The organism is Lysobacter sp. S4-A87 (assembly GCF_022637455.1).
Classification (GTDB): domain Bacteria; phylum Pseudomonadota; class Gammaproteobacteria; order Xanthomonadales; family Xanthomonadaceae; genus Lysobacter_J.
Genome location: NZ_CP093341.1, coordinates 1,941,124 through 1,998,794 on the forward strand (window position 1 = coordinate 1,941,124; position 57,671 = coordinate 1,998,794).

Annotated in this window: 42 protein-coding genes and 1 pseudogene (2 of these 43 only partly in view); 17 read left to right on the plus strand and 26 right to left on the minus strand. The window is 67.2% G+C overall.

The window, feature by feature from the left end; translation table 11 throughout:
• On the minus strand, positions 1–756 hold the 5' portion of the coding sequence (locus MNR01_RS08770) for an aminotransferase class III-fold pyridoxal phosphate-dependent enzyme (RefSeq protein WP_241920510.1). 564 nt of this gene lie to the left of the window's left edge; only the first 756 of its 1,320 coding nucleotides appear in the window; its start codon is at positions 754–756; the stop codon falls past the left edge of the window.
• A 171-nt stretch (positions 757–927) separates the two neighbouring features.
• Here MNR01_RS08770 and MNR01_RS08775 point away from each other — a divergent pair, with 171 nt between their 5' ends.
• The 8 genes from MNR01_RS08775 (at position 928) to MNR01_RS08810 (ending at position 11,030) form a co-directional block, all read left to right on the plus strand.
• Positions 928–1,743 carry an IclR family transcriptional regulator C-terminal domain-containing protein gene (locus tag MNR01_RS08775; protein ID WP_241920511.1) on the plus strand — a complete coding sequence of 272 codons (816 nt, stop codon included), beginning with the start codon at positions 928–930 and terminating at the stop codon, positions 1,741–1,743.
• Positions 1,744–1,765: 22 nt separating this feature from the next.
• A complete protein-coding gene (gene pcaF / locus MNR01_RS08780) occupies positions 1,766–2,947 on the plus strand; it encodes a 3-oxoadipyl-CoA thiolase (RefSeq protein WP_241920512.1) in 1,182 nt (393 codons plus the stop codon).
• Between the two features lie 127 nt (positions 2,948–3,074).
• Positions 3,075–5,102: a tetratricopeptide repeat-containing sulfotransferase family protein gene (locus MNR01_RS08785; protein ID WP_241920513.1), complete on the plus strand. Its 2,028-nt coding sequence runs from the start codon at positions 3,075–3,077 to the stop codon at positions 5,100–5,102.
• 52 nt (positions 5,103–5,154) lie between these two features.
• On the plus strand, positions 5,155–7,722 hold the full coding sequence (locus MNR01_RS08790) for a TonB-dependent receptor (protein ID WP_241917452.1): 2,568 nt from the start codon (positions 5,155–5,157) through the stop codon (positions 7,720–7,722).
• Between the two features lie 237 nt (positions 7,723–7,959).
• Entirely contained in the window at positions 7,960–9,108 is a 1,149-nt protein-coding gene (locus MNR01_RS08795; RefSeq protein WP_241917453.1) for a saccharopine dehydrogenase NADP-binding domain-containing protein, read from the plus strand.
• Positions 9,105–9,593, plus strand: coding sequence for a DUF2269 domain-containing protein (locus tag MNR01_RS08800; protein WP_241917454.1), 489 nt, complete (start codon positions 9,105–9,107; stop codon positions 9,591–9,593). The genes MNR01_RS08795 and MNR01_RS08800 overlap by 4 nt, the downstream gene beginning before the upstream one ends.
• Before the next feature lie 175 nt (positions 9,594–9,768).
• Positions 9,769–10,524, plus strand: a complete 756-nt coding sequence (locus tag MNR01_RS08805) for an alpha/beta hydrolase (protein ID WP_241917455.1) — start codon at positions 9,769–9,771, stop codon at positions 10,522–10,524.
• On the plus strand, positions 10,521–11,030 hold the full coding sequence (locus MNR01_RS08810) for a nuclear transport factor 2 family protein (RefSeq protein WP_241917456.1): 510 nt from the start codon (positions 10,521–10,523) through the stop codon (positions 11,028–11,030). Before MNR01_RS08805 ends, MNR01_RS08810 begins: the two co-directional genes overlap by 4 nt.
• Before the next feature lie 67 nt (positions 11,031–11,097).
• On the opposite strand, the gene MNR01_RS08815 is transcribed toward MNR01_RS08810, so the two are convergent.
• Both MNR01_RS08815 and MNR01_RS08820 read right to left on the minus strand, forming a co-directional pair.
• Entirely contained in the window at positions 11,098–11,391 is a 294-nt protein-coding gene (locus tag MNR01_RS08815; RefSeq protein ID WP_241917457.1) for a HigA family addiction module antitoxin, read from the minus strand.
• A complete protein-coding gene (locus MNR01_RS08820) occupies positions 11,391–11,669 on the minus strand; it encodes a type II toxin-antitoxin system RelE/ParE family toxin (RefSeq protein ID WP_241917458.1) in 279 nt (92 codons plus the stop codon). The genes MNR01_RS08815 and MNR01_RS08820 overlap by 1 nt, the downstream gene beginning before the upstream one ends.
• A 155-nt stretch (positions 11,670–11,824) precedes the next feature.
• Here MNR01_RS08820 and MNR01_RS08825 point away from each other — a divergent pair, with 155 nt between their 5' ends.
• Positions 11,825–12,172 (plus strand): GFA family protein, encoded by a 348-nt coding sequence (locus MNR01_RS08825; protein WP_241917459.1) that lies wholly within the window; start codon positions 11,825–11,827, stop codon positions 12,170–12,172.
• A 17-nt stretch (positions 12,173–12,189) separates the two neighbouring features.
• Here MNR01_RS08825 and MNR01_RS08830 read toward each other — a convergent pair whose 3' ends face one another.
• The 10 genes from MNR01_RS08830 to MNR01_RS08875 form a co-directional block, all read right to left on the minus strand.
• Positions 12,190–12,705, minus strand: coding sequence for a hypothetical protein (locus MNR01_RS08830; RefSeq protein WP_241917460.1), 516 nt, complete (start codon positions 12,703–12,705; stop codon positions 12,190–12,192).
• 136 nt (positions 12,706–12,841) lie between these two features.
• Complete coding sequence (locus tag MNR01_RS08835; protein WP_241917461.1) at positions 12,842–14,686, minus strand: carboxypeptidase regulatory-like domain-containing protein; 1,845 nt, start codon at positions 14,684–14,686, stop codon at positions 12,842–12,844.
• Positions 14,683–16,833: a DUF4175 domain-containing protein gene (locus tag MNR01_RS08840; protein ID WP_241920574.1), complete on the minus strand. Its 2,151-nt coding sequence runs from the start codon at positions 16,831–16,833 to the stop codon at positions 14,683–14,685. The genes MNR01_RS08835 and MNR01_RS08840 overlap by 4 nt, the downstream gene beginning before the upstream one ends.
• A 5-nt stretch (positions 16,834–16,838) precedes the next feature.
• Positions 16,839–18,002, minus strand: a complete 1,164-nt coding sequence (locus MNR01_RS08845) for a BatA domain-containing protein (RefSeq protein WP_241917462.1) — start codon at positions 18,000–18,002, stop codon at positions 16,839–16,841.
• Positions 17,999–18,913 carry a DUF58 domain-containing protein gene (locus tag MNR01_RS08850; protein WP_241917463.1) on the minus strand — a complete coding sequence of 305 codons (915 nt, stop codon included), beginning with the start codon at positions 18,911–18,913 and terminating at the stop codon, positions 17,999–18,001. Before MNR01_RS08850 ends, MNR01_RS08845 begins: the two co-directional genes overlap by 4 nt.
• A 13-nt stretch (positions 18,914–18,926) precedes the next feature.
• Positions 18,927–19,922, minus strand: coding sequence for a MoxR family ATPase (locus MNR01_RS08855; protein WP_241917464.1), 996 nt, complete (start codon positions 19,920–19,922; stop codon positions 18,927–18,929).
• Positions 19,923–20,030: 108 nt separating this feature from the next.
• The gene (locus MNR01_RS08860) at positions 20,031–20,732 is read right to left on the minus strand and encodes a DUF4159 domain-containing protein (RefSeq protein WP_241917465.1); all 702 of its coding nucleotides are present in this window, start codon (positions 20,730–20,732) and stop codon (positions 20,031–20,033) included.
• Positions 20,729–22,354, minus strand: a complete 1,626-nt coding sequence (locus MNR01_RS08865) for a TldD/PmbA family protein (protein WP_241917466.1) — start codon at positions 22,352–22,354, stop codon at positions 20,729–20,731. The genes MNR01_RS08860 and MNR01_RS08865 overlap by 4 nt, the downstream gene beginning before the upstream one ends.
• A gap of 6 nt (positions 22,355–22,360) precedes the next feature.
• Positions 22,361–23,695 carry a TldD/PmbA family protein gene (locus MNR01_RS08870; RefSeq protein WP_241917467.1) on the minus strand — a complete coding sequence of 445 codons (1,335 nt, stop codon included), beginning with the start codon at positions 23,693–23,695 and terminating at the stop codon, positions 22,361–22,363.
• Between the two features lie 20 nt (positions 23,696–23,715).
• A complete protein-coding gene (locus MNR01_RS08875) occupies positions 23,716–25,344 on the minus strand; it encodes a TldD/PmbA family protein (protein WP_241917468.1) in 1,629 nt (542 codons plus the stop codon).
• Between the two features lie 383 nt (positions 25,345–25,727).
• Between MNR01_RS08875 and MNR01_RS08880 the strand changes: the two genes are divergently transcribed.
• Positions 25,728–26,369 (plus strand): response regulator transcription factor, encoded by a 642-nt coding sequence (locus MNR01_RS08880; protein WP_241917469.1) that lies wholly within the window; start codon positions 25,728–25,730, stop codon positions 26,367–26,369.
• A gap of 295 nt (positions 26,370–26,664) precedes the next feature.
• On the opposite strand, the gene MNR01_RS08885 is transcribed toward MNR01_RS08880, so the two are convergent.
• Together MNR01_RS08885 and MNR01_RS08890 are read right to left on the minus strand one after the other, a co-directional pair.
• Positions 26,665–27,495: an OmpA family protein gene (locus MNR01_RS08885; RefSeq protein ID WP_241917470.1), complete on the minus strand. Its 831-nt coding sequence runs from the start codon at positions 27,493–27,495 to the stop codon at positions 26,665–26,667.
• A gap of 113 nt (positions 27,496–27,608) precedes the next feature.
• Positions 27,609–32,051 carry a YadA-like family protein gene (locus MNR01_RS08890; RefSeq protein ID WP_241917471.1) on the minus strand — a complete coding sequence of 1,481 codons (4,443 nt, stop codon included), beginning with the start codon at positions 32,049–32,051 and terminating at the stop codon, positions 27,609–27,611.
• A 1,053-nt stretch (positions 32,052–33,104) separates the two neighbouring features.
• On the opposite strand from MNR01_RS08890, the gene MNR01_RS08895 reads away from it, so the two are divergent.
• Complete coding sequence (locus tag MNR01_RS08895) at positions 33,105–35,207, plus strand: hypothetical protein (RefSeq protein WP_241917472.1); 2,103 nt, start codon at positions 33,105–33,107, stop codon at positions 35,205–35,207.
• A 135-nt stretch (positions 35,208–35,342) separates the two neighbouring features.
• The gene (locus MNR01_RS08900; RefSeq protein ID WP_241917473.1) at positions 35,343–36,098 is read left to right on the plus strand and encodes an FkbM family methyltransferase; all 756 of its coding nucleotides are present in this window, start codon (positions 35,343–35,345) and stop codon (positions 36,096–36,098) included.
• A 53-nt stretch (positions 36,099–36,151) separates the two neighbouring features.
• On the opposite strand, the gene MNR01_RS08905 is transcribed toward MNR01_RS08900, so the two are convergent.
• From MNR01_RS08905 to MNR01_RS08935, 7 genes and pseudogenes are all read right to left on the minus strand, one after another.
• A complete protein-coding gene (locus MNR01_RS08905) occupies positions 36,152–40,567 on the minus strand; it encodes a transporter substrate-binding domain-containing protein (protein ID WP_241917474.1) in 4,416 nt (1,471 codons plus the stop codon).
• A gap of 222 nt (positions 40,568–40,789) precedes the next feature.
• Positions 40,790–41,560, minus strand: coding sequence for an SDR family oxidoreductase (locus MNR01_RS08910; RefSeq protein ID WP_241917475.1), 771 nt, complete (start codon positions 41,558–41,560; stop codon positions 40,790–40,792).
• Positions 41,561–41,618: 58 nt separating this feature from the next.
• On the minus strand, positions 41,619–42,626 hold the full coding sequence (locus MNR01_RS08915) for a bestrophin family ion channel (protein WP_241917476.1): 1,008 nt from the start codon (positions 42,624–42,626) through the stop codon (positions 41,619–41,621).
• 43 nt (positions 42,627–42,669) lie between these two features.
• Positions 42,670–43,866, minus strand: a pseudogene (locus MNR01_RS08920) (cytochrome b N-terminal domain-containing protein); the annotation flags it as partial.
• 128 nt (positions 43,867–43,994) lie between these two features.
• Complete coding sequence (locus MNR01_RS08925) at positions 43,995–44,522, minus strand: Ohr family peroxiredoxin (RefSeq protein ID WP_241917477.1); 528 nt, start codon at positions 44,520–44,522, stop codon at positions 43,995–43,997.
• A 204-nt stretch (positions 44,523–44,726) separates the two neighbouring features.
• The gene (locus MNR01_RS08930) at positions 44,727–45,794 is read right to left on the minus strand and encodes a LysR family transcriptional regulator (RefSeq protein ID WP_241917478.1); all 1,068 of its coding nucleotides are present in this window, start codon (positions 45,792–45,794) and stop codon (positions 44,727–44,729) included.
• Entirely contained in the window at positions 45,791–46,027 is a 237-nt protein-coding gene (locus MNR01_RS08935; protein ID WP_241917479.1) for a sigma factor-like helix-turn-helix DNA-binding protein, read from the minus strand. Before MNR01_RS08935 ends, MNR01_RS08930 begins: the two co-directional genes overlap by 4 nt.
• Positions 46,028–46,227: 200 nt before the next feature.
• Between MNR01_RS08935 and MNR01_RS08940 the strand changes: the two genes are divergently transcribed.
• From MNR01_RS08940 to MNR01_RS08955, 4 genes are all read left to right on the plus strand, one after another.
• Complete coding sequence (locus tag MNR01_RS08940) at positions 46,228–46,707, plus strand: carboxymuconolactone decarboxylase family protein (protein WP_241917480.1); 480 nt, start codon at positions 46,228–46,230, stop codon at positions 46,705–46,707.
• A gap of 56 nt (positions 46,708–46,763) precedes the next feature.
• On the plus strand, positions 46,764–47,177 hold the full coding sequence (locus MNR01_RS08945) for a cupin domain-containing protein (RefSeq protein ID WP_241917481.1): 414 nt from the start codon (positions 46,764–46,766) through the stop codon (positions 47,175–47,177).
• Between the two features lie 31 nt (positions 47,178–47,208).
• Positions 47,209–47,622, plus strand: a complete 414-nt coding sequence (locus MNR01_RS08950; RefSeq protein WP_241917482.1) for a cupin domain-containing protein — start codon at positions 47,209–47,211, stop codon at positions 47,620–47,622.
• A 107-nt stretch (positions 47,623–47,729) separates the two neighbouring features.
• Complete coding sequence (locus tag MNR01_RS08955; protein ID WP_241917483.1) at positions 47,730–48,617, plus strand: RNA polymerase sigma-70 factor; 888 nt, start codon at positions 47,730–47,732, stop codon at positions 48,615–48,617.
• A gap of 9 nt (positions 48,618–48,626) precedes the next feature.
• Here the strand turns inward: MNR01_RS08955 and MNR01_RS08960 are convergent, their stop codons facing one another.
• Positions 48,627–49,280, minus strand: a complete 654-nt coding sequence (locus MNR01_RS08960; protein WP_241917484.1) for a hypothetical protein — start codon at positions 49,278–49,280, stop codon at positions 48,627–48,629.
• Between the two features lie 512 nt (positions 49,281–49,792).
• Between MNR01_RS08960 and MNR01_RS08965 the strand changes: the two genes are divergently transcribed.
• Positions 49,793–50,614, plus strand: a complete 822-nt coding sequence (locus MNR01_RS08965) for an alpha/beta hydrolase (protein ID WP_241920575.1) — start codon at positions 49,793–49,795, stop codon at positions 50,612–50,614.
• Between the two features lie 66 nt (positions 50,615–50,680).
• On the opposite strand, the gene MNR01_RS08970 is transcribed toward MNR01_RS08965, so the two are convergent.
• From MNR01_RS08970 to MNR01_RS08980, 3 genes are all read right to left on the minus strand, one after another.
• Positions 50,681–52,036 carry a Gfo/Idh/MocA family oxidoreductase gene (locus MNR01_RS08970; protein ID WP_241917485.1) on the minus strand — a complete coding sequence of 452 codons (1,356 nt, stop codon included), beginning with the start codon at positions 52,034–52,036 and terminating at the stop codon, positions 50,681–50,683.
• Between the two features lie 51 nt (positions 52,037–52,087).
• Positions 52,088–55,093, minus strand: coding sequence for a TonB-dependent receptor (locus tag MNR01_RS08975; RefSeq protein WP_241917486.1), 3,006 nt, complete (start codon positions 55,091–55,093; stop codon positions 52,088–52,090).
• 152 nt (positions 55,094–55,245) lie between these two features.
• Positions 55,246–57,671, minus strand: the 3' portion of a protein-coding gene (locus MNR01_RS08980; protein ID WP_241917487.1) for a TIM-barrel domain-containing protein. It continues 898 nt past the right edge of the window; only the last 2,426 of its 3,324 coding nucleotides appear in the window; the start codon falls outside the window, past its right edge — the gene reads right to left on this strand; its stop codon occupies positions 55,246–55,248.

The window sequence follows — 57,671 nt, forward strand, 5'->3', positions numbered from 1 at the left end:
GCCGCAGCGGCCGAACGCGCTCATCACCTCGTCGGCGATCAGCAGGACGCCGCGATCGGCGGTGTGCGTGCGCAACGCCGGCCAGTAGTTGTCCGGAGCGACGATGCCATTGGTGCCGGCATCGGGCTCCATGATCACGGCGGCGACGTTGTCGACACCCAGGTCGTCGATGCGATCGGCGACTGCAGCCGCGGCGCGAACGCCGCACTGCTCCTCGTCGCGGCCGCCGAACGGGCAGCGGTAGCCATACGGCGGCGGCACGTGGTGCACGCCCAGCGCCCGCGGATCGATCCCCAGCGCATGCGCGCGGCTGTCGCCGGACAGCGCCATCGCCAGCTGGGTGGCACCGTGGTACGAGCGTTCGCGGGCGATGATCGCGCCGCCGGGCTTGCGCGCGGCCTGCCTGGCGATCCGCACCGCGTGCTCATTGGCATCGGCGCCGCCGAGGGTGAAGAACACCCGGCCGCCCTCGAAGCCCGAACGCTCCAGCAGCGCCTGCGCCAGCTCCGCGCGAGGGGTCGCGCCCCAGGCGTTGGTGACGAAGCACAGGCGCTCGGCCTGCGAGCGGATGGCCTCGACCAGGCGCGGGTGCTGGTGGCCGAGATTGCTGCACTCGGCCAGGCTGCTCATGTCGAGGATCTCGCGACCGTCGACCAGGTGCAGACGCGCGCCCTGGCCACCGACGACGGTCGGCGCGTGCCAGTCGGCCTGGACCGACCAGCTGTGCAGAACACTGTCGCGCTCAGCGATCGACATCGACGGCACCCCCATGGACGGCACGCCCCCCAGCAACAGATTGTGCGCTATGCGCACGGATGTGCGTATTGCGCACCACTCTACGGAAGCCCTAATCTCGTCGTCAATCCGGTCCCCGTCGGTTTCGAGCGGACTGCAACACGACACCGTCAAGGAGCGAAGGAACCCGGCATGCCGAGGAAAGCAGAAGGCTCGGACCAGTTCGAGGACGGCGGCGATTACGTGCAGTCGCTGGCCCGCGGGCTGTCGGTGCTGTCCGCGTTCGGGCGCGACCGCAACCGCCTTGGCCTGGCCGACATCGCCACCCGCACCGGCCTGTCGCGCGCCGCGGCCCGGCGCCTGGTCCTGACCCTGCAGCACCTGGGCTACGTCCGCGCGGTCGGCCGCGAGTTCATGCTCGGTCCGCGCGTGCTCGAGCTGGGCTTCGGCTACCTGGGCTCGCTCAACCTCACCGACCTCGCCCAGCCGCTGATGGAAGACCTTGCCCGCAAGGTGCGCCAGAGCAGCTCGATGGCGGTGCTCGACGGGCAATCGATCGTCTACGTGCTGCGCGTTCCCGGCCAGCGCGTGATGAGCGTGAACCTGGGCGTCGGTGCGCGCCTGCCGGCGTTCTGCGCGGCGATGGGCCGGGTGCTGCTGTCGGGCCTGGACGATGCCGAGCTCGACGCCTGGCTGGCGCAATGCAAGCCGACCCGGCTGACGCCGCACACGCAGACCGACCTGCGCCGCCTGCGCGGGATCGTTACCGACGTGCGCATGCAGGGCTATGCCTACGTCGAGCAGGAACTCGAACTGGGCCTGTGCTCGATCGCGGTGCCGCTGCGCAATGCGCAGGGCAGGATCGCCACCGCCATCAACGTCTCCATGCCCTACCACCCCGATGCCGCCCGCCACGCCATCGAGAACGTGCTGCCGCAACTGGAGCAGACGGCCCAGGCCATCGAAGGTTGCGTGCCGGCCAACCGCTTGCAGGCGGTGACTGCATGAGGGACGTCGGCTGATGCACGGCATGCGCCCCGTCTATCTCTGCGACGGCGTGCGCACGCCGTTCGGACGTTATCGCGGCGGCCTGTCGATGGTGCGCGCCGACGACCTGGCGGCACTGCCGATCCAGCAGCTGATGCAGCGCAATGCCGGCCTCGATCCGGCGGCCATCGACGAGGTCATCCTCGGCTGCGCCAACCAGTCCGGCGAAGACAACCGCAACGTCGCGCGCATGGCGCTGTTGCTGGCGGGACTGCCGCTGTCGGTGCCGGGCGTGACCGTCAACCGGCTCTGCGCATCGGGACTGGAAGCCGTCGGCCAGGCCGCGCGCGCCATTGCGCTGGGCGAGGCCGAACTGGTGATCGCCGGTGGCGTGGAGAGCATGTCGCGCGCGCCCTACGTCATGGGCAAGGCCGATGCCGCGTTCGACCGCGGACAGGCCCTGCAGGACACCACGCTGGGCTGGCGCTTCGTCAATCCGAAGTTCGAGGCGCTGCACGGCGTCGACCCGATGATGCGCACCGCGCAGAACCTGGCCGATGAGCACGGCATCGACCGCGACGACCAGGATGCGTTCGCACTGCGCTCGCAGCAGCGCGCGGCGCGGGCCATCGCCAGCGGTCGCCTTGGGCGCGAGCTGATGGCGGTCGGCAAGCTCGACAGCGACGAACAGCCGCGCGCCGACACCACGCTGGAAAAGCTCTCGTCACTGGCGCCGGCCCTCGGCGCCGGCACCAGCATCACCGCCGGCAATGCCTCGGGCATCAACGATGGCGCCTGCGCGCTGTTGCTCGCCGGCGAGGACGCATTGGCGCGCCATGGCCTGGTGCCGCGGGCCCGCGTGCTCGGCATGGCCAGCGCGGGCGTGGCGCCGCGGACGATGGGGATCGGCCCGGTGCCGGCGATCGGTCGGCTGCTGCCGCGGCTGGGCCTGGGCCTGGACGATTTCGACACGATCGAGATCAACGAAGCCTTCGCCGCCCAGGTGCTGGCGGTGACCCGCGCGCTCGGCCTGGCCGACGACAGCCCGCGGGTCAACCCGAACGGCGGCGCGATCGCGCTCGGCCACCCGCTCGGCGCCAGTGGCGCCCGCCTCGCCCTGACCGCGATGCACGAACTGGAAAGCGCCGGCCAGCGGCGGGCGCTGCTGTCGATGTGCGTCGGCGTCGGCCAGGGGGTCGCCCTGGCCCTGGAGCGCGTTTCGTGAACCTGTCACTGAACCGTTCGACTTGCGTACTGTTAAAAATTGGTGATTGTTGTCGCCTGATTCGGCATAGTCGGATGGCGTCATCGCACTGCCAGCCCCAGCCGTCCTGTCACGCGTGAGACCCCGCATGAGCGCCGCACCCGAGCCCACTGCCACCCTCGAGATCGCACTGGCCCACGCCGTGCGGCTGCTCGACGAGCAACCGGCGCTGGCCGCGGCACAGGCCGCGGAGATCCTGCAGGCCCTGCCGGACCACCCGACCGCGCTGCTGGTGCTGGGCGCCTCGCGCTCGGCCTGCGGCGACAGCGACGGCGCGCTGGCAGTGCTCGAACCGCTCGCCCACGCCCAGCCAGGTTCGGCGCGGACCCAGCTGGAGCTGGGCATCGCCCTCGGCCGCGTCGGCCGCGGTGACGAAGCGTTGCTGGCATTGCGCCGCGCGGTCGCGCTCAAGCCCGACCTGCCCAGCGCCTGGCTGGCCCTGGGCGATCACCTCTCGGCGACCGGCGACAATACCGCCGCCGAAGCCGCCTACAGCCAGCACATCCGCTATTCCAGCCGCGACCCGGCGCTGCTGCGCGCCGGCGCGGCGCTGGCCGAGAACCGCATCCCTGAGGCCGAGGCGCTGCTGCGAGCGCACCTGGCCAAGTCGCCCAACGACGTCGCCGCACTGCGCATGTTCGCCGAGCTGGCCGCACGCCTGGACCGCAGCAGCGACGCCGAGAAGCTGCTGGCGCGCTGCCTGCAACTGGCCCCGGACTTCCATGCCGCCCGCCAGCACTACGCCCTGGTCCTGCACCGCGGCAACAAGTCCGGGCAGGCGCTGGTGCAGATCGACACGCTGCTCGCCACCGCCCCGGACAACCCCGGCTATCGCAACCTCAAGGCGGCCGTTCTGTGCCGCATCGGCGACTACGCGACCGCCATCGGCCTGTACGAAGGCATCCTGCGCGCGTACCCGCGCCAGACCCGTGCGTGGATGAGCTACGGCCACGCGCTCAAGACCGCCGGCCGCCAGGACGAATCGATCGCCGCCTACCGCCGCTGCATCGCGCTGGAGCCGTCGCTCGGCGAAGCGTGGTGGAGCCTGGCCAACCTGAAGACCCTGCGCTTCACCGCGGACGACATCGCGACAATGCGCGCGCAGCTGGCGCAGCCGCGCCTGTCGGACGACAACCGCCTGCACCTGGACTTCGCGCTCGGCAAGGCGCTCGAGGACGCCGCGCAGTACGAGGCCTCGTTCCAGCACTACGCGCGCGCCAATGCCGTGCGCCATGCCCAGATCGACTACAACGCCGGCGCCACCACGGCCAAGGTCAACCACGTCCGCCAGCTGTACACGCGCGAGTTCTTCGAGCGCCGCGCCGGCAGCGGCGACGACGCCCGCGACCCGATCTTCATCGTCGGCCTGCCGCGCTCGGGTTCGACCCTGCTGGAGCAGATCCTGTCCAGCCACAGCCTGGTCGAAGGCACGATGGAGCTGTCGGAAGTCACCTCCATCAGCCGCGAGCTGCGCTCGCGCGCCGGCCCCGATGCCGCGGGCCCGGGCCGCTACCACGACGTGCTGGCCACGCTCGACCACGACGAGCTGCGCGCCCTCGGCCGCCGCTACCTCGATCGCACCCGCATCCACCGCCACACCGACGCGCAGTTGTTCATCGACAAGATGCCCAACAACTTCATGCACGTCGGCCTGATCCAGCTGATGCTGCCCAACGCGCGCATCATCGACGCGCGCCGGCATCCGCTGGCGTGCTGCTTCTCCAACTTCAAGCAGCACTTCGCCCGTGGCCAGGGCTTCAGCTACAGCCTCGACGACATCGGCCGCTTCTACCGCGACTACGTCGCGCTGATGGCGCATTTCGACGACGTGCTGCCGGGCCGCGTCCACCGCGTGATCTACGAACGCATGGTCGACGACACCGAGCACGAGGTGCGCCGCCTGCTCGACGCCTGCGGCCTGCCCTTCGAGGAACAGTGCCTGCGCTTCTTCGAGAACGAACGGCCGGTGCGCACCGCCAGTTCCGAACAGGTGCGCAAGCCGATCTTCCGCGAAGGCCTCGATCAGTGGCGCCATTACGAACCCTGGCTCGAACCGCTCAAGGCGGCGCTCGGCCCGGTGCTCGACACCTACCCCGAGCCACCTGGGGAACATTGAAGCAAGCAGTTCGGTTTCCGCTCTATTTCGTCCGTCTGGGGAGAGAAGAACGATGCAGAAGTCCGGCAGTAGATCACGTACACACGTCGCACCCGCGCGGCTCAAGCGCTTCCCGCTGACGGCAGCCATCTGCCTGGCGTTCGCCTCGCCGGCGTTCGCACAGGATGCCGCCACGCAGGCCCCGCCCGCCCAACCGGCCCAACCCGCGCAGACCGCCGGCCAGCGCGAGGCACTGGTGCTCGACACGGTCACGGTGACCTCGCAGAAGCGTTCGGAAAACCTGCAGAAGGTGCCGATCAGCATCGAGGTGCTCGGCGAGCAGAAGCTCGACGAACTCAACATCACCGATTTCGAGGACTACGTTAAGTTCCTGCCGAGTGTCTCCTACCAGACCTTCGGCCCGGGCTTCTCGCAGATCTACATGCGCGGCGTCGCCAGCGGCGGCGACGGCAACCACTCCGGCTCGCTGCCGAGCGTGGGCGTGTACCTCGACGAGCAGCCGATCACCACCATCCAGGGCCCGCTCGACCTGCACATCTACGACGTCGCCCGCGTCGAGGCGCTGTCCGGCCCGCAGGGCACGCTGTACGGCGCCAGCGCCCAGGCCGGTGCGCTGCGCATCATCACCAACAAGCCCGACGCCAGCGGCTTCTCCGCCGGCTACGACCTCGAGCTCAACAGCGTCAGTGACGGCGGCATCGGTCACATCGAGGAAGGCTTCGTCAACGTCCCGCTCAGCGACTCGGCGGCGATCCGCCTGGTCGGCTGGAACCAGCACGACGCCGGCTACATCGACAACAAGCCGCAGGACCGCCAGTTCCCGATTCGCACCGACGACGGCGGCACGCCGGACGACACCAGCGACGACACCCGCGCCAGCTGGGGCGGCGTGCTGACCAACCGCGACTGCACCAGCACCGACCTGCTGGTCTGCACCGGCCGCGCCGACGACGACTACAACGACGTCGACACCACCGGCGCACGCCTGGCCCTGCGTTGGGACATCTCCGACGACTGGGCCATCACGCCGATGATCATGGGCCAGACGGCGAAAGCCAATGGCGCCTTCTTCACCGACCGCGAAGTCGGCGACCTGGCGATCAGCCACTTCTACAAGGAGAAGTCGGACGACCGCTGGTGGCAGGCCGCCATGACCGTCGAAGGCAAGATCGGCAACTTCGACCTGACCTACGCCTACGGCCACCTCAAGCGCGACGTCGACGTCGACTCCGACTACAACGACTACGGCTTCTGGTACGACACGCTGGCTTCCTACAGCGCCTACGACGACAACGACAACTTCATCAACCCGTCGCAGTACATCCAGGGCAAGGACCGCTACAAGAAGGACAGCCACGAGCTGCGCCTGAGCTCGCCGGGCGAAGACCGCTTCCGCATGACCGCCGGCCTGTTCTACCAGACCCACAAGCACGACATCGAACAGCGCTACAAGATCGACGGCTTCGGCTCGCAGTACTCGATCACCGGCTGGCCCGACACCATCTGGCTGACCAAGCAGGAGCGCGAGGACAAGGACGAGGCGGTGTTCGGCGAGTTCTCGTACGACTTCATTCCCGAAGTGCTGATCGGCACCATCGGCGGCCGCCACTTCCGCTCCGAGAACAGCCTCAAGGGCTTCTTCGGCTTCAGTGACGGCTGGTCGTCGGGTTCGTCGTACGGCGAATCGATCTGTATCGAGCAGTTCGGTCCGGACCCGGCCAGCTGGCCGTCGTTCAATGGCGCGCCGTGCCAGATCTTCGACAAGACGGTCAAGGAAAGCGGCAACCTGGGCAAGGCCAACCTGACCTGGCAGATCAACCCGAGCAAGATGATCTATGCCACCTGGTCCGAAGGTTACCGTCCTGGCGGCATCAACCGCCGCGGCACGCTGCCGCCGTACCTGTCGGACTACCTGACCAACTACGAGATGGGCTGGAAGACCAGCTGGGCCGACAACCGCGTCACCTTCAACGGCTCGGTGTTCCACCAGGAGTGGGAAGACTTCCAGTTCTCCATCCTCGGCGCCAATGGCCTGACGGAGATCAAGAACGCCAACCAGGCCAGCATCGACGGCCTGGAGATGGACGTGAACTGGGCCGCCACCTACAACCTGCAGATCGGCGCCGGCGTGGCGTTCTACGACGCCAAGCTGACCGAGAACTACTGCGGCTTCACCGACGACGCCGGCAACCCGGTCACCGACTGCGCCGATCCGGAAGCACCGGACGGCACCCGCCTGCCGGTCACGCCGGAGTTCAAGGGCAACATCATCGCCCGCTACAACTTCACGCTGGGCACGATGGATGCCTTCGTGCAGGGCGACGTGGTGCACGTGGGCTCGCGTACCTCGGACCTGCGCATCCTCGAGCGCGGGATCCTCGGCGACCTTGATGCGTACACGGTGGCCGACCTGTCGGCTGGCATCAGTCGCAACAACTGGACGGCGAGCATCTACATCAACAACGTGTTCGACGAGCGCGCCGACATCTACCGCTTCGCCAGCTGCGCGGAGACCGTGTGCGGTGCTTCGGGCGTGGTGCCGGAATACCCGAACGGGCAGATCTACACCGTGACCAACCAGCCGCGCACGATCGGCATCCGGTTCGGGCAGAAGTTCTAAGGGCGCGCACGAAAGAGGTACGGGGTGAGGGAAGCCGGCGGCAATCGGGGGGTTGCCGCCGGCTGTTTTTCTTGAGCCCTCCACCGCGTAGCCCGGGTAAGCGAAGCGCACCCGGGAACGCGGCGGCCCCAAGGTGCGCGGTGTGCCCCGGGTGCGCTGCGCTTACCCGGGCTACGTCCACACGACATGCCGGCGACCAGTAGACTGCGCCCAACGGGTTGGGGGTCGGCGGGGTCGATGAGGACACTGGTTCTGGGTGGCTACGGCAACTTTGGCGCGCGCATCTGCCGTGCCCTGGCCGGCGATCCTTCCATCCATCTGCTCGTCGCAGGACGCAACCGCGACCAGGCGCAGCAACTCGTCGACACGCTGGATGGCACCGCCAGCGCGGTGGCCGTCGACTTCACGGCAGCGGACTTCGCGCAGACCCTCAGGCAGCTGGACGTGGGACTGGTCGTGCACGCGGCCGGGCCGTTCCAGCAGCAGTCGTACGCCGCGGCACATGCCGCCGCCGAGGCCGGCGCGCACTACATCGACCTCGCCGACGGCCGGCGCTTCGTCTGCGACTTTCCGTCAGCGCTAGACGCGCAGTTCCAGGTCGCCGCGCGCATCGGCATCACCGGGGCGAGCACGGTCCCGGCCCTGTCATCGGCCGTGGTCGAGCATCTGTGCGCGGGGTGGACCGCGATCGATTCGATCGATATCTGCATCGCGCCCGCGCAGACCGCGCCGCGCGGCAAGGCGACGCTGGCGGCGGTGCTCAGCTACTGCGGCGAGCCAATCAGGATCTGGCGCGGCGGAGCATGGAGCCAGGCGCCGGGCTGGGCCAGCCCGGAGCGCGTCGACTTCCTGCGCATGCGCCCGCGCATCGGCGCGCTGTGCGACATCCCTGATCTCGAGCTTTTTCCGACGCACTACGCCGTGCGTGACCGCGTGATGTTCCGGGCCGCGCTGGAAGTCGGGATCACCCAGCGAGCATTCGCGCTGCTGGCGGCGCTGCGCGCCCGTGGCCTGCTGCGACGGCCCGAGCGACTGGCCGGCCTGTTGAATCGAACCGCCGTTGCGCTCGACCCCCTCGGCACGGCGCTGGGCGGGATGGTCGTCCGCGTCGAAGGCCTCGACGGGCACGGGCGTCCTGCCCGTCGCGCCTGGCACATCGCGGCCGACAACGATCATGGCCCCGAGATCCCGTGCATGCCCGCGATCCTGCTGGCGCGCAGGCTGGCCGCCGGTACCGCGATGCCGGCCGGCGCCTTCACCGCCACCGGTCTGTTGTCGCTGACCGAGTTCCAGGGCGAGTTCGCACGCTGGGGCATGGTGACCGACATCGTCGACGAAACTGCGACGTCCACTTGCGAGCCCATCACGGACGCCACTCCCGCATGACGACCTACCTGCTGGTGAAGTGGATCCACATCCTGTCGAGCGTGGTGCTGGTCGGCACGGGCTTCGGCACCGCCTTCTATCTGTTCTTCGGCAACCGCAGCGGCAACGTGCAGGCACAGGCCGTGGTCGCGCGACTGGTGGTGCGCGCCGACTGGTGGTTCACCACGCCGGCGGTGCTGATCCAGCCTGCCAGCGGTTTCCTGATGGCCCACCTGGCCGGCTGGCCGCTGACGACACCGTGGCTGGCGCTGTCGATCGGCCTGTATCTGGTGACCGGCGCGCTCTGGTTGCCGGTGGTGTGGCTGCAGGTCCGGATGGCGGCCATGGCGACTGCAGCGGCCAAGGGCGGCGACGAACTGCCGGCCCGGTACTGGCGCTATGCGGGATGGTGGGAGGCACTCGGCTACCCGGCCTTCGCGGCCATGCTGGCGGTGTTCTACCTTATGGTGGCCAAGCCTGCGAGCTGGTCGCAGCTCCTTCCCTGATGCCACGACGGCCTTTGCCGATGACCATGACGACTCGTCGCGATGCGATACCCAGGATCGGCCTGGCGCTGGTCGTGGCGTTCCTCGCCTTCGGTTGGCTGGTTGCAGGCACCCATGCAGCCGGGACTCCATTGCACTCCGTCGTGCTTGTCGTTCCTGTTGCCGGCGGTGGCACATGACCGCACTGGTCGTGCTTCCCGGTCTGGACGGGACCGCGACCCTGTTGTCCGCTTTCGCCGACGCGGTTCGCCCGCACTTCTCCTCGGTGCAGGTTGTTTCCTACCCGAGAGATCAGATCCTGGATTACCGGGAACTTGAAGCTATCGCCCGAAGCGAACTGCCCACCGATGCCCCATTCGTCCTGCTGGGCGAATCGTTCTCCGGTCCCATTGCGATGTCGATTGCCGCCAACCCACCAGAAGGGCTGGTCGGCCTGGTGCTCTCGACCACCTTCTCGCGTCGCCCGGTCCCTTCGCTGTTGCCGTTTGCACCTTTTACCTCGATCGCACCGGTCCGGCGCTTGCCGGAGTCGTTGCTTTCCTGGCTGCTGCTGGGAGATTGGGCCACGCCCGGTCTGCGGTCGTCGCTGCGAAGCGCGCTGGCGTCGGTGTCGCCCCGCGTTTTGAAGACCAGGGCCGCGGCGGCACTCCGGGTCGACTGCTCGGCCTGCCTGGAGAGGATCAAGGTTCCGGTCCTGTACTTGCGTGCTACCGGGGACCGGCTGATATCCAGGACCATTGCCGACAGCATCGCTGCGACGACACCCCAGGTCACCGTGGTAGACATCGCCGGACCGCACCTCCTGCTCCAGGCCGCACCCGGTCCATGCGCCGCCGCAGTAGTCGGGTTCTCGACCCAGACCCCAGCGGAGTACCTTGGTGATCACGGCACGTCCGCACGTCACAGTCCCATTCCGCAGAGACCCGCATGAACAAGCCGATCCCGCTGATTGCCGTTGCCGCCCTGATGGCTGTTGCTGCTGCGGGGACTTCGTTCGCTTCCGGGTCGGGCAGCGCGGCGGGCACGAAAGCTGCCGCAGATCCGTTGTTCGACACCATCTCGACGATGGATACCGAGGTGTTTGGCGCGTTCAACACGTGCAGTGAGCCGGGGCAACTGCAGAAGCACGCAAGTTACTTCGCCCCCGATGTCGAGTTCTATCACGACACCGGCGGCGTAACCTGGTCGCGGCAGGAGATGCTCGCCAACACCGAGAAGTACGTCTGCGGCCATTTCCGCCGCGAGCTGGTGCCAGGCACGCTCGTGGTCTATCCGATCAAGGATTTCGGTGCGATCGAACAGGGCTCGCATCGTTTCTGCCAGTTCGATACGGGCAAGTGCGAGGGCCTGGCCGACTTCCTGATCGTGTGGAACAACAACAACGGAAAGTGGCAGATCACGCGGGTGCTCAGTTATGGGCACCGGGCCAACAAGTAGTTGCCAGGCGAGGCGCGGCCCGGAGAGATCTACCTCTTCCGAGTCGAGGCCCTCATGAGGTCAGCTGTCAGGCAGCGGCGAGCTTGAGTTTGCCAACCCGCTGCAAGTCGACGTGCTGGCGTGCGACCCAAAGGTCGTAAGCATCCTGCATGGCAAGCCAGCTCTCAGGAGAACGGCCTATCGCCTTGGACAGGCGCAGTGCCATCTCCGGGGTGATGCGGCTGGCTCCCTTGAGGACGCGACTGAGGGTGGACGCCGCCACATCCAGCTTCCCGGCCAGCTCACGACCGCTGATGCCGTTGGGCTCGAGGTAGATGTCGGTGATGAACTCACCCGGATGGGGAGGATTGTGCATAGTCATTAGTGATAGTCCTCGTAATCCAGGACGTAGGCGTTCCCGTCCTTGAACTCGTACGTCATCCGCCCGTTGCCGTTGACCGTGATTGCCCAGCGCCCCCGCATGTCGCCCTTCAGTGCGTGCAGTCGGAACCCCGGGATGTCCATGTCCTCCATGACCTGTGCTGTGTCAAGCGCAGACAATTGCATCCGGAGCCGTCTGGCATGGCTTGCCTGGACACCCGACGCGCTGCCTGTCTCAAAGAGTCGGCGCAATCCTTTGTGCCGGAACGACTTGATCATACCCCACTGTATCATGTTGCGCACCACGCAACAAACGAGCCCCGGTGCCGACCAAGCGTATGCTCAGTTGCGCTCCTGGGCCGCAGGATCGGTGTGAACAAGGCTTCAACCGCCAGCAGCGACAATTCGCCTTCCGGGCATTCGGAGATTCCAGGATGAAGTACCAGGGAAGCTGCCATTGCGGCCGCGTCGCGTTCGAAGTGGAAGGCACCATCGACAGCGGCCTGTCGTGCAATTGCTCCATGTGCGGCCGCAAAGGTTCGCTGCTCTGGTTCGTTCCGCGCGACCAGATGCAGCTGAAGACCCCCGAGGATGCGGCGAGCACCTACCTGTTCAACAAGCACTTGATCAAGCACCGCTTCTGCCCGGTGTGCGGGATCCATCCGTATGGCGAGGGCACCGACCCGAAGGGCAACCCCATCGCCGCGATCAACCTGCGTTGCCTTGAGGACGTCGACCACGCCGCCATCCCGGTCCATGAGTACGACGGCAAATCGAAGTGACGAGCGCGGCGACCCGCCTATTTGGCAGGCCGTTCAAGTTGCAGGTGCTCGAAAACCCGAAGCCCAAGCTTGCTGCCTGAGGCGCAGATGGCCTTGTTCCTGCCTGTACTGCACTTCTTGATGCTTGAAAGCAGCGACTGCACATCGTCGTAGTTTCGACCCGATACGGCTGAACTGATGTGGACGAACGAACCCCGGCCGGTTTCCAGGTACACGTCGAGGTCATAAGCAGGGCCGTCCGTCGACTGGACACGGGTCCGCACCGCGACGCCATCGATGCGGGTGGCATCGAGTGTTCCTTGTTCCGGCAGGTCGGGATGGTTCCCCACATACATCACTGCAACCTCGCCACCGTCGCCGAACACTTTGTAAAGCTCGAAATCCGCAGGTGTCGAATACTCGACCTCGGCTCCGAGCGGCGGACGAAAACAGAACCCATGACTGAACATCGAGCATGGGTACGCCGAAAGGTCGGCAGCGGGTGCCGTGCCGACCAACACAAGTCCGAGCAGGCATGCCAGAACACGTGTCACTCCTCGTCCTCGCGAGATTGAGTCTGCGGCGGCTTTTTTCGCAGTTCCTGAGTCACTCATGGCCTGCCCTTCAGTATGTGAGGCGAGTGTCCTCGATCCGATGGACGGACGATCATCGGGTTCCCATCGTCGATCTTCAGGCACGCCGACCGAAGCGCGAGCGCTCCTGCCACCACGTGGCAGCGCTCGCCAGCAGCCACGCCAGCCACCAAGGCCAGCGCTCACCGGGGTGACCCGGAACTGACACCGCTGCCGCGACGTTGACGGCCGAACCGGCCGCCAAGCGCGCGGTCGCATCACGCATCTCACCCGCACGCAGGCCCGGCGCCGCTGCAGGCGCACGCACGAAGAACGACAGTGACTGCTCCCCCGATCGCAGCTGGTGCCAGCCGGAATGGCGCGGCCAGAACGCGGCGCAGTTGCGCGAGCCCGTGGAGGGGTCGCGCAGCAGCGCGACGGTGTCGCCTGACGGCGTCCTTACGTTTGCACCCGCGCCGAGGGCGCACAGTGCGATGCGTCCGTGCTGGCGTGGCTCGCCTTCGATCTCAAGCTCACTGCGGGCCTGTGCGCGACCAATCGTGGCCAACGCGCTGCTCCACATCTCGCCGTGCAGGTCGTCGCGACCTGCCAGCACCAGGCGGTAGCTGTCGGTCAGCGTCCACAGCGCAACGCGTCCACGCCCTTGGGCACGCCACGCAGCGAGCCAGCCGCCGGCGTCGTCGCGCAGCAGCGGCACCGCGTCGCTTGGCTGGATGCGCAGGTCGCGTCGTGTCAGTGCAGGAAGGTCGGGCAATGCGGCGTCATGCAGCCTCGGTGCGTCCGGTGTTCCGGGCCCGATGCGGGCGCGGGTGGCATCCTCGTCGCGCGCGGGGGTCGCAAGCTTCACTGTCGCCGAATCGCTGCCGCCGGCAACCGCGAACCCAAGCGCCTGCAGGCGGCGACGCTCTGCCGGCGATGGCGTGGCGGTCACGCGCAAGAGGACACCCAGGCCGGTGTTGATCGCATCGTTCAGCGCGGCACGCTGGCTGTCGCCCAGTGCGGACCAGGCGCGCTCGTCCAGGATCACCAGGTCGAAGCGGCCGAGGTTTGGGGCGTTGATCGCGACAGGCGCATCGCCCAGTTGCATGCCACCGCCGACCGAGACCTGGGTCTGCAGGGTCAGCCCGGCGTCGCGGGCCCAGCGGCGCAGGTACTCGACCTCTGGACCCGGTGCACCGGCCATCAGCAGCACGCGCGGTGGCGTCGCGGCGGCGGCCTGCAGGGGAAGGTCCACGTCTTCGACGATGGCCTGTCGCGCGTCGCGTAGGCGGATGATGTAGCCCGCCGTGCCTGCCACCCGCGGGCTCGCGGTCAGCGTGAAGCGTCCGTCGGCCGGCAGTGCGATGCGGTCGACGCGACGGCGACCCGGATCGATCAGTTCCGCGGAGCCACCTGGCAGATCGTTTGCACGTCCGCCGACTACGAAGTCCGCACCGGCAACCACCAGACGCGGCGCCTGCAGCTCGACCAGTCCACGTGGCAACGGAAGGGCGCTGAACTCCAATGCCAGGCCGCGTGCGGCATCGCGATCGCGCGCCTCAAGCCCCGCGCCGACGATGCGCACGCGCTGCGTGCCGGGGTGCTGCCGCAGCGCCGTGGCGAGATCGGGCGCGCGCTCGACATCACCCAGCGGCGGCGCCTCGGGCAAAGCGACAAAGGCCTCACCGCCGCGGCCGGCGCCCAGCTGTTCGGTAGTCGCGCCTGCAGTGGCGACGACCAGCGTGCCGGCTTCGCCCGGCAGCGAAGGCGGCACCAGCGCAAAGTACAGCAGCGTCGCGCACACCGGTTGCGCCAGCAGCAGCAAGACGATGCGCCACCCGCGCGAGCGTTGTGCCGGCTGCGCGCGCCACTGGCGGCGCAGCAATCTCGCGGACGCGACCACCGCCGTAATGGCGAGCAGCGCGGCCACCAGCAGCGGCAGGTTGAAGGCAGGCGCGGTCACTTGGGTTCCTCCTGGCGCAACGCCTCCAGGTAACGCCGTCCCGCGGCGTCACCGGCATTGCGCCGTGGCACGGCCGCGGCCGGACGCGGCAGCAGCGGCCAGAGCAATGCACGCAGGTCGGCGCGGCAGGTCACGCAATCCGGGTCGGCGCGCAGCGCTTCGATTGCGGCGACGAAGGCGAGCGGGTCGGCCAGGCGCGATTCGTGCTCGCGCAGCCAGCGCTCCAGCGCGGTGAAGTCGATCGGCGCAGCGGCAACCTGCGATGCATCCAGCGAGCTCCACAGCGCCGCCAGCGTCGGGTCGGCGATGTCGGCTGCCACCAGCGCGTCGTCGCGGCGCGCCAGGCCGGCGCGATCGCCGCTCATGCGGCGGCTCTCGTCGATCGGCGGCAGCTCCGGACCGACGCGGGCCAGGTAGATGCGCGTGGCCTGCTGCACCTGCTTGATGAATCTCAACGCGCGGTAGGCGTACGGCAGTGCGAGTTCGGGATGGCCCTGGCGCAGGTGACCTTCCGACTGCCACATCTCGTCGAGGGCCGACTTGAGCAGCTTGCGCGTCTCGGGATCGAGCAGCGTCGCCGCTTCGGCGTGGTCGTGGGTGTGGCCGTACTCTTCGAGCACCGCGCCTTCCTCGCCGAACTTCCCTGCCCCGCCCGCTTCGGCGTGGCCATGCTCGTCGGCGGGTGCCGCGGTCGTTTCGTCCGCGCCATGCGCGTCGTCGGCGTCGGCGTCGTTTGTCGGCGGCGGCTTCGGTTCGCCTTCGGCCTCTTCGCCGAGGAACTGGCCGTAGCGCAGGCGCAGGATGCGCTGGTCGACGCCGATCGCGTCGCTGCGTTTCACGTAGCGGTCGGCCTCGAGCTTGCGTTTTTCCTTCAGCAGCGCCTCGGCGTCGATGATGATCTGGCGCTGGCTGCGGAAGTACGCGGGCAGCACCTTCTTGACCATGCCTTCCAGGCCCGTGGTCTCGGTGCCCAGGTCGGACGGCCAGCGCAGGATCAGGCTCGCGCTGCGCGCCGACTGCACAGTCGGAGTGCGGTTGTCGTTGACGCTCAGCTGCACGATCAGGTCGTCGCCGGCGGCCAGGCCGAGTGCGGCCAGGTCGAGGCGATGGGCAAAGCGCTTGACCGTCGCGCTGCCGCCGCCGCCGATGGTCATCGACTGCTCGCGGAAGGTGATGTTCTCGCCGCTGCCCTGCGCCAGGGTGATGCGCAGCGTCGCGGTGGAGGCGACGCCGTAGTCGTCGCTGCCCTCGAACGCCAGCGCCCAGCTGCGCTGCCCCTGCGTCATCAGGCTCAGGCTGCGGTCGGGTTCGAGCACCCGCAGCTGCGGGGCGCGGTCGGGGATGGCGTCGAGGCGGTGCAGCGTCGCCGGCTGCAGCGGCGGGGCATCGTGCACGACGATGCGGTACAGCGCCGAGCGGGCGAGTACGTCATTGCCGCGCCAGTCGTCGCCTTCGCGGCTGAGCTTGAGGCGACGGCCGTCGTGGAAGACCAGTTCCGCCGATGCCGGCTGCGGCGCGAAGCCGAGCGTCCATTGCAGGCGCGTGCCTTGCGGCGCCTTGGCGTCGAGGGTGGCGTCGTCGCGCGCGGGCTGGCGCGTGTAGCCGGGCGGCGTGATCTGCAGGCGCTGCTGCACGATGCGGGTCTGCGTCGGTGCGGCGGGGGTGACGCCGACGCTGGACAGCACGTCTTCGAAGGTCGCGCCCGGGCGTGCCGGCCACAGCAGTGTTGCTGCGATCGCCACGATGGCGATGCTGTTGCCGATCGCATGCACGCGTGTCGACCAGCGCGGACGGACGTCCGGCGGCGGCGCGTTCTCGATGCGCTGCTGAAGGCGACCGAGTTGCAGCCGCTCCAGGCCGGTCATGCTGGCGGTCGGCGCGAACAGCAGGTCGGTGCTGTCGTCCATGTCGGTGCGGCTGGCGTCCAGCTCGCGGACCAGCCAGCGCGTGTCGAGCATCCGCGCGCGATGGAAGGCGAATGCCGCTGTCGCCACGGCCGCGACCAGCAGCACCGCCAACGCTGCGGCGATTCCGCCCAGGCGCCAGGCCAGGGCGATGGCGACCAGCATCCACGGCACGCAGCGCAACGCGGCATCGAGGCCACGACGCCGGCGTGCCTGCTGCAGTGCGCGTTGCAGGACGGTCATCGCGCTCATGGCGCCACCGTCCGGCGTGCGCCGGTGGCCAGCCAGCGTTCGGCCAGGAACAACACCGCAATCAGCAGCACCAGCCACGGCTGCAGGTCACGCGGCGACTGCGGGAATACGGGGCCGCCGGCCAGCGGTGCGTGCGTGGCTGCGAGCACGCGCGTCGGTGCCGCCCTGGGCGGATCGAACAGCGTGCGCAGCTGTTGCGGGAAGTCTGGCTCCAGCAGCGCCGGCATCGCCTGCGGTGCGAGTTCGCGGGTGAAGCGCATCACCCGGCCCTTGCCGTAGGCCGCGCCCTCGACCAGCGGGGCGCCGGTGGCATCGCGCCACAGCACGGTAGTCGCCGGCAGGTTGGCCATCGTGGCGCCGTGGTCGAGCAGTGCAACGCCGCCTTCGCGTGCCCACGCATCCACGGCGGCGGGCAGCGGTCCAGGCGCCAGCCAGATCAGCTGCCGGGTGTTTGCAGGCAGGGGCTGGGTGTGCGGTGCCTGGTCAGAGGCAGCCTTCGTGTTGCCGGCGCTCCATGCGGCCTGGGCGGCACGCAGGTAACGCATCGCCGCTTCACGCTGAGGTGCATGGCGAATGCTCGGCGCGAACGCCGCCACGTTCGGCTGCGCGGGTCCGGTCGGCATCGAGCCGGGCAGCACGCGCCATTGGATGCGATGGCTCAGGCTGGGCAGTTGTGCATCGACACCGCTGAGTTGTTCGGGCACCAGCACGGTCAGCGTCGCACCCGCGGGCAGATCGGCATCGAGCTCGCGCAGCAGGCTGATCACCGGCGCAGACGCTCGGGGTGCAGGCTCGTCCAGCGACGGGAATCCCGGCGCCAGCCAATGCCATCTGGCGTTTTCCGGTGCCGGCTGCGCGCGCGCCTGCTGCAGGTCCACGCCCGGCACCACGGCAATCCATGGCGCATCGCTGGCGCCGCCGACGATCACCGGTCGCGCCAGCAGCAGCGCCAGCGCGATGAGAAGCAACAGCCGCAGCGCCAGCAGCAGCCATTCGTCGAAGCGTATGCGATGGCGTGGCTTGGGCTTCTGCCGCAGCCAGCGCAGCGCGGCGAACTGGATCGGCCGCTGCTCGCTGCGTCGCGCCAGGTGGATCAGCAGCGGCAGCAACAGCGCCGCGAGCGCAGCCAGGCCGGCGGGCAGCAAGAACGCCAGGCTCATGCGTACTCCGCCGCGTCGCGGGAGCCAAACAGCCGTCGCAACGGCAGGTCCAGCGCCTGGTCGAGCACGTAGCGCGCGTGGCGGATGCCGCTGCCATCCAGGCGCGCATCGAGCTCGCGGCGCGCGGCTTCGAAACGGCGCAGGAACTCATCGCGCATCGCAGTGCCATCGCCACGAAGCTCTTCGCCGGTTTCGGGGTCGCGGAACACGTGGCCGCCACGGAACGGGAAGTCGCGCTCTTCGGCGGTGAGGATCTGGATGGCGGCGACTTCGCGGCGTGCGGCTGCCAACCGCGTCACTACTTCCAGTGCACCTTCGTCGAAGGCATCGCTGAGCAGCACGACCAGGTCGCCGGCGCCGATGCGCTCCCACAACGGGCGCAGGCGCTCAGCCGACGGCCAGATGCCACCTGCCTCGACGCGTTGCAGTTCGAGCATGAAGCGGTCGCGCTGGCGCAGGCCGCCGCCGGGTGCGAGCACACGGACACCGTCGCCGTGCAGCACGGCCAGCCCGAAGCGGTCGCCCTGGCGCAGCGCCAGTTCGGCGACGCAGGCGGCCAGGCCCTTTGCGGCTGACAGGCGCGACCAGCCTGGGCGGGCCGCGTCTTCCTGCGCCATCGATGCGGTGGCATCGACCAGCAGCCACACCGCGAGCGGGCTTTCGCGCTCGGCTTCGCGGACGAAGAAACGGTCGGATCGTGCGTAGAGCTTCCAGTCGACCTGGCGCAGCTCGTCGCCGGGCTCGTAGGCGCGGTACTGGGCGAATTCCAGTCCGGCGCCGCGGCTGCGGCTGTGGTGCAGGCCGATGCCCTGCAAGCCGACCGCGCGTCGCGAGGTCAGGCGCAGGTCCTTCAACCGCGCGCGCACCTGCGGCGGAATGAAGTCGACGAAGCTCGAACCCGGACTGACCACGTGCGTCCTTCGATCAACCGGCGAACGGCACGCTGCGCAGCAGCGCGGCGATCACGTCGTCGGCGCTCTTCTGCTCGGCCTCTGCGGCGAACGACAGCAGCAGGCGATGGCGCATCACCGGCGCGGCGAGCGCGACGATGTCCTCGCGCGTTGCCGCCAGGCGCCCATGCAGCAGCGCGCGTGCCTTGGCCGCGAGCACCAGCGACTGGCCGGCGCGCGGGCCGGCGCCCCACTTCACCCACTGCTTCACTTCCGCCGGTGCCGATTCGTTGGGGCGGCTGGCGCGGACCAGGCGCGTGATCCAGGCAAGCAGATCGTCGCCGAGGTGCACTTCGCGCACGCGTGCCTGCAGTGCCAGCACGTCCTCGCCGTGCATCACCTGCGGTACTTCGGAATGGCGCGTGCCGGTGGTCTGGGCAAGGATGTCGCGCTCTTCGGCTTCGGTCGGATAGTCGACGCGGATGTGCAGCAGGAAGCGGTCGAGCTGGGCTTCCGGCAACGGATAGGTGCCGGCCTGTTCCAGCGGGTTCTGCGTGGCCAGCACGAAGAACGGCGACGGCAGCGTATGGGTCACACCGGCATAGCTGACGGTGCGCTCCTGCATCGCCTCCAGCAGCGCCGCCTGGGTCTTGGGCGGGGTGCGGTTGAGCTCGTCGGCGAGCAGCAGGTTGGTGAAGATCGGGCCCGGCTGGAAGCGGAAATGGCGATGGCCGGTGCCGTGGTCTTCCTCGAGCAGCTCGGTGCCGAGGATGTCGCTGGGCATCAGGTCGGGCGTGAACTGCACGCGCCGGAACTGCAGCTCCAGCGCCTGGCCCAGCGAGCGCACCAGCAGCGTCTTGCCCAGGCCGGGCACGCCTTCGAGCAGGCAGTGGCCGCCGGCGAGCAGGCCGATCAGCAACTGCTCGACGACCGCTTCCTGGCCGACGATGGCCTGGGCGATGGCGGTGCGCAGGGTGCCGAGCTTGGCGAGCTGGGCCTGGATGTCGGCTTCGGATGGGGTGTTGTTCATGGCAGATCCTGGTTATCTGGTAACGCCCGGGTAGCCCGGGCAAGGCCGCAGGCCGCACCCGGGTTGGCGCGTCGGTCCCCGGGTGCGCTCCGCTTACCCGGGCTACGCTCAGCTGTTCAACGCATACATCACGATATTGACCGCGAACTTCGTATTGTCCTCGGCCAGGAAACGCTTGTTGCGCCAGTCGTAGTCCCACTCGCAACCGTAATCCTTGTTGCTGTAGAGGACGCCGAGCCGGCCGTCGATCTCGATGCCCTGCAGGTAATCGTGCACCAGGTCGTCGCCCCAGCCGTTGAGCTCGAAGCCCGTGGCCGGGGGGCCGTCCTTGAACATGAAGAAGCTGCGGTACAGCGCGTGCGTGTTGGGCAGCTTGCGCAGCGCCTTCGGCCCGAAGATCGTCGCCATCTGCGCCTCGAACGAGCGCGCGAACAAGCCGTCGATGTCGTGGTTGCAGTCATCGACGAAGACGAAGCCGCCATTGCGCACGTAGCGCTCGAAGTTGCGCCGCTCGTCCGGGTTGAACTCGACCAGCTTGTGCCCGGCCAGGTAACAGAACGGCGCGGTCAGCATCTTCGGGTCGGCCAGCGCCAGCACGTGCTCCTTCGGGTCCACGCGCAGGTTGGTGTAGTCGATCAAGGACGTGATCAGGTTGGCCGGCATGCGCTGGTCGACATCCCAGTCCCCCGAGTCGTACTTCAGGCGCGTCAGCCAGAAGTCGTACTCGACGCTGGCGGCGCGTGCCAGCGGGGGCAGCAGCGCCCCCGCCGCGCCCGCCAGCATCAGGCGGAGGAACTGCGCGCGGTTCATATCGACCGCGCGGTATTGATGATGTTGATGCCGTTGAAGCGGGTCGTGCTCGATCCGTGCGACACCGCCGAGACCTGGCTCGGCTGGCCCTTGCCGTCGAAGAACGAACCGCCGAGGCGGAAGTCGCGCTCGTCGCAGATCGCGCTGCAGGCGTTCCAGAACTCCGGCGTGCGGATCTGGTACGCGGCATCCTCGACCAGGCCGGTCACCTTGCCCTGCTTGATCTCGTAGAACAGCTGGCCGCCGAACTGGGCGTTGTAGCGCTGCTGGTCGATCGAGTACGAGCCGCGGCCGTGGATGTAGAGGCCGTTCTCGACGTCCTTGACCATGTCGGCGACGCTCAGCGGCGCCTTGCCCGGCATCAGCGAGACGTTGGCCATGCGCTGGAACTGCACGCTCGACCACGAATCGGCATAGCTGCAGCCGTGCGATTCCTTGTGACCGAGGATATGCGCCTCGTCACGCGTGGCCTGGTAGTCGACGAGGACGCCGTCGCGCACCAGGTCCCACTGTTTGGTCTTCACGCCCTCATCGTCGTAGCCGACCGCGCCGAGGCTGCCCTGGCGCGTCTTGTCGGCGACGAAGTTGACGATGTCGCTGCCCCAGCGGTAGCCGTCGTCGCGCTTGTCGAGCGTGGCGAAGCTGGTGCCGGCGTAGTTGGCCTCATACCCGAGCACGCGGTCGAGCTCCAGCGGGTGGCCGACGTTCTCGTGGATGGTCAGGAACAGGTTCGACGGGTCGATGACCAGGTCGTACTTGCCCGGCTTCACCGACGGCGCCTTGAGCTTGGCGCGGGCGTCGCGGGCGCTGGCGATGGCGTCTTCCATCACGTCGTAGCTGCGGCCGTAAGCGGTGATGCCGCCGGGAAGCCTGAACTTGCCGGCCGGATCGGCGTCGAGGTACTCGTAGCCCATGCCCATCGGCGCCGACAGGCCGTTGCGGGTGCGGAACCTGCCACTGGCCTTGTCCACCGCGGTGGCGGTGATCGGCAGCCAGATCCTGTGCACGTCCTGGTCGATATAGCTGCCATCGGTCGAGGCGAAATACTTCTGCTCGTTGATCAGGAACAGCGTCGAGTTGAAGAAGTCGGCGCCGGCCTTCATCGCAGCGGCATTGACGCCAAGCAGCAGGTCCACCTTCTCCTTGATCGGCACGGCCATGGCGTTCTTGCGGATCGGCGTCGCCCAGCTGATCTCGCCGACGCCGGGCGTCGGTGCCAGCTCGACGCGCCTGGTCTGGTGGCGCGAGTTGGCCCTGGCAATGGCAGCCGCCTGGCGCGCAACGGCCGCCACCGCATCGGTGGTCTGCACGTTGGTTGCCGCAAAGCCCCAGGCGCCGTCGACCAGCACGCGCACGCCGATGCCGGAGGACTCGCCGTTGACGATGTTCTCCACCCGCGCCTCGCGGGTGATCACCGACTGGCGCAGGTAGCGCCCGATGCGCACGTCGCAGTACTGCGCGCCAGCAGCGCGGGCGGCCGTCAGCGCGGCGTCGGCGAGAAGCCGGCGGCGCGCACCATCGACCGGTTCAAGCAGTGCCTCTGCGGCGATGCTGCGGCCATAAGGCAGCAGCATCGCGGCGAGACCCACACCGGTAAAACCCAGAAATTGCCTGCGTTGCATTTCCGATCAGACCGCATCCGACAGCGAGGTGAAGGTGAAATCGCGCAGCTTCATTGGCGGGATCATCATCACGAACGAGGACTCGTCACCGGCCACGCGCACCGGCTTGCCGAGCTCTTCGATGTTGTTGAGCATGATCACCGGCGACTCGTTGAAGCGGAAGTTCTTCACCGGGTGCTTGATCTGGCCGTTCTCGATGTAGAACGTGCCGTCACGGGTCAGACCGGTCAGCAGCACGGTCTGCGGATCGACCATGCGGATGTACCAGGTGCGGGTGACCAGGATGCCCTTCTGGGTGCTGGCCACCAGCTGCGCGGTGGTCTTGTCGCCACCGGCGACCAGCAGGTTGCCCGGCTCGCCGACGGCGCGCTTGCCCTGCTTCTTGGCCCAGTAGCGCGAGTACTGCATCGCCACGACCTTGCCGTTCTCGACGATCGCCATCTTCTCGCGCGGCAGGCCCTCGCCGTCCCACGGCAGCACCGGCGCGCGCTCGTCCCACGGGTCGGCGCTGATGTTCACGCGGGGATCGTAGACCTGCTCGCCGAGCTTGTTGCCGCCGCCCTTCTTCGACAGGAAGCTGCGGCCCTCATCGGCCTGGCGCGCATCGAAGAAATTCATCATGAACGAGATCAGGCCCGCGGCCGCGGCCGGTTCCAGGATCACCGTGTACTTGCCCGGCTCCAGCGCCTTGGCTTCGGCCGATTCGGTGGCCTTGCGCATGGCGGTGCGGATGTCCTGGTCGGCCTTGAAGTCGTTGGAGTCCTTGAGGTTGCGGCCGACCCAGCCGGAACCGCGGCCGTCTTCGGTACGCACCGTGCAGGTGTAGTCGAAGCGCGTGGCCTTCTGGTAGCCGAAGTTGCCCTTGGAGTTGGCGAACGCGACGAAGCTCTGGCCGTCCTCGAGGAAGCCGGCGGCGATCAGCTTTTCAGCCTTGCACGGGGCGATCGAGTTGGCCGCGACCTGGGCGCGGTACTCCGGGGTGATGGCGGCGGTGGCCGGGCTGAAGGTCGGGCTGGCCTTGTAGGTCTGCTTCTCGATCGCCGGCATGAACTCCGGGTTTTCCGGGGCCAGGCGGGCGAGGTCTTCGGCACGGCGCACCACGCGCTCGAGCGCGGCGTCGTCGAACTCGTTGATGGTGGCGGTGCCGACGCGGCTGCCGAAGGCCACTTCAACGGCCAGCTCGGTGTTGTCGACGATGCCACTGGTGGAAATGTTGTTCAGGGCGAAGCGGATGTTGCCGTCGACCGAACCTTCCAGCTGCGCCGTGCACTGGTCGGCCTTGGACAGCTTGATGACCTTGTCGAGGATCGCCTTGGCCTGTTCTTCGGTGAAGATGCTCATTTATGTATGTCTCCAGGCGATCAGCCGAGGTTGCGGGCGGTGTTGATGACGTTGATGCCGTTGAAGCGCGCCGTGCTCGAACCGTGCGAGACCGCCGACACCTGGCCGGGCTGCCCCTTGCCGTCGAAGAAGGAGCCGCCGAGGCGGTAATCGCTGTCGTCGCAGACGGCGACGCAGGCGTTCCAGAATTCCGGCGTGCGGATCTGATAGGCCACGTCCTCGATCTGCTGGGTGATCTGGCCGTTCTTGATCTCGTAGAACAGCTGGCCGCCGAACTGGGCGTTGTAGCGCTGCTGGTCGATCGAGAACGAACCGTCGCCGATGATGTAGATGCCGTTCTCGACGTCCTTGATCATGTCGGCCACGCTGAGCTTGTTCTTGCCCGGCGCCAGCGAGACGTTGGCCATGCGCTGGAACTGCACGCTCGACCACGAGTCGGCATAGCAGCAGCCGTCGGACTCGGTCTTGCCGAGGATATGGGCCTGGTCGCGGATGGTCTGGTAGTCGACCAGCGTGCCGTCCTTGATCAGGTTCCACTTCTTCGTCTTGACGCCTTCGTCGTCATAGCCGACCGCGCCGAGGCTGCCGACCTGGGTCTTGTCGGCGAACACGGTGACGTTGTCGGAGCCGTACTTGAACTTGTCCTTGAGCTTGTCGACCGTGGCGAAGCTGGTGCCGGCGTAGTTGGCCTCGTAGCCAAGGACGCGGTCGAGCTCGAGCGGGTGGCCGATGGATTCGTGGATCGTCAGCCAGGTGTGCGACGGGTCGAGCACCAGGTCGTACTTGCCCGGCTTGACCGACGGCGCGGTCAGCTTGGCCTTGGCCTGCTTGGCCGAGGCGATGGCGTCTTCCATCATGTCGTACGACAGGCCGTAGTTGGTCACGCCGTTAGGCGAGACGACCTTGCCGGCGGTGGCGCCGTCGAGGTACTCGAAGCCCATGCCCATCGGCGAGGACAGACCGTCGCGGGTGCGGAACTTGCCGGTGGCCTTGTCGATGGCGGTGACCGTCATCGGTGCCCAGATGCGGTGCACGTCCTGGTCGATGTAGCTGCCGTCGGTCGAGGCGAAGTACTTCTGCTCGTTGACCAGGAACAGCATCGAGTTGACGAAGCTGCCACCGGCATTGATCGCCGCGGCGTTCACGCCCAGCAGCAGGTCGACCTTGTCCTTGAGCGGCACTTCCATCGAGTTCTTGCGGATCGGCGTCTTCCAGGACACTTCGCCGACGCCCGGTGCCTTCGCCAGCTGCACCGGCGCGGTCTGGTGCCTGGCGTTGGCCTTGGCGATCGCGGCGGCCTGCTGGGCGGCCTTGACCACGCCCTGGGTGCCCAGTTCGTTGGTGGCGGCAAAGCCCCAGGCGCCGTTGACCAGCACGCGGATGCCGATGCCGGTGGATTCGGTGTTGACCACGTTCTGGACCTTGTCCTCGCGCGTGATCACGAACTGGCGCAGGTAGCGGCCGATGCGGACGTCGCAGTACGAGGCGCCAGCGGCCGTGGCCGCGGCCAGGGCTGCGTCAGCCAGCTGCTTCTTCTTGGCCACGTCGATGGTCTCGACGAGCGCCTCGGCGGCGATGGCACGGCCGAAGGGCAGCATCAGCCCGGCCACACCAACGCCGGTCATCGACAGGAATGAGCGTCTATCCACTTGTGTAACTCCCCGGAAAGGCCCGCGCGGCAGCGGCTGCCGCACCAGGCAAGAGACAAAGGCAAAGGCCCCCCGCGACTGTGCTCAGGGGGGGCGCAGCCCGTCAAGTGACGTTCGGGCTATACGGCACGGTCCGGGGGCCGTGGATACGCCGAAGTGTGGACTGTGTCGGCGGGACCGGCGGCCCATGTACCGCGGTTCGTCAGTTGCTGCCGGCGCATCGCGACCGTCTCGGACGCGTGCTGGTGTCACGAGACTAATTCGTACATCGCCACGATCAGCACAGTCTTATCCTTCACGCATCGCGCCCATGTCCGGCGCGATCCTGTCGCACCGATCGCCCAGCGATCCCCGCCCCTTCGCCCCCCCGGTTGCACGCCCCCATGCCGCTTCGCATCATCATCGCCGACGATCACCCGATCGTCCGCTCCGGCATCCGCGAGCTGCTCGACAGCAGCGGCGATTTCGGACCCTTTATCGAGGTCGGCTCGTCCGATGCGCTGGTGGAAGCAATGGAGCAGCGCCCCTTCGACGTGGTCCTGACCGACTTCAACATGCCCGGCGGGCAGATCACCGACGGGCTCAATCTGCTCGCGCTGGTCCGCCAGCGCTGGCCGCAGACGCCGGTGATGGTGCTGACCATGGTGAGAAACGTCGGCCTGCTGCGTGCGGTGCTCGACACCGGCGTTCGCGGCCTGCTGAACAAGTCCGACGCGCTGGAGGAACTGGAGCAGGCGGTCAGGGCCGTGTCCAAGGGCCAGACCTATATCAGCGCGGACCTGCGGTTGATGATCAATGCCGCCCAGGCGGCCGCGTCAGGCAGCGGCGAAATACGCCTGTCGCGACGCGAGAGCGAGGTCATGCGCATGTTCGCCTCCGGGCTGACCGTGTCGCAGATCGCCTTGCAGCTCAACCGCAGCGCCAAGACGATCAGCCGGCAGAAGATGGATGCAATGGCCAAGCTCGGCCTGCGCAGCGACCGCGAGATCTACAACTACGCTCGCGAGAAGGGGTTGCTGGTTTAGCGCGGCACTGCCGACACCCCGCGTGCATGGGCGGGGATCCAGCGCATCGTCATTCCGGCGAAGGCGGGAAGCCATGGACGTGCGCGTCATCGCGTCGACTTGAACCCCTTGCATCACCACTCCGCCATCATCCCCGCGAAGGCAGGGATCCAGCGTCGTGCGCCATTCAAAGCCACTGGATTCCCGCCTCCGCGGGAATGACGAAGCTTCATTTCGCGCGAACGACGCACAAAAAGAACCCGCCCCGTTGCCGGGGCGGGTGCGGGTGCGGCCACATTGGCAACGCCTGCCCTCGTCAGCGCGCAATCACCTCGACGCGCACGCGACGGTTGGGCTTCAGGCAGTCGATCAATGCACTGCGACTACGGTCATTGCACTGCACCACCGGATCGTTGCTGCCGCGCCCCTCGGTCTGGATCGCTTCGGCCGGCACGCCCTTTGCGACGAGATAGGCCTTGACCGCCTCTGCACGGCGCCTCGACAGGTCCAGGTTGTATGCGGCACTGCCCAGGCGGTCGGCGTAGCCGATCAGGCTCAGGCTCTCGACGCGCTCGGCGCCCTCCAGCACCTTCAGGATCTGCTGGTCGATCGCCTCAGGCGCATGAGCGGACAAACGGGCGCTGTCGAAATCGAACAGCATGTCGGACGAGACTTCGGCCGATGCAACGACGTGCGGCTCCTGCGGCTCCTGCGGCTCGACCGCAGCAGCCTGGCCACCGGCCAGCTCGGCGCACCCCTGCGGGTTCCAGAACGTCTGCGACAGCAGCATCTGGTCGTTGAACAGCAACTTGTACTGGCAGTCGGCGAACTTGCCCGGCTCACCCGACGGCAGCTTGAACAGGTAGTCCCATTCGTGCACCCCGGCAATGCCTTCGCGGTACATCGGGTGGCCGATCAGGCGGTAGACCTCGAGCTTGGCCACGCCGGGTGCGACCTTCGCCAGCGCAGCCAAGTCCGGATGCATCGTCTGGTCGATGAGCGGACGGACCTTCGCCGGGTCCGGCCATACCGGCTGCTCGGTCATGCCGTCGTGGACCTGGCTGAGGGTTCTCGTGCCGCAGGCGGCGAGCACCAGCGTCGCGGCGATCGTCAGGATCGCCGCTGGCAGGCGATGGAGAGTGAACATAAGTGGCTTCTCGATGAACGGATGGCGCACTTTCGTGCGCCATCGGAGTGAAAGTGAGTGGATGGGCAATGGCGGCCCCGCGAGGGGCCGCCATGCGCGTTGCCTGGCGGCGATCAGAAGATGTAGCCGACGCCGACACGGAAGATCGCCTCGTCACCCTGCGCCGCGGACACGCCGGCGTTGAGGTTGACGCGACCGTTCTCGCTCCAGCGCGACACGCCCACGCCCAGTGCCGTCTCGCCGCGGTAGCCGGCAACACCGGCGTTGACGGTGGTGTGGCCCGGGACGTACGGCGTGACGTTGATCAGCGCCGCAGCTGCAGCGATACCGCGGTTGGCCTGGCGGCTGGAGTGGTCGAGCTCCTCGCTGAGGTTGGTCCACACGTCGTTGACCATCTTGTCGGTGTAGGCGTTGGCCGAGGCACTGAGGTCGCGAACGGTCTCGTTCACCTGGCCGACCGTGGCCACATCGTTATCGCGGTTGCCACGAGCGACATTGCTGATCGTGCGCTCGTGACCTTCCGAACCCACCGACACCGTGTTGGCGCGGTCGGCGATGGATCCGTTGCCCAGGGCGACCGAGTTGTCACCGCCCACACTGGTCGAGGCATTGTTGCCGACGGCCACGCTGTCCTTGCCCTGGGCCGTGGCGTGGTCACCGATCGCCGAGGCACCCGCGCCGCTGGCGTTGCTGTCGTAGCCCATCGCCACGCCGGCGGTGTCGCCTGCGCTGGCCGGCTTCGGCGAATCGCCCGAGCCGTTGGCGTTGATGTAGGCCGGACTGCCGCCACCGCCGCCGTTCTGCTCGATCTTGGTCACGCGGTTGTCGATGTTGGTGATCTTGCCCTCCAGGGCATCCTTGATCGCCGCGATCTGACCGCCGTTGACGGCCTGGCGGCTGTTGGCTTCGATGCGGCCGTCAGCCACATTGTTGAGCACGGTGCCGTTCGTGCCGCCGAAGCTGACCGAGGCCTTGTTGGAGCCGACGTCGTACGTCACCGCATCGAGGACCGAGCCTTCACCACCGACCAGGCCGGCGCTCTTGAGCTGGCCCAGGTTGATGGCTTCATCGTCCTCGGTGGCGTTGGCAACGTTCTTCAGCTTGACCGGCTTGCCAGCACTGCCGAGGGTGACGCTGTCCTTGGCATCGCTATCGTAGGTGACGGCGATGGCAGCCTTGCCATCCTCGCCGACCAGGCCTGCGCCCTTGAGCTGCTTGACGTTGACCGCCTCGTCATCGGCCACACCGGCCTTGACATTGGCGATGGTCACCGCGCCGGCACCCTTGTTCAAGGTCACCTTGGCCTTGCTGGCATCGTCGTACGCCACGCCCAGGGCATCGCCGGTACCGGCAATCGCTTCGACCGCGCCGATGGCGTCGGCCACGGTCGCGTAGTCGTTGCCGCCGACAGTGATGGTCGGCTTGGTCACCGAGCCATCGGCAGCGACAGCCGCGCCGCCACCCACGGCCGAAGCGAGGCCCTTGAGCTGCGAGACGTTGACTGCATCGGTGTCGGCCGTGCCCCTGGCCACGTTGATGACCTGGCGCTTGACTGCAGTACCCAGGGTCGAGCCCACCGAGACCGTGTTGGCGCGGTTGTCGTCGGTGCTGCCCTGGCCCAGTACCACGGTGCTGGCAGCCAGTGCCTGCGTGTCACGGCCGATCGCCACCGAGTTGGTGCCGGTCGAGAGCACGGCGGCGGACTTGCCGATCGCCACGCCACCGACTGCTTCCGCTGCGGCACCGGTGCCGATCACCGCTGCATCGTCGGCGATGGCGCTGACGTTGGAACCAATCACGACCGAACGCTCGCCGTTGATGACCACGTTCTGGCCAACGCCCACCGATTCCTTCGTCACTGCGGTGACGTTCTGGCCCACCGCCACCGCGTTGTCGGCGGTGGCGTGGGTGTTCAGGCCAATGGCCAGGGCGTTCTGACCCTTTGCCTCGATCTGGCCGCCCAGCGTGGTCGGACCTGCAACGATCAACTGGTCCACCGGCACGCTGCTGGTGGTAGCGCGCGGAGTCGCCTGCAACAGACGGCTCTTCGACGTCATCGCCGTGTCGATGGCCTTGTTCACCTGACCCACCGTGGCGCCGTCGGAATCGGCGATGCCATCGGCCATGTTGGTGATGCGGCGCTTGCCGGTCAGGCCACCGATCGATACCACCCAGTTCTCGCTGGCAGCCACCGACGAACCGGCGCCCAGTGCCACCGAGTTCGCACCCTGGGCACGCGCGCCAGCACCCAGTGCCAGGGCACTGTCGGCATTGGCCACAGCGCCTGCACCGGCCGCGAACGCCTTGTCGGCGGCAGCGCGGGAGTTCAGACCCATTGCCAGCGCACTACTGCCGTTGGCGAAGGCGTTGCCACCGATCGCCACGCTGTCGGAGCCGGTCGCCGCTGCCTCCTGTGCAGAGCTGGGGCCAAACTTGACGTACTTCAGCTTCGGAGAGATTTCGCCGACCGCGTTGGTGATCCCGTCGACGGCGTTGAACAGCTGCCCGCCAGTGACCGCGTCCTTGGAACCAGCCTCCACCTTGCCGTCTGCCACATTGGTGATCCTGGTGGCAGCGCCTCCCTTGTTCAGGGTCACAAGCGTGTGCGAGGCATCGTCATAGACGACCGCGTTGGGACTGCCGCCCGGCAAGCTCGCCAGCTTGTCGTTGAGCTGCTTGACGTTGACGCCATCGGTATCGGCCACACCGGCGGTGACACCCTTGAGCTGACGCGTCGTACCGGCCTTGGCGGTGAAGTCGACAGCGGCGCCGTCGGTGTCCTTGCCCACGGTCAGGTTGGCACCTGCTGCGGACTGCTGCACCAGGCCGGCCTTGCCGTTGAACACATTGGTGATGCGGCCGTCGATGTTGGTGATCGCATCGCCGACGGTGTGCACCGTGGAGCCACCGATCACGTAGTCGGGAGCCTTGATGGTGCCATCGGTGTTGACGCCAGCGCCGCCGCCGATCGCGGTGGTCACGCCCTTGAGCTGCGAGACGTTGACCGCGTCGGTGTCGGCCGTGCCCTTGGCAACGAACGTCACCTGGCGCTGCCACGAGGCGTTGCCCACCGAGACGCTGTTGATGCGGTCGGTGGTGGCTTCCTGGCCAAGAGCAACGCTGTAGTGGTGCGCGGCCTTGGCGTTGGCACCCACCGCGGTGGACTTGGTGGCTGTTGCCTGCGCATTGACACCCAATGCCGTGGCGTACGTGCCTGCGCCGTTGGCCAGCGAAGATGCACCCAGGGCGGTGTCACCGGCCGTCTTGGCCACTGCCGCGTTACCGCCCGCAAAGGTCCAGTCGCCTTCGGCCGAAGCCGAACTGCCGATTGCGATGCCGCTGGTGCCCTTGGCGCTGGCGGCACCGCCCACTGCGACCGAATTGCTGCCAGTGGCCACCGAGTCAGCCAGCGAACTGTTTGCGTGGAAGTACTTGTTGCTACCGCCACCACCGCCACCGTTGTTGATGTTGTTGATGGCGGTGGTGTTGGCGGAGGTGGCTGCATCGAGCTTGCCCAGCGCGGTGCCGACATCGGCGATTCCGGCCTGGCCCTGGATCGTGTACGACGGAGCCTTGATCGAACCATCGGCATTGACGCCTGCACCGCCGCCGATCGCTCTCGTCACGCCCTTGAGCTGCGAGATATTGACTGCGTCGGTGTCAGCCGTGCCCTTGGCGACGAAGGTCACCTGGCGCTGCCACGATGCATTGCCTACCGAGACGCTGTTGATGCGGTCGGTGGTGGAAGCCTGGCCGAGGGCAACACTGTAGTGATGCGTGGCTTTGGCGCTACCGCCGATTGCGGTGGACTGCGTGGCCGTGGCCTGGGCCTGGGTACCGATTGCCGTAGCCCACTGGCCGCCACCGTTGGCGCTCGCAGAGGCGCCCAGCGCGACGTCGCCAGATGCCTTGGCGGACGATGCGTTGCCGGCTGCAATGCTCCAGTCGCCTTCGGTCTTGGCCGAGCTGCCGATCGCGATGGCGCTGGTGCCCTTGGCGTTGGCCGCTACACCCACTGCGACCGAATCCCCACCCTGTGCCATCGAATCGGCGCCGGTCGAGTTGGCGTGGAAGTAAGGCACGCTCGTCTTTCCATCGAAGGTCACGTCGCCAATGAACTTGATGTTCGTTCCCTTCAGCTCCAGCGTGCCGTCCTTGTAGCCGGTCACGCGCGCGGTTGCCATGTTGAACCCGCCGCCGCCGTAAGTGTCCGCGGCATTGTTCAGCGAGAATGCGGCCGAGGCGTTGGACCCACCAGGAGTACAACCATACTCCATGCCGCCGGTGACATAGATTCCGTAGGCTCGCGTGTAGCCCGCATACGGATCATTGCCGCTCGGCGAACAGAACTGAAGGCCGCCTACACCAGCCGTCGCTGCGCTGGCAGCGCCCGGCATTGTCAGCGAGACCATGCCAGTGGCGACGACCACGGCCGCGACCGCCGCCGCGGCTCCCTTGTTCGTGGAGGACTTCTTCTTTCGGCCGGTGGCCAGTTCAGACGCCACGACCCAGGTATTGGTCGTTGAGTTCCAAACAACGTTGTAGATCGTATTCATTGAGGTGCAGCTCCGAGAGCAATAGAGAAAAACAACAAAAGCCCGTTGCCATCCGTTGTCGGGGCCACAGTGCGACGCGAATTGTCGTGACGCGACCGGGGCTTCACCATCAGAACGACCTCAAGGAATGCACATTGGGAGTTTCCTCAAAAGCTGTGCGTTAGGAACTTCCTCAATGGATGCCAGCCAGGAATTTCCTCAAGGGATGCGCGCCAGGAACGGCCTCAGGAGATGCTGATTGCGCCGCTTCGCTCGCTTGCCGACAGGTTGTTTCTCTTCACTGCGCGCGCACGCTGACGTTCGACGTGTCGACCAGTCTCATGACGTCTGCAGCTGTGACGCCGTCTTCGCGCTGTCACTGCAACGACATGGCGCGGAGTCCAGCGCCTCTCCAGGGCGCGACGAGACTGCATCGTGGACGCCTCATAACTGAGAATTGTCTGATTGAATCCGACGACGCGGACGTCATACAGTTTGCTGGCAGTTCAGCGGCATGCACTCTGCGTAGCACGGCGCATGGCGTCCTTCAGGCAGCCGCCCCCGTGAAGTAAACCTGGCAGCCGCTCCCTGATGTCAACACAGCCACCTTTCTCTGCCAGCGCACGCTCCGCCCGCAGCCGCAGCGACATTAAGCGCACGACAAGTGCTCCACACCCGCGCAGGCGCACTCGCGCCGCACTGGCGCTGGGCCTGATCGGGGCAGTTCTCATCGGTTGCAGTTTCAACGGCGGACAGCGCGCCGTCGTGCTTCCGGCGATCGCGGCCGGCAAGAACGGCGTGGCCCAGCTAATCGGTCGCATGCCGTCGGCGGCCACAGCGCCTGGCGCGATGGACGAACGCGCCACAGCCGCGCCTGTTCACACGCCACTCGCAGTCGCACGCAAGTCATTACCTGCCTCACCCGGCGCCGTGCTGCCTGGCGATGCGTCGCAGGTCGCAGCGTCGCTGTCGCTTGCTGTTTCGTCGGTGAGCTCCGGGCCGGCATCGGACACCGTCTCGGCGCCATCGAGCGCAGCAGCATCGCCCTCTGGCACGACCGCTTGGCATGGAGGAATGCTGATCGCTGCGTTGCGGGACTGGTGGCCATTGCTCGCCGCCATTGCTTTGCTGTTGTGGCTCCTGATCGCATGGCGCAATAGCCGAAATGCCGAACGCGAACGCCGCGACGCTGCCGCGCGGCCGCGTACCATCACCTGGGCGCAGGTGAAGACTCCCGACGCGCAAAGCATGCACGACGTCGCCGACTTCACTCTCGGCAACCTGCCACTGCCAGAGGTGGCGGTGGCGATGCACATGAGCGCGCCGCGACCATCAACTCCGTCGCCATCGTCGACGACGCTGAGACACGACGCAGCGCGCTCGGCCTCCGTCCGCACGAACGCGATCGATTTCACCATCGATGCACCGCTGGTACTGAGCGGCGCACTTCCGTCGTGTGTCTCGTGGGTGAACTTCGAGCACATAACACCACCGACGGAAGCGGCCCCGACACGGCGCAGCCCGATCGAGGCGATTGAGCCCGATGACGTGGCAACCATCAATCCGATCGAGGAGGAAACCGTGAACAAGAACGTGGGCATGGGCGTGTCCGCACCGGCTGAGGCGTCCACCATGGATGCATCCGAACGCGTGGGCCAGGCAAAGCACTGGTTGACGGCCGACCGACCGGAGCAGGCCCTGTCGTCGCTTGCACCTCTGCTCGATGGCGGCGATGCCAGCGGCGAAGCGTGGACGGTGGCAGGCTGGTCATGGTGGCGCATTGCGCGTGACCGCCCGGACCGGCAGCTGGAGGCTGCCGTGCAGGCCGCATCGGCATTCCGCAATGCACTTCGCGTCGAACCAGACCGCGCCAACCTGTTGTCGCGGATGATTGCGCGCTGTCACCAGATGCAGGCTCGTCGCCAGACCGGCACCGCGCGGCTGGCCAGCCTGGACGAGGCGATCGCCGTCTACGATCGCCATCTGCAGGGGCATACGCGCGACGACGCGGTGCTGCTGGAATGGGCTGAGGCGCTGCACGAGCGCGCTGCCGCCTCTCCGCGTGACGAACGCGCGCACTGGCTCGACCGCAGTGAACGCGTGATCGACCAGCGCTGGGGCACGACCATGAGCGACGCCGGCGAGCCGGTGCAATGGCTGTGGATCAACCTCATGCTTGCTCGGGCGGAACTGGTGGACCTGCGTTCGGCCGGGGTGCTGCAAGCGCGGGGCGCCACCTTGCTCCATGCCGGAATCGCCCGTTGGGATGCACCGCAACGCGACGCCTGGCTGACCCGTCTGATCGAATCCGAGCGCGCCTATGCACAGCGCCTCAGCGGCGCGGCGCGCATTGCCCGCCTGCAGGCGACGCAGACCGGAGTCGAAGGCCCGCTTGCCGCGACACGCATCGTCGAACCGCTGCTGGCATGGATCGGCCTGCTCGGCGATTGGTCTGCCAGCCTGCACGGCACCGCGGCGCAGGCCAAGCTCAATGAAGCCGAGGCCCTGTTCGCGCGCATCGAGGCGATCTCGCCCGAGGACGGCGCGCAGGCGCAGTTCGCGCACGCCTATTACCTGCGCATGCGCGCCCGCCGCGAGTTCGGCCTGACCCGCTGGCATACGCTCGAGCAGGCGCTCACGCTGCTGGCCGGTATCGCACCGGGTGAGCTGCCGCCGGCGCTGGTCGACCTGGAAGCCGCGGAGATCCACCTCGAACAAGCCAGGCTCACCGAAGGCGTCCCGCAGCATTCCCACCTTGCTTCGGCAGCGCGGCTGGCCGAAACCGCTGCGCAGGCACCGGAGAACGAGGCACGCGCATTGCTGTGCGCGTTGAAGGCGCTGGTGGCGATCGCGCTGTCGCCCGCACAGCTGCCGGCAGAACCGCGGCCGCAGGCGGCGATTCGGATGAAGCAGCTTGCCAGCCGCCTGCTGGACCTCGCGCCGAACGACGCCGATGCGTTGCAGATCGTCGCCAGCGTGCACCTGACCAGTGACGAACCGCGCGCGGCCAGCGAGCTGTGCGCCGCGGCCTGGGAAGCCGGCGCTGCCCGTGCCGACCTGATGCCGATCTGGCGCCAGGCCGATGCGCGCTGGACCAGCACGCTCGACCCGGCCGGACAGGACCCGCACTGGAAGCGCCTGAACCAGAGCATGCGCATGGCCAACACCACCCTTTGAGGCACCGCGCATGAAGCAACCGGATCCGAAGCAGACGATCTGAAGCAAGCCAGTTCGAAGCACTCCGATTTGAAACCGACCCACCGCCAGCTGCACCGACCCGCCGCCCCACCGTAATTACCCAGGACCTCCCCCATGGATACCCCCGCACTCTCCCTCGACGGCGTTCAGCGCCTCTGGAAAACCCGCTACGGCGTCACCGCTTCCGTCTCACTCGACAACCTCGCCGCGCGCTCGCTGCACAGCTACGGTGAATGGGCCGAGCAGGAACTCGATCTGCTCAGTGGCCTGATCCAGGAAGGACACAGCGTGCTCGAGTTCGGTGGCGACTACGGCGCGCATGCGCTGTGGCTGTCGCGCACTGTCGGCGAGAAGGGCCAGGTGCACGTCGCCGAACCGCGCCGCCTCGAGTTTCAGCAGTTGTGCGCCAACGTCGCGCTCAACGGTCTGGTCAACGTGCACACGCATTCGGTATGGCTGGGACGCGAGACCGCCACCACCCGCCAGCTCGACGCTCGCCCGAATCGCAACGGCAACGACGGCGAGCGCGTGCGCTGCGCCAGCATCGACAGCCTCGCAATGGACGGCCTGAACCTGATCAAGGTCAACCTGCCCGGCACGCTGGTCGCGCTGCTGCAGGGCGCCGACGAATCGGTTCGCCGCTTCCGCCCGACGATCTATGTGCGCCTGGGCGGGATCGAGCAGGCTGCGGCCGAAGTGAAGGCCCTCAAGGACGCCGGCTACCGCTGCTGGTCGCACCTGCCGTACCTTTACAGCGCCGACAACCATGCCGGCAACAGCGACAACCGGTTCCCGGGCATGGTCCACCAGAACGTCATTGCCACACCGATCGAGGCCCGGCTGGAGTTCGATCGCCTGCGCGAGATCTGATACGTTCGCCGCCGGCAGCGTGTCACTGCGAACGTTGTCGGCGGTTTCGCGGGCTAGTTCACCGCTCTTGATACGGGGCGTCCGGGGTCGAGCGTGGCAATCACCGTTTCCAGGTGGCCGATCCGGGCATCCAGCATCGATCGCCGCTGCGTGTGATCCAGGTGCGACATTCGCAACGGATCGCGGTCCCCTTCAGCCAGCAGCAACAGGGCACCGTCGATGCGGTGGAGGATGTCGCGCTGCAGGGCCTCGTCGCCCGCCTCGACGGCCACATCCAGCGCCGCCATGTCGCGGCGGCTCGAATCCAGCAGACCCTCCAGTACTTCGCGCAGCGACGCTTCGCCGCCGAACAGCTCGGTCAGCCGCGCCAGCTTGCGGCTGGTCCGCGACGATATGGGCGTGATCTCGGGAACCGGCTCCGGCAGCGCGTGCTGCAGGTGGGTCGACAACTTCCTGTCGAGATCGAGCATTTGCACCGGCTTGGCCAGGAAGTCGTCCATGCCGGCGTCGTGGCAACGCCGCACCTCCTCGGGCAAGGCACTGGCCGACAGCGCGACGATGGGCAGATGGCGACCCGTTCCGGCTTCCTGCTCGCGGATCCGTCGCGTCAGTGCGAAACCGTCCAGCAGCGGCATGTGGCAGTCGCTTATCAGCAAGTCGTAGCTCTGCAGCGTCAACGCCTCCAGCGCCTGCTCGCCATCCTCCACCAGGGTGTGCGCGTAGCCCAGGCGTTCGAGCTGGCGGGCGATGACGGCGCGGTTGGTCATATGGTCCTCGGCAACGAGGATGCGTGCCGCGCGTGGTGCATACATGCCGGGTTGCGGCAACGCGCCATTGGGCGGCTCCAGGCCCAGCGCCGCGCAGCAGGCTTCGGCGGCGGCCGCCGTCAGCAGCGGGCTGCCGCTCAACGACACCTCGCCGTCATCCACCTGGAATCCGCGCACATCGGCCGAGTCGACCAGGCACAGGTAGCGCGCGCCGTCAGGCAGGCAGCCTTCGCGGACAAGCTCGATGTCGACCACGAACAACTCGGCGTCGCTGGCCTGCGCCTCGCGCAGTTCGTCCGGGCCGACCTCCATCAGGTTGAAGCCGAGCGTCGACAGCGTGTTGGCCAACTCCCGCTCGAACATCGGGTCGCGCGTGCACAGCAGCGCCGTCTTGCCGACAATCTTCTCGTGCGGCTCGACATCGCTGACGATCGGCAGCGACAGCTCCAGCGTCGAGGTCGTGCCCTGCCCGCGCGTGCTGGCGACATGGACTGAGCCGCCCATCATCTGCGCCAGGCGCTGGCAGATCGAAAGCCCCAGCCCGGTGCCACCGAAACGACGGCTGATCGAATCGTCCGCCTGCACGAACGGCTGGAACAATCGTGCCAGCTGCTGCGGCTCGATGCCGATGCCGGTGTCGGTGATTCTGATGCGGATTCGCTGCAGGCCGTGCTCCTCGCCTGCCAGCTCGATGCGCAGTTCGACATGGCCCGACTCGGTGAACTTGAGCGCGTTGCTGACCAGGTTGGTGATCACCTGTCGGATGCGTACCGCATCGCCCTGGTGCGTGCCGGCCAGGCGCCAGTCGATGGTCGCGTACAGGCGCACGCGCTTCTCGTGCGCGCGCGCCGAGAACAGGCCCATGACGTTGTCGGCGACGGTGCGCAGGTCGAACGGGTTCAGGTCCAGGTCCAGGCGCCCGGACTCGATCCGCGAGAAGTCGAGCACGTCGTCGAGGATCTGCAGCAGCGATCCGGCCGAGTCCTGGACCATGCCGAGCATGCGCGCCTGCTCGCGATCCATCGGCGCGTGCGCCATCAGCTCGACCAGGCCCAGCACACCGGCCATGGGCGTGCGGATCTCGTGGCTCATCATCGCCAGGAAACTGCTGCGCGCCAACACCGCCGCCCGCGCGGCGTCGGTGGCTTCGACCAGCGCCTGCGCCTGCTGCTTCTCGTCGGTGATGTCGGCGAAGTAGATGCACCACACCACACTGCCGTCGGCCTCGCGCCGTGGCGTGCCGCTGGATGCACGCGTCCAGCGCATCTCGCCCTTGACCCGCATGCGGAACTCGACCTCGTGGCGGGTACCGCTGGCAACGATCTCGTTGATCGCGGCCAGCACGTGGTCGGGCTCTTCCTGGACAGGAAGTGGCCCGACTGGGTCGGGCTCGCCCGTAGCGACCGCGTGCATGCGCCGCCCGGACCTGAGCAGCTCCGAGCGCGACCTCCCGAACAGCGCCTGGGTCTGTCCGGCGATGTAGTCGTACACGATCCGGCCGCCGGGCTGCACGCTGATGCGCAGGATCACGCCCGGCAGGCGGTCGTTGGTATCGATCAGGCGCTGTTCGGATGCACGCGCACGCGCCTCGGCCTCGCGGATGTCGCTTACATCGACCAGCGTGCCAAGCAGGCCACCGACCTGGTCCGGGGCGAGATTGAACCGATGCAGCCAGAGGATGACGTCGCGCGGCTTGCCCTGCGGTTGCAGCGGCGGCAGCCGCAACTCCATGCGTCGCCTGCGGCCGGTGACGAGCACACCGACATCCATCCGGTTTGCCTCCTCCTCGTCGCTCGGATTCAGGTGGTGCGTCTGCGCGAGCGTGCGGTTGAGCAACTGCATGCGCGTCACCGCGAACATCGACTCGTAAGCTTCGTTCACCGCCTGGTAGCGACCCTCGACGTCCTTGACGAACACCGGATGCGGGATGGTCTCCAGCAGGCTTTGCTGGAAGCGAAGCTGCGCGGCCAGCTCCGACTCCGCCTTGGCATGTGCGCGCCACGCGCTGCGCAGCCGCGCATACGCCACCGCACCAACCAGCAGGATCACTCCGCCCGTCACCAGCCCGGCCATCACCCATGGCCACGGCACGCCATAGCGGTACTCGGTGGTCAGCCAACGACTGCGGATCGACTGGTGCTCGGCCTCGGTCACCTGCGCCAGCACGCGGTTCACCAGCGGCAGCAACCTGGCATGCTCGGGCGTGATGCCGATGGCGAACTCCTGGTCGGCACCGACGGGACCGGCGATGCGCAGCTTCGCGGCGTATCGGCCGCGGATCAGCGTATCGATGGCCGGCAGCGTGCCCACGTAGGCGTCGACTTCACCGGCAGTCACCATGTCGAGCCCTGCCTCGTTGCTGCCGACCGGGACCAGGCGCGTGCGCGGCAGCGCGGCGCGAAGGGCGTGGATCACGCCGGCCTCCTGGCGCGCGGCCACGGTCCTGCCGACCAGGTCTTCGGGGCCTACGATCGCCGTCCCGTGCTGGCGCGTGACGATGACACCCGGAAAGTGCGCGTAGGGGCGACTGACCAGCAGGTCGCGCGAGTCGAAGTCCTCCGGCAGCGTGGCGGCGACAATGTCGATCGTTCGCGCACGCACCATCTTCTGCAGGCTGGCCCAGTCCTGCGCCGGCACCAGCTCCAGGCGCAGGCCCAGTTCGCGGCCGAGCAGGGCGACATAGTCGGCCGCGACACCACCGAAGCCGCCTTCGCTGTCAGCGTGCGAGTACGGCGCGCGATCGATCTCGTAGCCGACGCGCAGTGGCCTCTGCGCTTCCAGCCAGGCGCGTTCGTGGCTGTCCAGGCCGGCTGCGCGTGGTGGATCCGGTGGCGCTTCCTGCATGAACCCCCACCGCTTTCGCAGCCGTTCGACATCGGCGGCAGCCAGCGTGGCTTCGGCCTTGACCAGGATCCGCATCAGGACTGGCCGGTCCTTGGGCACGGCCAGGCTCACCGGCGCCCGCGGAATGTCGACCTCCCGGAGCATCACCAGGTCATCGGCGTTGCGCTGCTGCATCAGCATGCGCGTGCGCACCCAGGTGGCACCGATATAGGCATCGGCCTGGCCGGCGGCGACCATCTCCAGCGCGGAACCCCCGTCGTCGCTGTACAGCAGCTTGGCGCTCGGGAACCGCTCCGACAGGCGGGTGGCAAGGCCGCGGAAGCGACGCTCGACCACCAGGCGCGCGGAGACGAGGTTCTGTCCGCTGGCCATGCGCGTGTCGTCGCGCCTGGCCACCAGCATGAACCGGCCGGCGTCGTACGGCTTGAGCAGCCCGAACCGATCGGGCTCGTTGACGTGTGGCGCCTGGCCCAGCAACAGGTCATACGGCAGATGTTCGCCGGGCGGACCAAAGGCCACCTGCTCCCAGTCGACATAGGGTCGGAAATCGGCGTGCATTCCCGCACGCTCCACCAGCAAGCGGGCATAGTCGACGCTGAAGCCCTCCGGTCGACCCGCCGCCCAGCTCTCTCCAGGCAAGTGATCGCCTGCGAGTACGCCGATGCGCACGCTGCGATGAGAATCACGCCATGCGCTCTCCTCGGGGGTAAGCCGCACGGGCTGCTGCTGCGCGAGTGCGGTCGCGCACGCCGCGAGCAGCACCAGGATCACAACCGCATGCGCCAGGCGCCGCGCAAGTCCACGCTTGCCATCGGCACCACGGGAGGATGGGGCCGCAGGTGCCGCCGGCTTGCTCATGTCAGTGCGGGGAATAGGTAGCAACGCGGCCCGCAGGTTAGTCGCCGCGTTGCTCCCCCACCATCAGACTAGTCTTGGCACGCTTGCTGTCACGTATTGTGCGTACACCGCAGTGCGCGATGCGCTCCAGACCACATCGCCACCATCGATGCGCAGCGGCGCGCCTCAGGCGAGGACGTCGCGCCGCCGTCCTCGCCATCGTTCCAAACAGCTGCCGTGGACTCAGCGCGGCGGCGGCGGCGGCGGCGGCGGCGACGTCTTAAGCCACTCCTCGAACCCGATCGCCCCAACAATCGGGTTCGGGCCCGGCGTCAGCGAGTTGTCGTCGATCGGCGCGCCGAAGTACTCCGCGCCGGCATCGGCGACGATGTTCGGCGCCTCCTTGTAGAACTTCAGGTAGTCCTGGACGAAGTCCGACATCGGGCGACGGTCGGGGCCGGCCACTTCCACGACCTGGTTCTTCGGCTCGGCCACGGTCACCTTCGCCAGCGTCGCCGCCACGTCGGTGGCGGCCAGGGGCTGGAACGCGGCGGTGGAGATGTGGATGGCCTCGCCCTTGGCGCCGGAGTGGGCGATGGCATTGAGGAACTCGAAGAACTGGGTGGCGCGCAGGATCGTGTACGGCATGCCCGACTCCCTGATCAGGTCCTCCTGTGCCAGCTTGGCGCGGAAGTAGGCATTGCCTGGCTTGCGGTCCGAGCCGACGACCGACAGCGCGACGTGGTGCTTCACGCCCGCAGCGGCTTCGGCCGCCAGCAGGTTCCGGCCGGAGGTCTGGAAGAACTCCATGACCGCCTTGTCCTCGAACGAGGGCGAGTTCGCCACGTCCACTACGACGTCGGCGCCCTGCAGCACCTCCTTCAGGCCTTCGCCGGTGATGGTGTTGACGCCGGTGTTCGGCGCCGCGGCAACGGCCTCGTGCCCGAGCTCGCGCAGGTTGTTGCACAGCTTGGTGCCGATCAGCCCTGTGCCGCCGATGACTACGATCTTCATGTCTGTCTCCAGTGGGGTGTGACTCAATATCCTCGTGGCGTACCGGAACGCGGCCCGGCTACATCACGATGTCGCTTTCCGCCTGCGCAGCGGCCGCGATCGGCGCTTCGCCCAGCAACTCGCGCAGGTCGTTCTCGACGTCCTCGCAGATCTGGCTGATCGGCACGTCATTGGCGCCGCCCTCGAACGGGTTCTCGGTGCTTTCGCCGACCTGGTCGAGCGAGGTGTACATCCAGCAGATCAGCAGGCTCAGCGGAATCACGAACCAGACCATGTGGCCCCTGGCCCAGCCATCGACGACATCGTTGAGCCGCTCGAACTCGCCGATCATGCCGAACGGCAGCAGCACGCACAGGATCCTGACGAACAGGGTGTTGATGAAGGCGTGCTGGCGCGGGTACGGGAAGTTCTTGATGCGCTCGCTGCGTCCCTGCAGGTCCTGGAAGTCGCGGATCGACTTCTGCATGTCCGTGAAGCCAGCCATGGTCAACTGGCCATCGGCGAGCATCGCCTTGGTCGCCCTGCTCTGCAGGCCGAGCACCTGCAGGGCCTTGCTGCGCGAGTTCAGGATCGGCGCCACTTCGTCGCAGGGCAGGTAGCGCGCCAGCTCCGATTCCAGCGAGCGCTCACGCTCGGGGATGGTGTACAGGCGCAGGTACTCGGCATTGTAGGCCTTGTCGGCGTTCTCCCACGGCTTCACTTCGCGCATCTGGTGACGAAGGGCTGCCAGCCAGGCGAGGTGCCGGTCCATCAGCGATCGCGCGCGTGCCGGGTCGGCGACCAGGTCGCGGCACATCGCGCCCCAGATCCGGCTGCTGCTGGCGATCTGCGACCAGACCTGCTGGGCATCCTGGGTGCGGTTGTAGGTCTGCACGTTCTTGAAGCCGGCCGACAGCGCCACCGTCGCACCCAGCAGGAATACCACGCCCCACGGAATTGCCAGCCAGGTCAGGCCCACCACCTCGTAGAGCACCACCGGAATGACGGTCAGCAGCAACAGGACGTAGATCGAACGACGCGTCCAGAGCAGGAATTCTGGAAGCTTGTATGACTTGCCGGTATGCATGGTGGATCTCCTGCGTCTGATCGTTGGTCGAGCGGTATTGCGACTACCGCACCCGTTCCGGCAACGGGCGGGTCCGCTCGATGCCGAAGTGGGTGTACACCCAGGTGAAAGCGAAGAAGCCGAAGTAGATGGCCACGAGCACGCGACCGATCCAGTTCTCGATGACGTTCACGTCGATGCCTTCGCCGAGCAGACCCGGCAACATCTGCGCCACCGCGCCGATGCCGATGGCACCGAGCAGCACGAAGGCGATGGCGAACAGTCCCAGCGCGATCTTGTAGCCAAGTCCGCGATAGCGGATCGAGCGGACCTTGCCTCGATCGATCCACGGCATCAGGTACAGCACGCCGATCGCCAGGGCCATCACGATCACGCCGCTGAGCTTGTGCGGGATGACGCGCAACATCGCGTAGTACGGCGTGAAGTACCACACCGGCTTGATGTGCTCGGGCGTGACCAGCGGGTTGGCCTCGGTGAAGTTGTCGTGCTCCAGGAACAGACCGCCCACGGTCGGAACGAAGAAGATCAGGAACGCGGCGATGAGAATGAACACCACCGTGCTCAGCAGGTCCTCGACCGAGTAGTAGGGATGGAACGGGATGCCGTCCAGCGGGTTTCCGTCCGGACCATTGTTCTCGTGGATCTCGATGCCGTCGGGATTGTTGGAACCGACCTCGTGCAGCGCCAGGATGTGCACGGTGACCAGCAACAGCAGGATGATCGGCAGCGCGATCACGTGCAGCGAGAAGAAGCGGTTCAGCGTGGCATCGCCGGGCACGTAGTCGCCCATGACCCAGTGCTGCAGGCTTTCGCCCACCACCGGGATGGCGCCGAACAGCGAGATGATCACCTTGGCACCCCAGAACGACATCTGGCCCCAGGGCAGCACGTAACCCATGAACGCCTCGGCCATCAGCACCAGGTAGATCGTCATGCCCAGGATCCACACCAGCTCGCGCGGCCGCTTGTACGATCCGTACAGCAGCGCGCGGAACATGTGCAGGTATATCACCACGAAGAACAGCGATGCCCCCGTGGAGTGCATGTAGCGGATCAGCCAGCCCCACTCCACGTCGCGCATGATGTACTCGACCGACGAGAACGCCTCGGTGGCCGACGGCTTGAAGTGCATCGCCAGGAAGATGCCCGTGACCAGCTGGTTGACCAGTGCCACGCTCGCCAGCGCGCCGAACAGGTACCAGATGTTGAAGTTCTTCGGCGCGTAGTAGCGGCTGGTGTGCGCAGCCACGAACGAGGTCACGGGCAGCCGGTCCTCGACCCAGGCCAGGAGCCGGTTCTTCGGATGGATACGGACGATCTTCAGGGCCATGGCGGTCTGTCCTGCCGGCTTTGTTCCGGCGTGGCGGTTCAGGCTGCGGCGCCGCCGGGCGGCGACTCGTTCTCGGGTGCAAGCGCCACGACGTGGTCGATGCCATCCCTGAACATCTTTGCGTAGGGGCAGATGCGCTCTGCGTTGCGGACCAGCTCGGCGGCACAGGCCCGCTCGATGCCCGGCAGGTACACCCGGATTTCCGCCGACAACAGGAACAGTCCGTCCATCGGGTCACGCGCGAAGGTGACGGCGGCATCGACGGTGGCGTCCTGCAGGTCCAGGCCAGACCGGATCGCCAGCAGCTTGAGCACGCCGTGGAAGCAGGCGCCATAACTGGCCGCCATCAGCTGCTCGGGGTTGCTGCCACCACCGGGGCCGCCAAGTTCCGCGGGCAGGCGCAGATGCGCCTCGAGGGAACCGTCGTCGGACCTGGCGATGCCGGAGGCGCGACCGTGCGCCGCCTCGCCACCGGTTATGCGCACGCGACCGGTGTAGATGGCCTCGGCGTCTTCTCCGTAATACTTGTCGAGCAGGCTTACCGGAGGTGGCTTCAACTGGCTCATGGTTTGTCCCTGTCGTTGTGTCATGCACGAAGCGTGTCCGTCCTTCGTGCCTCGTCCTTGCATACGGGACTGCGAACGCCGGCGCCCGTGTACCGGAAAGCGGTGATTCCGGGGCGATGCTAGGTGTGGGGCCTGGACCGCAGTAGCCCTGCGGCCGGATGCACGGTGTTTCCCCACGCGCACCAATCGCCCAATCACCCCCGATCAGCCCGCGATGGCACCGCCATTGCTGCGATGCGCATCGGCGGTGGCCTCCACTGGGGCCGCTTCGGCGTCGACGGCGTCGCCATGTGTGCGCGGCAGAGCGGTGGCAAAGTCCAGGTCCAGCGCGCGCACCTGCGTGGTGATGAAGTCGATGAAGGCGCGGACGCGCTTTGGCAGCTGCCGCCGGCTCAGGTAGCACAGGTAGTGACCGCGGTCGTCGGGTGAGAACTGGGCCAGGCAGGTCACCAGCGTGCCCTTGCGCAGTTCGTCGCAAACCTCAAAGGCCGGGATCTGCGCCAGCCCCTGGCCCTCCATCAGCGCATGCAGCATCAGGTCGTCATCGTTGACCACGATGTCGGCCTGCGGCGTCACGCTGTGCGGCCTGCCGTCGACCTTGAAGTCCCAGCTGCGCAACCGTCCGTTCGGAAGCCTGCGGTTGATGCATGCATGCGCGTCGAGCTCCTCGATCGATGCCGGCAGGCCCTGCCTGCGGGCGTAGTCCGGCGATGCGCACACGACCATCTGCATCGGGATGATCTGCTTGGCGATCACCTGGCTGTCGTCGAGGCGGCCTTCGCGGAAGGCGACATCGACCCGGTCAACGGCGAGGTCGGGGGTGCGTTCGTCGAGCAGCAGCTCGATCGCGATGCCGGGGTAGCGCATGTGGAACTCGCTCATCAGCGGCGCGATGACCTTGCGGCCGAAGCCATGCGTGGCACTGATCCGCAACTGTCCGCGCGGCGGGCCGTCGCGCAGGTCGCGCATTTCCTCCAGCGCCTGCACGATGCGCTCGACGCCGGGCCGGCAGTTCTCGAAGAACAGCTCGCCTTCGGCGGTGAGCGTGGTCGAACGCGTCGTCCGCGAGAACAGGCGCGCGCCGAGTTGTCCTTCCAGCTTCTGCACGCTGCGGCTGACCGCCGAGCGCCCGACTCCGAGGCGATCGGCGGCGCGGGCGAAGCTGCCCTCGGTGGCCACCGTGATGAAGGCCACGACGCCGGCATAGCTGGCCGAGAAACTCGATGCCAGCTGATCGTGTTGATCGGTCGGGGGCTTGGGCAGTGCGTTCATTGCGGCGGCGCCTTTTTCTTGTCACACATGGGTTGCAGGTACGTCAGCGTGTGTTCGCGGGCGTACTCGACGTGGGCCCGGCAGGTGTCCGCCGGTTCGCCGATCAGCCGGGCGATCTCGTCGTAGCTGGCCTCGAATACCTCGTGCAGCAGGAACGCCGCACGGACATCCGGTTCAAGTCCATCGAGCGCGGAAATGAATACGGACCAGATGCGATCTGCCTTCGATGGCATGGCAGGGCTTCCTGTGGCTGTCGTCATGCATCTAGGTCGTAGCGGCGGGCGCGTCTGTGACAGGCCATTGGTGCGTCGCGCTCAACACTGCGCGTCCGGGCGGCGATCTACCGCGGCGACGGCGCGGTGCCTAGATTGGCGCCCAAGCAGGACGGCGACCGCCGGCCAGCCCTCCCCCATTCAAGAACGGAGAGTCCGCCATGAGCCAACGCCTCGACTACCAGAAGCAGTCCCCCGAGCTGTTCAAGAAGTTCGTCGAATTCAGCATGCTGACCCAGAAGTCGTCGATCGAGCAGTCGATCCACGACCTGGTCAACATCCGCGCCTCGCAGATCAACGGGTGCGCGTTCTGCCTCGACATGCACATCAAGGAGGCCACCATCCACGGTGAGCGTCCGCTGCGACTGCACCACCTGGCCTCCTGGCGTGAGTCGCAGTTGTTCTCCCCGCGTGAGCGCGCGTCGCTGGCCTGGACCGAAGCGCTGACGCAGCTGTCGCCGCTGGGCGTGCCCGACGAGGTCTACGACCGCGTGCGCACGCAGCTGTCGGAGCAGGAAATCGTCGACCTCACCTACGACATCATGGCTATCAACGCCTGGAACCGCGTCAACGTGGGTTTCCGCACCACGCCGGGCACCGCCGACAAGGCCTTCGGCCTGGACAAGGCCGGGCTGTCCTGAAACCACCTGTTGGCCACCAATGTGCCGGTCGCGACCGGCACGCACAGGAGACATCCATGCGCATCCACCATTCACTGGCACTGGCGGCACTGCTGCTGTCCGGCATCACGACGGCGCAGGCCCAGCACACCCACGGCGCCCCGGCCCCGATCGTCAAACCGATCCTGACCAAGGCGCTGCCCGAGTATCCGGGCAAGGAAGGCTTGATCCTCACCGTTGACTATCCGCCGGGCGGCTCCTCGCCGCTGCACCACCACGACGCCCACGCGTTCGTCTACGTCATCGAAGGTTCGGTGGTGATGGCGGTGCAGGGTGGCAAGGAGGTCACGCTGACGGCGGGTCAGAGCTGGAGCGAATCGCCGGGCGACATCCACACCGTCAGCCGCAATGCCAGCCGCGACAAGCCGGCGAAGTTCGTCGTGTTCATGCTCAAGGATGCCGGCAAGCCCGCCGTGATTCCCGGCTCCTGAGCGGCCCAGCCACTGTCACAAGAGTCATCCGATGCGCATTCACTCAGGTTTTCTCGTGGCGGCCCTGTTCTTCTCGGGCAGTGTCGGGGCCCATGGCCTGCACGGTAGCGACGCACCTCCCCCCGTCGTTACCCCGGTCATGACCCAGGCACTGCCCGAGTACCCGGGCAAGGAAGTGCTGATGATCACCGTCGAGTATCCACCCGGCGGTGCCGACCCGGTGCATCGCCACGATGCGCACGGATTCATCTACGTGCTGGAGGGCTCGATCGTGATGGGCGTGAAGGGCGGCAAGGAGGTCACGCTCCTGCCGGGGCAGAGCTTCCACGAGGGCCCTGCCGACCTGCACACGGTCGGGCGCAACGCCAGCAAGGACAAGCCCGCGAAGTTCCTGGTGTTCCTGCTCAAGGATGCCGGCAAGCCGGCGCTGACCCCCGTCCCCTGACGGGGGGTTGTCCCTGGGATCGATGGAGGGCGCGGGCGCCTGGCGGCCTCCACGCCCGCCAAACGCCCCGGCCGTCACAATCGCGCCTTCTGTTTCGACCTTGTCGTATGGAAGGCGCTACCGACATCTTCACTCGTCTAAGGCCACGCCTGCTCGGCGTGGCCTATCGCATGCTTGGCTCCGTCGCCGAGGCGGAGGATGTCGTCCAGGATGTCTGGCTGGGCTGGCACGAGGCCGACGCCGCCGCGGTCGTCGATCCCGAAGCCTGGCTGGTCACCACCACCACGCGACGTTCCATCGACCGCCTGCGCAAGGCGCGCAGCGACCGCGAGCATTACGTCGGTATCTGGTTGCCGGAGCCGGTCCTCACCGACGGCCCGACCACGCCCGAACAACTCCAGGAAGCATCGAGCGACCTGTCCATCGCCTTCCTCACCGTACTCGAGCGGCTATCGCCGGAAGCGCGTGCCGCGTTCCTGCTGCGCGAAGTCTTCGATGCGGACTACAGCGACATCGCCGCAACGCTCGACAAGAGCGAAGCCGCTTGCCGCCAGATCGTGCACCGGGCCAAGAGCCAGCTGCGCGAGGAGCGGCCACGCTATGTCGTGTCGGCCGAAGCCCACCAGCGTCTCATGCAGCGTTTCGCCGAAGCCTGGAGCAATGCCGACTTCCAGGCGATGAAGTCGATGATGGCCGAATCGGCCACCCTGGTCGGAGACGGCGGTGGCATCGTCACCACCTTCCCCAAGCCCCTGGTCGGCGGAGATCGCATCGCACAGCTGTTGTTCGCCTGCACGCTGCGCGGCAAGGACCAGCTGGAGATCCGCCTCACCACGATCAACGGCCGCCTCGGCGTGCTGCGCTATATCGGCGGCAAGCTCGAATCGGCGCAGTCGTACGACACCGACGGCGAGCACATCACGCAGGTCTACGTGCAGCGCAATCCGGAGAAGCTCCGACGCATTGCCGCCAACCAGGCGGCATTGCTCAACTAGTGCAGGCAACTACTCGAGGAAAGGTGCGCCCTGGAGGGCGTCCACCATCGACGGTGCCCGATAACCCGGCACCAGCCGCTCGCCGAAGTCGCGCGCGAAATTGTCGTAGGTGGTCTCCGGGTGCCTCTCGCAGATGCCGCAGATGGCTTTGCTGAATCCCTTCTTGAACTGGAGGCGCGGGAACTCGGCAACGATACGCGCGAGCTGATCGGGCGGAATGCCGTCAATGCCCCAGCCGCCCCAGTCCAGACCCACGCCCAGCACGCACAGCGCGGCTTCGGCTTCCTTGTGCAGGCATATCGACGGCGTCGAGTTCAGCGCGATGCTGTCCCAGATGAGCTGGGTCCGACGCTCATCGACGCCATGCTCGCGGGCGAAGGTGCGCGCCGCATTGGCGCCTTCCACCTCGAAACGCAGCGAACCGCTCACCGCATCGGTCAGACCGATGTCGTGCAGCACTGCCGACACGGCCAGGACCTCGGCGTCGTACGGCTCCGCCTTGTTCTGTGCGATCAATGTGGCGAACAGCCACGAGCGCATGACGTGGTTGAACAGGTATTCGTCGCTGTGCGCGCGGGCGAAGTCGATGGCCCTGGCGACCAGCGGTGTGTCCGGCACCGGCACACCGGCGAGAAGGCGCGAGGGGGTGTTGCTCGATGTCATGGCAGCGCTCCGTTCGGGATGCAGGACGATCCGGTCCACGGTCGTGGGCGCGGATCGTTCGATCCTAGGTCTCGCGCAACGCAGCCGGTAGCGTCTCCGGCAGGCCCACGGTGTTGCCTGGGCAGCATCAATGCATGCCATCGATGGGTGGCGCGATCGGATGCCAGCCATTGGTGCGCCGAGGTCAACAGCGTGGGCACCGGCGCAGGCCTACCGGCGCGACGGTTTGATTTCTATGGTTCACACACACGCAAAAACGCGCCATCGACCGGCGCCACTCCTTCTGCCCATTTCCGGAGAACACTCCGATGCGCAAACCTTCGTCCGGCGATCGCGAGAGCCTCGCCAGCCCTGCTGTGGTCACCGCCGCCGACGCCGTCGACCCGACCCGTCGCCTTCTGCTCGCATCGAGCCTGGGCGCCGCGGTCATGGCCGCCATTCCCCTGTCCGCCACCCGCGCTGCACCCGCCCGCTCCAAAGTGTCCCCCACGTCCCCCACGAGGAACCACGACATGCAATCGATCACCACCAAAGACGGCACCGAGATCTACTACAAGGACTGGGGTAGCGGTCAACCGATCGTCTTCCATCATGGCTGGCCGCTGTGCAGCGACGACTGGGACACGCAGATGCTGTACTTCCTCGACCAGGGCTATCGCGTCATCGCCCATGACCGGCGTGGCCACGGCCGCTCGAGCCAGACGGCGACCGGCAACGACATGGACACCTATGCAGCGGACTTCGCGGCCGTGGCGGCACACCTGGACCTGCGCGATGCGATCCACGTCGGCCATTCGACCGGTGGCGGCGAGGCCGCGCACTATGTCGCCCGCCACGGCGCGGGCCGTGTCGCCAAGCTGGCGCTGATCGGCGCGGTGCCGCCGCAGATGCTGAAGACCGCGGCCAATCCGGGCGGCTTGCCGCGCGACGTGTTCGACGGCATCCGCAAGGGACTTGCCGCCAACCGTGCCGGTTTCTATTGGGATTTCCCGGTGCCGTTCTACGGCTACAACCGTCCGGGAACGCCGCTCTCGGAGGCGGTCCGGGCGAACTGGTGGCGACAGGCCATGATGGGCGGTGCCAAGGCGCAGTACGACTGCATCGCGGCGTTCTCGGAAACCGACTTCACCGAGGACCTCAAGCGCATCGAAGTACCGACCCTGGTGATGCACGGTGACGACGACCAGATCGTGCCGATCGCCGACTCGGCACTGCTGTCGGCCAAGCTCCTGCGCAACGCCACCCTCAAGGTCTACAAGGGTTACCCGCACGGCATGTGCACGACCCATGCCGACGTGATCAATCCCGATCTGCTCGCGTTCTTCCGCAGCTGATCCGGTGCAGTCATGCAGAATCCGGGGCGCGTGGCAGTTGCCGCGCGCCCCGGTCCTTGCGGGCCGTCAGTAGTTCGCGTCGAAGGCGAAGATCGGCTTGCGCGACGCCCATAGCCCCTTGGTGAAGTCCGGGAAGTCCAGGGTCTTGAAGCCTTCCGCGATCGACTGTTCCGACAGCGGCGTGATGGCGCTCCAGGTCACCGCGTCGAAGATGTCGATCGGCATCGGCGCCCGCGCCTTGACCGCTTCGACGAAGGCGTGAATCACGAAGTAGTCCATGCCGCCGTGTCCGGCACTGGCGGCATCGTCGGCGTACTTGCGCCACAGCGGGTGATCGAACTCGTCCTGGTAGGCCTGGAACGGCTCCCACTTGTGCGCAGGGCTGCGGCCTTCGATATGGATCGACTGGTTGAGGTCCATCCACAGGCCGTGCGTTCCCTGCACGCGGAAGCCCAGTGAGTAGGGCCTTGGCAGCGAGGTGTCGTGCTGCAGGATGATCGTCTCGCCGTTCTCGCAGGCCAGCGTCGTGGTGACGACGTCGCCGAGCTTGAACTTGACCTTCGTGCTCGGGTGCGTGTTGCCACCGCTCCTGGCCACGGTGTAGTCGTGCAACCCGCGCGCCTTGCTGGCGAAGCTGTTGATGTGGGTGAAGCGGTTGCCACGGTTGATGCCGGTGTACATCGCGCACGGGCCGATGCCGTGGCTGGGGTACAGCTCGCCGTTGCGCTGCACGGAGTGCTCGGTGCGCCAGCGCGCCTCCGACCAGCCCTTGGGTCCGAACTCCACGCCACTGCCGTAGGGCTGCGACGGGTCGCCGGAGTTGAACTTCACTGCACGCAGGTCGTGCTGGTAACCGCCCTGCAGGTGCACCAGTTCGCCAAACAGTCCGGCGCGCACCATCTGCAGCGCGGCCATCACGTCGCGGCGGTAGCAGACGTTCTCCAGCAGCATGTAGGGCGTGCCGGTGCGCAACTGCGTCGACAGCACGTCCCAGTGGTCCTGCAGGCTGATGCCGGCCACCACTTCGCAGCCCACCGCGACCTTGGCCTCCATGGCGTCGATCGCCATCGGCGCGTGCCACTCCCACGGCGTGGCGATGATCACCGCGTCCAGGCCACGCTGCTGCAACAAGCGTCGGTAGGCGTGCGCATCGCCGTCCTGTCCGTACGTTTTCGGCGCGGTCTTTCCGGCCTTGGCCGCCATCTCCATGGCCTTGCCCAGCATGATCGGTTCGATGTCGCACAGTGCCACGACCTCGACATCGTCACGGCGCAACAGCTCCGTCAACAACACCTGACCACGCATGCCGGTGCCGATCAGACCCAGGCGGATGCGGCGCCCCGCGGCCCAGGCCGGCGTGGACGGCAGCAGGCTGGCCGCAACCAGTGCGGCGCCTGCAAGGATGAAATCTCTACGCTTCATTGCTGATTCTCTTCAGTCGAGGCGCCGGCAGGTGCCGGCGCGATGGAACCGTCAGAACTTGTAACCGGCGGTGAGGCTGTAGATCCGTCCGAAATTGTTTGCGTAGGCGGAGGAGAAGGCCATGAAGTCGTTCGGATCATAGAACGGAAGGCGGTTGAACACGTTCTTCACCGTGACGCCCACCGTCAGCTTCTCCGTCGGCCTCCAGCTCACGCCCAGGTTGGTCGTCCACCACGACGGCGCGCCGTCGCACTGGCTTGGGGACACGTCCAAATAGCCTCCGGTGCAGGTTTCCGTATTGTTGTCCTGCGCATCGATCTGCTCCAAGGCCCACCTGGTCTTGCCGACGTAGTTGACATACAAGCTGGTGGTCCAGTTCCTGAGGCTCCAGTCCGTGTTGAACGTGGCGCGCAGTCGCGGGTTGCCGTAGTAGCCAACGAGGTTGCCGTAGTACCAGCCGCTACCGTCGTCGGAGTTGTACATGTTGCGATTGGCAATGGTCGCGGCCACGCCGATGTTCAGGCCGCCCCATTCGCCCAGGTCGAAACGGCTGCGGGCATCGACATCGAAGCCATCCACCAGGGTACGGCCCCTGTTCTTGTACTGGCCGATGACGCTGGAGACGTTGCCCACGGTATAGGTCGGCAGCGTGCCGGGGCATGCCACGCCGCTGGCCGGGTCGGCGCACATCGCGGCCAGCGCGGCCTCGTTGGCGCGGTCGGAATCGGTGATCGGGAAGCGGCCCAGCGACATGATGTCTTCCGGCCTGCTGAAGTCCGGCGCGACAATCTCGTCGCGGCGGCTGATGTACCAATAGTCGGCCGACACCGACAACCAGTGGGTCGGTTCGTACACAAAGCCCAGCGTGGCGATATCGGCCGTCTCCGGCTTCAGGTCCGGGTTGGGCTGGGTCATGCGTGCCACGGTGCGGCCGCAATCGGAGTTGAGCAGCGTATTGCCCAGGTCCACGTCGCCCGCGCGGCTCGACTGCAACAGCAGGCCGGCGATCGCGTTGGTTTCATTGCAGCGGGTCTCGTCGCGAAAGCCGCCGAGTTGGGCGAACACGCCGCCGGTGCCGGACTCGGCCAGGCTGGGAGCGCGGAATCCCTGCGAATAGGTGCCGCGCAACAGCAGCTCCGGCAGCGCCTGGTACTTGAGGCCGATCTTCGGGGCAATGTTCGCATCAAAGTTCGGATACTTGTCCAGGCGCAGCGCCGTTTCCAGCTCCAGCTTCTCGGTGATCGGGGCGACGGCCTCGGCAAACAGTGCGTAGGTGTTGCGCGCGCCATCGAACCACGAACCGCCCTGCTGGGTGATCAGGCCGTTGGCCGCATCCTCGTTGCCCGGGGTGTAGAAGGTCTCGCGGCTGACGTTGAAGCCGAACGCCGCGCGCACTTCGCCGGCCGGCAAGGTGTAGACCGTCCCATCGACCTTTCCGTCCAGGGTGTGCAGCCGGGTCCAGGACTGGATGTCGAACGTCGGGTAGGCCTCGCGCAGCAGCGCCGCGTTGGCTTCGCTGATCACGCCGAACTGGTAAGCCGGGTTGTCGGAGATGATTACGCGACCCGTGCCCGGGTCCGTGGTGAACGGGCCGAATGCCTTCTCGAAGCCGTCCAGGTTCACGTTGACGGTCTGGTAGGTGGTCGAATGCGAGCCGGCGGTGGCGAACGCGGTTTCCCAGTTCCAGTCGCCGATGTTGCCGCGCAGTCCGGCCAGCGCACGATAGCTCTTGTCGGTGTTGCGCTGCCCGAAGTAGTTGTCGCCCGCGTCCTGCAGAAGGTACTGCAGGCCAACCACGCCGCCCATCAACGCTCTCAGCTCGGGGCTGGCATGGTTGTAGACGTTGTTCGGACCCATGTACGGGTAGAAGAACTGGTTGACGTTGTTGCCGGTGTTGCGCGAGAACCAACTGGTCGGGTTGCCGGTGGTGGTGCCGAACGCACGCGGCGTGCCGCCGTTGGCGCGCAGGTCGATGTCGGTGTAGGTCGCCTCTGCGAAGCCCTCGGTGGTCTCACCCATCAGGAAGTGGCCGTTGACGTAGGCGGTGATGCGCTCCGACTCGGCGCCGCCGTCGATCTCGTTGTTCAGCCAGGTCTGCCAGACGCAGCGCGTTCCGGCGGCTTCGGTGATCACGTTGTTGCAGGTCGGCGCTGCTTCCTGCACGCGGGCGCCGGTGACCGGATCGAACGCGAAGTAGCTGCCAGGGTTGAACACGCCCGGCGCGCTGCCGGTGTCGAGGCGAAGATTGTTGATGTAGTTCGGGTTGTTGACGTAGAACTGGTTCGGCTTCTTGTCGTACAAGTCGCTCAGCGGAATCGCGTCGCGCCGGTACATGTTGACTGTGCCATAGACGTTGTAGCGGTCCTCGTCGAGGTCGCCGAAGCCGCCGGTGATGCTGGCCTGGTGCTCGCCGTAGCTGTCGATGCGCGATGACATGTCGGTGGTCGCGGTGACCTCGAGCCCCTTGTACTCTCGCCTGGTGATCACGTTGATCACGCCGGCCACCGCGTCGGTACCGTACACGGCCGAGGCGCCGTCGGTCAGCACCTCCATGCGTTCGATCGCCGCGGCCGGGATGGAGTCGATGTTGACGAACTGGGTCTGGAAGCCCGCCGGTGCGCCGTAGTACGAGAGGCGACGGCCGTTCAACAACACCAGCGTGCCCTGAGCGCCGATGCCGCGCAGGTTGGCCTGCGAGGCGCCGTCGGAGCCGGTGAACAGCGACGTGGAATCCATCTGCCCGGGTCGGTTCGCAGGGAGGTTGTTGAGCACCTGGAGCAAGGTCCGGGCGCCCATGTTCTCGATGTCCTGCTTGCTGATGATCTGCAGCGGCGACGCGGTTTCGCCGTCGATGCGCCCGATGCTCGAACCGGTGACTTCGACGCGGTCGATCTCGGTCGGCTTGTCGTCCCCGGCCGGCGCCGGCGCAGTTGCTGCGTCGGCGGCCGGTTGCGCGGGCGGCGCAGTCTGCGCGGCGACCGGCCCTGCGGCCAGTGCGGCGGCCAGGGCGATGGACAAGGTGGTGGCGGGGATGCAGCGACGGCGTGCAGGCAACATCTGTGGCTCCTTGTTCGATCAGCAGCGCACGGCGCTGCGGGACGGATGGCGTGTTCGGTTGGCGTGCGTAAGGCGAACCCCGGGCAACAGCCGCCCCGGGCCGCGGCCGTTTGGCCGCAGTCGAGATGCGTCGGGACGAGGGTGGTGCTAGTTCAGGGCGAGGCGATCGTGGCGGCGTCGCCCTCCTGTCCGATCAGTGCGGCGTTGGCCCAGTTGCCGCAGACCTGCGCCGGCTTCGCGCCCTGCGCGCCGACGGTGCGCAGGCTCAGGCGGTGCAGCCCGCGGATGTCGAGCTCGGGCTTGACCACGCCCGGCGCGCGGACCATGCCACTGTCGTAGAGCAGGCGGTCGTCGCCCCACACCTGGAATTGCATGCCGCCGGCATCGCGGCAACGGTCGTCGATGCCGATGTCGGCGCGCAGCAGGCGCCAGTCGCCCTGCAACTGCAGGTCGACGCGGCTGTCCGGACCGACGCCGAGGCCGCGGCGGAAGTGCAGGCCATTCATGCGCATCTCCGACTCGCCACCGTGGGCGTGGTCGAGCGCGACGCTTGCCGCCACGTTCGACGGCATCGTCAGCTCCGACAGATAGCGTTGCTGCGGCGTCCGCTCGGCCGTCTGGTGCTCCAGCACGCGGAAGGTCGACAGCGTGATCGGGCCGACGTCGCGCGGTTGCAGCGCGTCGAATGCTCGCGCGCTTCCGCCCTGCGCGGCCGACACCATCGGATCGTTGCCGCTGGCACCGTCGCCGTCCGGATTCTGCGTGCTCAGCACGCGGAAGCGCAGCAGGCGTCCGGCGTGTGCCGGGAACTCGATGCGCTGCACGCCCTGCTGCAATTCCAGGCGACCGCGCTTGACCGGCTCGCCCCACTCGCCATTGCTGTCGGCCAGGTAGACCTCGTAATCGCGGACCTGGCCGTGCTTCCAGTGCTGGTCGTTGCGCGGCGCCAGCTCGATGCCGTCGATCAGGCGACGTTCGCTGAAGCCAAGCACCCATTCGTGCGCACCGGTGCGCACGGCCTGGTTGCGCACGGTCCGGAACCAGGTCGCCGGGTCGTCGTCGAAGGCGTTCTCGAGGGCATGGCCCGGTTCCTCGGCCGGACGGCCGACCACGAGCAGGCTGTCGGACGGCAATGCACGCCCCAGCTCGGGTGCGGCCGGGAACTCGTCGTCCGGCAGTTCGGCGGCCACTGCAATCCCCAGGCGGACATCCAGCGCGCGGCGGATGTCCACTGGCGCGGTGCGCACATGCACGCTGCCGCGCCGCTCGGCGGCATCGAAGTACCAGCCTTCCGCGGCCGCCTCGAACGCGGCCCGGTCGGGCAGCGCCGGCAGCGCGCGGCCGTCGAGTTCGACCGCCTGCGGACGCTGGCGACTCAGCACGCGCAAGGCATACCGGCGCTGCGGCAACTGGCCGGCGTACTGCCCGCGAACGGCATCGATGTGCACGCGGACATCGCCACTGCCCTGTGCGGGTGCCTGCATGGCGATGGCCTGCTCGGAGAACTCGCCCTTCTCGTGGCGACGGGTGGAACCGTCGTCTTCATACAGCGTGTACTTCGAGTCGCCCTGCGGGTACAGGTCGAGCGTGAGCTCGTCGAGCGGCTTCTCGCCGTCGAACAGCATCGAGGGATACATCGGCACGATGGCGCCCGCGCGGACGAACAGCGGCAGCGTCGCCAGTTCCACCTTGCGGTCGATCTGGCGTCCCTGCGGGCCGGCCTGCAGCTGGCGACCGTCCCAGTAATCGATCCAGCGACCCTGCGGCAGATGGATGTCGCGCCGCCAGCCGCGGCTGGCGGCCTGGCTGCGGTACACCGGCGCCACCAGCAACTCGCGACCGAGCAGGAACTGGTACTTGTGCGCCTCGGTCCAGGCCTGCGGATCGCCGGGGAAATCCCACAGCGACGGCCGCACGATCGGTGCACCACTGGCTGCAGCGTCACGCGCCAGTCCGTACATGTACGGCGTCAGGCGCATCTTGAGCTTGAGGTAATCGCGGTTGATGCTGCGGTAGGGTTCGTCGAACCACCACGGATGCTTGCGCGCGGCCGACGACCAGCCCGACATGCCCATCAGCACCGGCGTGAAGCTTTTCCACTGCAGGTCGCGGGTGAAGGTCTCGGCGCTGCCGCCGAAGATCGCGTCGACGTCACCGCTGGCGTAGGCCATGCCCGACAGCCCCGAACCGATCAGCGTCGGGATGTGCCAGCGGATGTAGTCCCAGCTGCTGCTCTGGTCGCCGGTCCAGGCCACCGCGTAGCGCTGGATGCCGGCCCAGCCCATGACCGTCCACAGGAACGGGCGCGAGTCGGAATTGTCGAGGATGCCGTTGAACGCCTGCTGGTTGGCGTCCATCGCGAACTGGTAGCCCTTGCCGGTCCACGCCACGTCGAGCTTCTGCACGCGGCTGCCGGCCTTGCCGACTTCCCAGGCGATCTTGTCGACGCCGTTCTCGGTCCACAGACCGGTCTTGAAGCCGTATTTCGCCAGCCCCTGCGAAACCTTCGGCAGGTCCTTGTAGCCGCACCCGTAGCCGTCGTTGGGCAGGATCCAGCCGCCGGGCATGTCGTTCTCGC

What these genes read in the sequence shown, in the direction of transcription:
- MNR01_RS08895 (WP_241917472.1), top strand. Translation starts at nt 33,105, where the DNA reads ATGCTGATCGCTGCGTTGCGGGACTGGTGGCCATTGCTCGCCGCCATT.
- MNR01_RS08940 (WP_241917480.1), top strand. Translation starts at nt 46,228, where the DNA reads ATGAGCCAACGCCTCGACTACCAGAAGCAGTCCCCCGAGCTGTTCAAG.
- MNR01_RS08805 (WP_241917455.1), top strand. Translation starts at nt 9,769, where the DNA reads ATGACCGCACTGGTCGTGCTTCCCGGTCTGGACGGGACCGCGACCCTG.
- MNR01_RS08775 (WP_241920511.1), top strand. Translation starts at nt 928, where the DNA reads ATGCCGAGGAAAGCAGAAGGCTCGGACCAGTTCGAGGACGGCGGCGAT.
- MNR01_RS08885 (WP_241917470.1), bottom strand. Translation starts at nt 27,495, where the DNA reads ATGTTCACTCTCCATCGCCTGCCAGCGGCGATCCTGACGATCGCCGCG.
- MNR01_RS08900 (WP_241917473.1), top strand. Translation starts at nt 35,343, where the DNA reads ATGGATACCCCCGCACTCTCCCTCGACGGCGTTCAGCGCCTCTGGAAA.
- MNR01_RS08845 (WP_241917462.1), bottom strand. Translation starts at nt 18,002, where the DNA reads ATGAGCCTGGCGTTCTTGCTGCCCGCCGGCCTGGCTGCGCTCGCGGCG.
- MNR01_RS08890 (WP_241917471.1), bottom strand. Translation starts at nt 32,051, where the DNA reads ATGAATACGATCTACAACGTTGTTTGGAACTCAACGACCAATACCTGG.
- MNR01_RS08880 (WP_241917469.1), top strand. Translation starts at nt 25,728, where the DNA reads ATGCCGCTTCGCATCATCATCGCCGACGATCACCCGATCGTCCGCTCC.
- MNR01_RS08795 (WP_241917453.1), top strand. Translation starts at nt 7,960, where the DNA reads ATGAGGACACTGGTTCTGGGTGGCTACGGCAACTTTGGCGCGCGCATC.
- MNR01_RS08790 (WP_241917452.1), top strand. Translation starts at nt 5,155, where the DNA reads ATGCAGAAGTCCGGCAGTAGATCACGTACACACGTCGCACCCGCGCGG.
- MNR01_RS08935 (WP_241917479.1), bottom strand. Translation starts at nt 46,027, where the DNA reads ATGCCATCGAAGGCAGATCGCATCTGGTCCGTATTCATTTCCGCGCTC.
- MNR01_RS08955 (WP_241917483.1), top strand. Translation starts at nt 47,730, where the DNA reads ATGGAAGGCGCTACCGACATCTTCACTCGTCTAAGGCCACGCCTGCTC.
- MNR01_RS08785 (WP_241920513.1), top strand. Translation starts at nt 3,075, where the DNA reads ATGAGCGCCGCACCCGAGCCCACTGCCACCCTCGAGATCGCACTGGCC.
- MNR01_RS08820 (WP_241917458.1), bottom strand. Translation starts at nt 11,669, where the DNA reads ATGATCAAGTCGTTCCGGCACAAAGGATTGCGCCGACTCTTTGAGACA.
- MNR01_RS08870 (WP_241917467.1), bottom strand. Translation starts at nt 23,695, where the DNA reads ATGAGCATCTTCACCGAAGAACAGGCCAAGGCGATCCTCGACAAGGTC.
- MNR01_RS08840 (WP_241920574.1), bottom strand. Translation starts at nt 16,833, where the DNA reads ATGACCGTCCTGCAACGCGCACTGCAGCAGGCACGCCGGCGTCGTGGC.
- MNR01_RS08950 (WP_241917482.1), top strand. Translation starts at nt 47,209, where the DNA reads ATGCGCATTCACTCAGGTTTTCTCGTGGCGGCCCTGTTCTTCTCGGGC.
- MNR01_RS08855 (WP_241917464.1), bottom strand. Translation starts at nt 19,922, where the DNA reads ATGAACAACACCCCATCCGAAGCCGACATCCAGGCCCAGCTCGCCAAG.
- MNR01_RS08815 (WP_241917457.1), bottom strand. Translation starts at nt 11,391, where the DNA reads ATGACTATGCACAATCCTCCCCATCCGGGTGAGTTCATCACCGACATC.
- MNR01_RS08910 (WP_241917475.1), bottom strand. Translation starts at nt 41,560, where the DNA reads ATGAAGATCGTAGTCATCGGCGGCACAGGGCTGATCGGCACCAAGCTG.
- MNR01_RS08930 (WP_241917478.1), bottom strand. Translation starts at nt 45,794, where the DNA reads ATGAACGCACTGCCCAAGCCCCCGACCGATCAACACGATCAGCTGGCA.
- MNR01_RS08915 (WP_241917476.1), bottom strand. Translation starts at nt 42,626, where the DNA reads ATGCATACCGGCAAGTCATACAAGCTTCCAGAATTCCTGCTCTGGACG.
- MNR01_RS08965 (WP_241920575.1), top strand. Translation starts at nt 49,793, where the DNA reads ATGCAATCGATCACCACCAAAGACGGCACCGAGATCTACTACAAGGAC.
- MNR01_RS08975 (WP_241917486.1), bottom strand. Translation starts at nt 55,093, where the DNA reads ATGTTGCCTGCACGCCGTCGCTGCATCCCCGCCACCACCTTGTCCATC.
- MNR01_RS08860 (WP_241917465.1), bottom strand. Translation starts at nt 20,732, where the DNA reads ATGAACCGCGCGCAGTTCCTCCGCCTGATGCTGGCGGGCGCGGCGGGG.
- MNR01_RS08810 (WP_241917456.1), top strand. Translation starts at nt 10,521, where the DNA reads ATGAACAAGCCGATCCCGCTGATTGCCGTTGCCGCCCTGATGGCTGTT.
- MNR01_RS08905 (WP_241917474.1), bottom strand. Translation starts at nt 40,567, where the DNA reads ATGAGCAAGCCGGCGGCACCTGCGGCCCCATCCTCCCGTGGTGCCGAT.
- MNR01_RS08865 (WP_241917466.1), bottom strand. Translation starts at nt 22,354, where the DNA reads ATGCAACGCAGGCAATTTCTGGGTTTTACCGGTGTGGGTCTCGCCGCG.
- MNR01_RS08825 (WP_241917459.1), top strand. Translation starts at nt 11,825, where the DNA reads ATGAAGTACCAGGGAAGCTGCCATTGCGGCCGCGTCGCGTTCGAAGTG.
- MNR01_RS08800 (WP_241917454.1), top strand. Translation starts at nt 9,105, where the DNA reads ATGACGACCTACCTGCTGGTGAAGTGGATCCACATCCTGTCGAGCGTG.
- MNR01_RS08945 (WP_241917481.1), top strand. Translation starts at nt 46,764, where the DNA reads ATGCGCATCCACCATTCACTGGCACTGGCGGCACTGCTGCTGTCCGGC.
- MNR01_RS08925 (WP_241917477.1), bottom strand. Translation starts at nt 44,522, where the DNA reads ATGAGCCAGTTGAAGCCACCTCCGGTAAGCCTGCTCGACAAGTATTAC.
- MNR01_RS08970 (WP_241917485.1), bottom strand. Translation starts at nt 52,036, where the DNA reads ATGAAGCGTAGAGATTTCATCCTTGCAGGCGCCGCACTGGTTGCGGCC.
- MNR01_RS08960 (WP_241917484.1), bottom strand. Translation starts at nt 49,280, where the DNA reads ATGACATCGAGCAACACCCCCTCGCGCCTTCTCGCCGGTGTGCCGGTG.
- pcaF (WP_241920512.1), top strand. Translation starts at nt 1,766, where the DNA reads ATGCGCCCCGTCTATCTCTGCGACGGCGTGCGCACGCCGTTCGGACGT.